Consider the following 43,293-nt stretch of genomic DNA (forward strand, 5'->3'; position numbering starts at 1 on the left):
CAAAAGGTATCAAAATCCTTTATTTATAAGGATTTTCGGGTTATTCAGTAACCCCTAGTTATGAAAACATATTATGATTATAACATAGGTATAGTTCCATGGAACCCCTACTAATGATACTCTCTACAACTGTCACCAATTTGATTTATTTACATAAAAAAAAGCAAAGAGGTTTAAAAACCCTTTGCTTTTTACTCTATTTTACATGAGACCTTTTGCATTGCCTTTTTCATCTATATCCATATTTAATGCTGCAGGTTGTTTCGGCAAGCCCGGCATAGTCATGATGTCACCTGTTAAACAGACAAGGAATCCCGCGCCTAACTTAGGCAGGATTTTTCGGACAGTAATCATGAAATCAGTGGGTTTTCCAAGCTTTTTTGGGTCATCCGAAAATGAATATTGTGTTTTCGCCATACATACAGGCAATAAGTCCCAACCGTTCTTTTCAATCTCAGCAAGATCTTTCATTGCCTGATCTGTAAAGATAACGCCGAGCCCGCCATAAACTTTCTGTACGATCGCTGTAATCTTCTCTTCCACTGATTGCTCTACATCATAAATCGGGGCAAAATTACAGGGCTCTTCAATCGCTTTTAATACTTCCTTCGCCAATTGCTCGCCGCCTGCCCCGCCATTTCCCCATACATCTGTCAAAGCTGTTTTCACTTGATTGGACTCACACCATTGCTGAACTATTTGCAGTTCGCTCTCTGAGTCTGTAATGAAGTGATTTAACGCCACAACCGGCTGCACGCCAAACGCACGCACTGTTTCCACATGCTTTTCCAAGTTCACCAGACCATGTTCCACTGCCGCCGTATTTTCCTGTTTCAGCTCAGTTTTAGCAACACCGCCATGCATCTTCAGCGCACGGATCGTAGTGACCAATACAACTGCAGCCGGCTGGAACTTCCCTATCCGCGCTTTGATATCCATGAACTTCTCGGCGCCTAAATCTGAACCAAAGCCAGCTTCAGTGACAACAAAATCCGCTAAACTTCTAGCTGTGTTTGTTGCAATCAGCGAGTTGCAACCATGGGCAATATTTGCGAACGGGCCGCCATGAATCAATGCAGGCGTGCCTTCCATAGTCTGTACGAGGTTTGGCTTGAAGGCATCCTTCAGCAATAAAGCAAGAGCACCTTCTACTTTTAGATCCCTTACCGTAATAGCCTCTTTATCATATGTGTAGCCAATCACAATGTCAGCCAAGCGTTCTTTCAGGTTCTGTAAATCTGATGCCAAGCAGAATATAGCCATAATTTCTGAAGCAACTGTAATATCAAAACCTTCTTCTCTCGGGACACCTTGAGAAGGTCCGCCCAGCCCAATAGTTACATGGCGCAAAGCACGGTCATTCATATCCATGACACGTTTCCAAGTAATACGGCGAGGATCAATATTTAACAAATTACCTTGATGTAAGTGATTGTCAATCATCGCACTCAGCGCATTATTTGCTGTTGTAATGGCATGAAGATCTCCCGTGAAATGCAAATTAATATCTTCCATCGGCAGGACTTGAGAGAATCCGCCGCCTGTTGCACCGCCTTTTACTCCCATAACAGGTCCTAATGAAGGCTCACGCAATGTAATCATCGTCTTGTTGCCGAGACGGGACAGCGCATCGCCCAATCCGACAGTGACCGTAGATTTGCCTTCTCCGGCAGGCGTCGGGCTTGTTGCTGTAACCAGAATCACTTTTGCCTGATTCGTACTTTTGGGAATCAAGTCTACATTCAGTTTTGCTTTATACTTCCCGTATAACTCCAGGGCCTCTGAAGGTATACCGGATCTTTCAGCAATTTCCTCAATTGGTAGCATCTTTGCTCCAGAAGCAATTTCTAAGTCTGACATAATCTTTACTTGCTCAGTCACTTCTTCCACTGCCTTTCCGTTCAAATCTGAACTTCATTGTTCTGTCTGTAAAACGATTTTTCCAAATTGAACACTATCGCCCAACTTTGAAAACGCCTCTTCTGTTTTCGAAAGAGGCAGGACAGAATCAATGACCGGATGGATTTTATACTCCTCAATAAATGAAAGCATTTCACGCAATTCTTCCCTGCTCCCCATAGTCGTCCCAAGCAGAGTATACTGTCCATAAAAGAACTCACGCAAATTCAGATCCACCGTATCCTCTGTTGTTGCGCCGAAGACTACGATGTGTCCTCCCGGCTTCAGCACATCAAGTGACCGGTTAAAAGTAGCTCTTCCCACACTCTCAATGACAAGATCTATACTTTCATTTTTCAATTCTTCCTGCCAGTCGCCATTTGTATCGATTGCCAGATCTGCTCCAATAGTAACGGCATGATCTCTCTTTTCTTCACTTCTTGATGAGACGATGACGCGGGCACCGATTTGTTTAGCGAATTGAATGATAAACGTAGCCACTCCGCTGCCTGCTCCCGGAATAAATACAGTCTGCCCTTCTTTGATCTGTCCTTTCGTGACAAGTGCCCGATATCCCGTCAGTCCCGCCAACGCAATGACAGCTGACTCATCCCATGTTAGATAGGCTGGTTTCTTCTCCAGCTGTTCAGCAGAAATGCATATTTTCTCTGCAAATGTACCATGATCCGGCATGCCCAAAATATCAAAATCTACTGAAGGAGCATGACTCTTTTCAAACCAGCGAAGCGACGGATTGATGATCACTTCATCACCGACATTCCAATTCTTAACTCCTTCACCTACAGATTCTATTATGCCGGCTCCGTCAGAACCCAGCACGAGCGGGTCCTTCACGTCTCCTCTGCGTCTCGGAATATTGGTATCACGTCTATTTAAGCCTGCTGCTTTTAAAGCTACAATGACTTCACCTTCAGCTGCTTTAGGTTCTGCGATATCTGTAAACCTCAATTCACCATTCTCATGAACGAATGCCTTCAATCAACTCATCCTCCCTGCGATTATATACGCTACTATCATATCGTATATTGAACTTTTTTCATACTCTGTATTATCTGTATACTTGAAAAAACACAATGAGCGAAATGCCCATTGTGTCATATATTTCGTCTTTTATATTTAGCCAGCTCTACTAATTCCAGCACGTCTTTTTTAGGCAGTCTGATGACAAGTTCCAACAATTCTTTTTCAGCGAGTCGCCGGCCTTTCCCGCTGCGGTAACGTTCTTTATTATGTGAATCAATGTCTGCATACATTTGGTCGCTTTCAGTAGGCCACTTGCCGGCTTCTTCCACATTCATTGTCTCACGAAGTCGATCATACAGGGATTCCACTGTATTTCCAGTTGTTTTGATATAAGGAGTAAAGGTCACTTCACCCATAATTAATTCATCTGTTGAAACCGAAAAGCGTTCGGATATTTTTGCAATCCAGGCTGCAGACGGCGCATTTTTACCCCGCTCCCAATCTTTAATCCGACTTGCAGATGTTCCAATCGCCGCACCAAAAGCCATCATTGACAGTCCTCTTCGTTCTCTTAATGCTTTCAATCGCAACCCAAAATCGTCCTTGCTCCATTCGTTCAATGAAATCCCTCCCATATGACCATTCTTCCTAAATAGTATTATGTAGAAAGCCCTTTTGCCAATTAACTTTAAAATTAAATTATTCAACGTTGAAAATAATTTTATCATCAAACCTACAATATATCAATCAGGGTACTGTCCGTCAGTATCCATTTTTCTGCCGGTCATAATTTTCTTCATTTTTATCTATATAAGCCTGGATAATTTGTTCTTCAGTAAAGCCCAGCTGTTTTGCCAGCGCTCCGTACATTACCCAAATCGTTTGATAGTTTTCAAACGACAGATCACCTAAAAAAGTATAGATGGAACGGCCTGTTTTCAGAAATAACTTCGTTAGATTCTGTTCATCTACTGCAACGGCCGGCCATTCTTCCAAACCATCAAAACCCTTTTCAATTCCCAATGATAGCAGAAAATGAATGGAATCCACATATTCTTCTAAAATAACAAGTTCTTCTGAAGGACCTTTTGTGCTCCAAAATTTAAAACATCTTGTTTCATTGGCCAATTCCGCTAATTCGACCGCCAGCGCCAACCCTCTTTCATCAAAAGTTTCGGCTGGCTGATGATTTTTCTGTATGTATGTATCTAATGCCCGCTGCATTTCGAATAACTGATTTAATTTCATTTCAAAAATCCCTCCGATTGTTTGCTATTAAATGAAACCTTTTGCATTGCTCGCCCGTAAAGTAGTGTAATATATCTTTGCAGGAGTTGATTTCATGGTTTTATTGATTCGCGTATTCATCATCGCACTGGTGATTTACCTGTTTTATGCTGGTATCCGCTATTTGACAGATGCCAAGCGGAAATTGGATGAAGCATATGAAAAAGAGCAATATTATTTTTTTGACGATGTGAAAAATATCCGCAAAAACTTCTTCATCACCTATAAAGGTGCCATGTTTGAAGGTGAAAAATATTTAGGCACAACAACGGATTCTTTTGATGTAGTCTCCATTTTCATCTGGGTGAAAAATGAAGCAAAACTTCAAGGAATGACCAAGGAAGATTTTCATTTCTTGGAATCTGAAGTGAAAACTAATTATCCCCATGCGGAGATCAATTGGAAGAATCCTATTGAGCAGCTTATGAAATCAGAATAGTGCAGAGAGGAAATAGCTTATCCAGGCTGTTTCCTTTTTTAATAAGTTATGGTACTCGGCAGGCGAACACCTAAAGCAACAAGTATCAGCACAATGTCAGCCATAGCGAGCAGTAAGAAACCGATTCGGAATCCCGTCTTTCTTGTTTTGTGGCGGAAAACTTGCATACCTAAATACGAACCGACTCCCCCGCCGAGTATCGCAAGAAGCCAAAGATTGCGTTCGGGAACACGCTGCCTTCTTTTCTTCGCCTGATTCTTATCGTAGCCCATCGATGCAAATGCCCAAATAGATAGGATCGCCATATAAATCATCAGTGTCTGTGCCAAATGATTCACTCCTCCCATACGAAAAAACCGCTGTCGTTTCATATAAGAATGAAAACAACAGCGGTAATTTTAGTTCATCTTATTTTGCAACCGACTTTTTTGCAGTTTCTGCAAGTTGTGCAAATGCTTGTGCATCTGTAACTGCAAGATCTGCAAGCATTTTACGGTTCACATCGATGCCAGCTACTTTCAAGCCGTGCATTAATGTGCTGTATGAAAGACCGTTCATACGTGCTGCCGCGTTGATGCGTGTAATCCATAGTTTACGGAAATCACGTTTCTTTTGACGACGGTCACGGTATGCATAGTTATAAGATTTCATTACCTGTTGGTTAGCAACCTTATAAAGTCTATGTTTTGAACCAAAGTAGCCTTTTGCTAGTTTTAATACTTTTTTATGACGCTTGCGCGTGACTGTTCCACCTTTTACGCGTGGCATAGTGCATTACCTCCTGCTTATCCTGTAAGTGTGTGTTGATAGAATTCGTTGCCGAGTTTTCTACCGATATTACTTCATGTTTGTTAGCATTTCACGAATACGCTTGTAATCGCCTGAAGAAACTAGTGAAGACTTACGTAGGTGACGTTTAGCCTTCGTAGATTTGTTAGCAAAAAGGTGACTTGTGTAAGCACGGCCACGCTTTAATTTACCAGATCCAGTTCTTTTGAAACGTTTCGCGGAACCGCGGTGAGTTTTCATTTTTGGCATGTTCTGTTCCTCCTAAATTGTTCGTGTTACTGTTTTTCGGCAAGCGGTGCAAGTATTAAGAACATGCTCCGGCCTTCCATTTTCGGCTTAACTTCAACAGTTGCGACTTCTTTGCAGGCTTCTGCAAAGCGATCGAGCACTCGTTGTCCGATTTCTTTGTGCGTAATTGCACGTCCACGGAAACGAATAGAAGCTTTTACCTTATCCCCGTGTTCCAGGAATTTAACTCCATTGCGAAGTTTCGTCTGGAAATCGTGTTCATCAATTGTCGGGCTAAGCCGAACTTCTTTCATATTGATGATCTTCTGATTTTTACGAACTTCACGCTCTTTCTTTTGCTGTTCGAACTTGAACTTTCCATAGTCCATAACACGAGCTACTGGGGGCTTCGCTTGTGGAGCGACAAGAACAAGGTCCAGGTTCACTCGAGCAGCAATTTCTAAAGCTTCATTACGTGTTTTGATACCGAGTTGTTCACCATTGTGATCAATTAAGCGCAGCTCACGTGCTCGGATACCGTCATTTACGTACATGTCTTTGCTAATAGTAATCCACCTCCGAATATTGTCTCGTGAATACACGTTTTGGGTATGTCGAAAGACTCGACTTTAGGTTCCCATAGGTCCATCCATTTTACGAAATAAAAAAAGTAGACAAATGATATTTGTCTACCCGCGTAAGTAATCTATGCAGTTACGCATAGTAATTCACTTATGTGCCAACCTGCCAACAACTTCATTGCGTCGATCAGGTGAGAAGCGGGTAGCCTCTTCTTATACCACAAACTGTATTCAGTTAACCTTATTTACTTTATCATGTATTGAACTGAGTGTCAACAACTTGAAATCTCTAAGTTGTTATAAGCACTTTTTATGTTTGAAATAATTCAACTTTATAAGTATACCGCATTATTTAAACTTTAGCAACTGTTTTATATAATTCTAAAAAATTTACCGCTTCAAGTTAAAACGCGCAGCTATTAATAGCTGCGCGTTTTACTTCAAAAGAGTTCGATTCTCTTACTTCTTCACATCTTCTTGAATCAATTCTAAAAACGCATCAAATGACATGACTTCCGATTTTTGTTCTCCGTACTTGCGGACGTTCACTTCGCCTGCCTCGACTTCTTTGTCTCCAAGAACAAGCATATAAGGTACTTTTTGAACTTGTGCTTCACGGATTTTGTAGCCAAGCTTTTCATCACGGCTGTCTACGTCAACTCGGAAACCTGCAAGCGTTAAATTCTCTTTCACTTGCTCGGCGTAATCAAAATGCACATCAGGTGATACCGGAATCACTTCTACCTGAACAGGTGCAAGCCAAGTCGGGAATGCTCCTTTGTATTCTTCAATTAAGAAGGCAACAAAACGTTCCATAGTAGAAACTACGCCGCGGTGAATAACGACCGGACGGTGCTGTTTTCCGTCTTCCCCAATATAAGTCAGATCAAAGCGTTCAGGAAGCAGGAAGTCCAGCTGTGCAGTAGAAAGAGTCTCTTCCATACCGATTGCTGTCTTAACCTGTACATCAAGCTTCGGTCCGTAGAACGCCGCCTCGCCTTCTACTTCTGTATATGGAAGTTCTAGCTCATCCATTGCTTCTTTCAGCATAAACTGTGCACGTTCCCACATTTCATCATCATCAAAATATTTCTTTGTATCTTCAGGGTCCCTGTATGACAGGCGGAATGAATAATCCTTAATGTTGAAGTCTTTATAAACTTCAATAATTAATAAAATTACACGCTTCAACTCTTCTTTAATCTGGTCTGGACGGACGAAAATATGAGCATCGTTCAACGTCATACCACGTACCCGCTGAAGACCGGAGAGAGCTCCTGACATTTCGTAACGGTGCATTGTTCCGAGTTCTGCTATGCGGAGCGGCAAGTTACGATAAGAGTGGATGCCATTTTTATAAATCATCATGTGATGCGGGCAGTTCATCGGACGTAAAACCAAATCTTCGTTATCCATGCTCATTGCCGGGAACATACCGTCCTGATAGTGATCCCAGTGACCTGATGTCTTATACAATTCTACGCTTCCGAGAACTGGAGTGTACACGTGCTGATAGCCCAGCTTTTCTTCTTTATCTACAATGTAGCGCTCAACAACACGGCGGATCGTTGCGCCTTTTGGCAGCCAGAGCGGCAAGCCCTGTCCGACCTTCTGGGAGTTAGTGAATAGATTAAGCTCCTTGCCGATTTTCCGGTGATCCCGTTCTTTCGCTTCTTCTAATAAGTGCAAATGCTCTTTCAGTTCATCTTTCTTGAAGAACGCTGTACCATAAATACGCTGAAGCATTTTATTGTCTGAGTTCCCTCTCCAATAAGCACCGGCGATACTGAGCAATTTGAATTCTTTCAGCTTGCCTGTTGACGGTACGTGAATGCCGCGGCACAGGTCAAAAAATTCACCCTGTTCATAGATTGAAACTTGTTCACCTTCAGGAATAGCTTCAAGCAGTTCAAGCTTGTATTCGTCATCAATTTCTTTAAAACGTTTTTTTGCTTCTTCACGGGAAACGTCATGACGGATAATCGGTAAGTTTTCACCGATAATTCGCTTCATTTCTTTTTCCAGCTCAGGTAAATCTTCCGCAGTGATTGGCGTCGGTGAATCGATGTCATAATAGAATCCGTTTTGGATAACCGGTCCGATTCCCAGTTTTGCATCCGGGAATTTACGTTTAACAGCCTGTGCTAACAGGTGAGCCGTACTGTGTCGCAGAATTTCCAAAGCCTCATCAGAAGTCGGTGTGACAATACTAATCTCCCCGTCTTCATGAATCGGTGTCTTCAAGTCGATCAGCTGATCTCCAATTTTTCCTGCTAGCGCGCTTTTACGCAGCCCCGGGCTGATAGATCCAGCTATGTCTTCAGTTGTTGTACCGTTTGGAAACTCTTTTACTGCTCCATCTGGAAATGTTAAATGAATGTTTTCTGCCATCTGTATAACTCCCTCTCCTTTTTAAAATTAAAAATTTGAACGCAAAAAAGCCTCATCCCTAAAGGGACGAGGCTTGAGCTCGTGGTTCCACCCTTCTTCCTTCTGTCCGCTAATACTCGGAGAGACGAAGCTTTCGATCGGCTAACGGGCCGTTACCGTCATCAGCTACTTGAATTCACTGACGCTGCTCGGAGGCGGTAAATGTACTTTTCTGCCTGCAAGGGTTTCAGCCGTGCCCCTGCTCTCTGGAAGGTGAAAAATTCAGTATTGTCCTCTTCGATGCATTTCGATAATTTTATATTGAACTGAGTCATATTATAGAAAACTCTGCGTGAAAATGCAAGCATATTTTCTTATTTCTTTCATTTCGCAAATTAGCTGGAATTATCCCAGACAGCCGATCAATCACGCCAGCTTTGCCCGCCCAGCTTGAAAGGCAGGCTGACCATACGTATCCTCTCCATTATTCTCGCGGCTTTAATTGGTTCTTTTTCTCCGCGCTGAGAAGTGGTCAGATGATGTTCCAGTTGGTTGTAATCGAAATTGGATGTGAAGAAAACAGGCAGTTTTTCAGCCATACGGTATTGCAGAATCGTACCCAGCACTTCGTCCCGAGTCCATGTAGACATCGTTTCAGCCCCGATATCATCAAGCATAAGAACAGGCGCTTTTTTAACGAAATTCACTTTTTCATCAAGTGTCTGATTTTGAATAGACTGCTTCATTTCGCGCAGAAATTCCGGTACATAGACAACAACCGTCTGTACTTGGCGTGTAGCCAGTTCATTGGCCAAGGCGCCCAAAATAAAAGACTTTCCGATTCCGAAATCACCATATAAATAAAATCCCCGATCCGGTACTTCCCCTGTCGAATCTATCGTATTCAGGAAATCTTTCGCAGCCCTCATCACCCGTACACGACTGTCTTCAGAAATAAAGTCGACATTTGACAGCCGGGCTTCCATAACCTCTTTCGGCATATACATGCTGTTGACCATTTTCGAGACATTTCGACGTTCATCGTCAAGCTGCTTGGTCGGACAGACAATGTAATCTAAATCAATCAAGCGCTGCGAAATGACTAACTTCGGTTGGAAACCTTTCATAACATTAATACAGCCGCCAAGATTTGGGCAGCGGTCGCATTTATGCGAGGCTGTCGTGAATTCATACAGTTTCCCTAAACTGCGGTTCACCACTTCTGTGTTAATCTCATCAGCATGTTCGCTTATGAACTGCTGCACTGCAGGATCTTCAAGTACTTCTGTACGCAGTTCATCATATCGCGACGCCAATGAAGGTGCATTCACCACTCGCTTCATGGCATCCCCAATTCGTTCCATTTTACTTCACCTCGTTTTCTTCTATGCCCAGTTCTTTCATTAATTTGCGGCGTTCTTCTTCTACATCAAAATCAGCTGGCACTTCCGGATTTTTCTTGTTTTCACTGCGTTTAGAAAACCACTCGGGCACTTGTTCTTCTCTAGTCGTTTTTTGCTTTCTATTCGAAGTCTTTTTACCTTCCGTTTTCCATGCCAGATACTGATCATGCTCTTCTCTTGATAACCTCATCGCCGTTTTCGCATCCAGCACACCTTTTGAAGCCCAGTGAGAAGCGATGCGTTCAGCATACCCTTTGGTGATTTTTCCGTCATTACGAATCTTTAAATACTGAAATAGGACATTCACTACTCCCACTGGCAGTTCATGGGTTATAATCAGTGTCTCCGCCAATTTAAGATCCACTTCAAAAGGCTCTTTTCCGTTATTCATATCACGCAGCATCTCTTTCGGAGAGATGTTCTCTAAATAATGAAGGTACTCTTCTTCCTTGCTCATAGCTGACTTTGAAGACTCTTTCGATTTGGTTGTGATGAAAGATGTCTGTAATTTTGGCGGCTTTTTTGAACGGTTCATTTTATAAAATTCAGAAGCTGCTCTTTTCAGTCGTTCTTCTGACACTGTATGATTGTCATCCATTGACATCATGACAACACTTTGCATGTCAAGCGGATTAAGCGAATATAAAAAGGCCAATTTTGCAATCATTTCCTGGGAAATGCTCCGAAGTGAAGTTCTCGGCATCATCTGTTCTGAAAGTCCCGCGTAAAATAACTCAAAGTTGAAATCATATTGCTGAAAAGGGATGCCATCCGCTGTTGTTTTGCCTTTAAATTGACTCCCCGCGGTGATTTCTACAGCCTGCTGATCTCCTCTGGCAGGCTGGAATACATCTAGAAATGTACGGGAAATATCAGTATATTCCTGTTCTTCAATCGTTTCGGCCAGAAATCTGCTGCGCAGCTGACGATAAGGCTTCTCTCCAATTTTACTGAATAAAAAAGTAGATAACAATGGATCATTGAAATAGGAAGGTGCATCTAAAGGCGGCAGCAATTCATAAAGAAAAGAACGCGCTTCATTTTCATCGCGTTTCTTATATGTACGAAGCAGCCCGATCGCTTCCAATGAAATTCTTGCTTGAAAAATCCTCTGCAGCGGAAACGAAAGAACATTCATCAAATAATAATGGGAATGTTCTTGCGGCTCCTGATTTTCTGCATCTGTCCAAAGCGTCAGAAATAAGCTGACGGCTTCTGAACCGATCAGCGGCTGATAAAATAATGTAATCATCTGCCGGTCGTACGCTGAAAAGGGATGCGTCAGCTTCACCCGGAAGGAATCGACAGGCTGCAGTTCTGTGTAAAGCATGTTGACAATCGCCTCCTTCAACGGTCAGAGAAGGGAAATCATCCCTACTCTCGTCGGTCTTTCCTGCTTTGCAAGCGCTGTAATTCATCAATAAAAATCGTGATATCTTTGTAATGCCGGTAGACAGAAGCAAATCTCACATAAGCAACTTCATCCACATCTACAAGACGTTCCATTACCATTTCCCCTACTTGATCAGATTCGATTTCGACAACACCCGAGCTTCTTAGCTCTTTTTCTATCGAAACTACAATTTCTTTCAGTTTTTCGACAGGCACTGCACGTTTTTCGCATGCCCGGATTAAACCACGAAGTAATTTGTCACTGCTGAATTCTTCTCGTGTTGAATCTTTTTTCACTACAATCAACGGGGAATGTTCTACTTTTTCAAATGTCGTGAAACGATAACTGCATTTTTCGCACTCACGTCTTCTGCGAATCGATCGGTTTTCTTCCGCCGGACGTGAATCGATCACACGTGTTCCATTGTAATGGCAAGCTGGACATAACATAGTCGGTTCCTCCGCAATCTTATTAGGTAAGTTCATTATAACAGAAACTCTCCGCACAACAACATGAGGACAATGAAAAGCACTTCACCGTTCAAGGTGAAGTGCGTAGTTGCGCTATTAGGAAATTACTTTATTATTTAATGCAGCTGCTACTTTTCTAGTCAGTTGAACAACCCGTGCCGAGTAGCCCCATTCGTTATCATACCAGGCAAGGACTTTGATTTTCCGGTCGCCCATCACCATTGTTGAAAGACCGTCAACTGTCGCAGATTCCGTCGTCGTATTAAAGTCGATTGATACAAGTGGTTCTGTTGTGAAGCGAACGATTCCTTTTAAGGATCCGTTGGAAGCTTTTAAAAATGCATTGTTCACTTCTTCGACTGAAACGTCACGTTCTACATCCACTACTAAATCTACAAGAGAAACGTTGGGAGTGGGGATACGCAGCGCTAGGCCGTGAATCTTGCCTTCCAATTCTGGAAGCACCAGGGACAATGCTTTCGCCGCACCAGTGGAAGTAGGAATAATAGATTCACCACATGAACGAGCACGACGCAAGTCTTTATGTGGGTTATCCAAGTTTTTCTGATCATTCGTATAAGCATGTACAGTTGTCATCAAGCCATTGACAATACCGAACTCATCGTTCAATACTTTTGCCACAGGCGCCAGACAGTTTGTTGTACAGCTGGCATTCGAAATCACACTGTGCTTTTCCACATCTAGTTTGTCATCATTAACGCCAAGTACAATCGTAATATCTTCATTTTTACCAGGTGCTGTCAAGATCACTTTTTTAGCGCCCGATTCTAGGTGAAGTGCAGCCTTTTCGCGTGAATTGAAAACACCTGTTGATTCGATCACAATATCAACACCGAGCTCTTTCCACGGCAATTTTGAAGGATCACGCTGCGTGATCAGCTGTACACGTTTACCGTCTACAATAATTGCATTTTCTTCGGCTTGAATATCGCCGTCAAACACTCCGTGAGTAGAATCGTATTTTAATAGGTGAGCAATCGTTTCAGCTGGATATGTCGCGTTTACAGCAACTAAATTAACATCGTCTTCCTTGATAATCTGACGGAATACCATCCGTCCAATACGGCCGAGTCCGTTAATTGCAATTGTAGTAGTCATGAAAGGGATCCTCCTGCATGTATGTTATACTTATTATCTTTTATCGTTAATTAGTATAACATATATTACGACTAAGCCAACACCATTAGGAGTTTATTTTAAAAAATAAATTTTCTGAACAGTAATTATGTTGAATTTACACGCATTCCGGGGACACTGCATTTTCTCAATGTGTTATTTCTTGAATCGGTTACGCATGCCAACTAGCAAGAATCCTGTTTAATTGCTGCTCTGTTTCTTCTATTGTTCCATTGTTATGGATGACTGCATCTGCGCCCTGTTCTTTGGTTTCCAAGTCGAGCTGTGATGCGATTCGTGCGTCAGCTTCCTCATCACTCAGCTTGTTACGGGCCATCAGCCTCTGTTTTTGCAGTTCCTTTCTAACAGAGACCACCAGAATCTTTTCAACATACGAATGTAGTTTACTTTCAAACAACAATGGAATGTCCATAATGACCGTTGAGAAGCCCTGTTCTATATATTGTTCTTTTTGTCTGACCATTTCCCCGCGGATAGCGGGATGCATCAATTCATTCAGGCGGCGGCGCTTATTCTCATCAACAAATACCACATTTCCAAGCTTCTCGCGATTAAGCGAACCATCTTCCCGAATGACTTCTTTGCCGAACACAGATTGAATTTCATCCAGTAAACGGGAACCAGGTTCAACTACTTTACGTGCAATAACATCTGCATCAACAATAGGGTAACCCTTTTCACGCAGCATGTTTGCGACTGTACTTTTTCCGCTCGCAATACTGCCAGTCAGTCCAATGATCATATCTCCCACCCCTTATTTTTGACAGGCGGGACAATAAACAGAAGATCTTCCCGCTATCTGTATGCTTTTTGTAGGTTTTCCGCAAGCTGTACAAACTTTTTTACCGTACATATGCAAGCGGTTCTGCATGGTGCCTGCGTTGCCATTCACTGAACGATAATCTGAAATCGTGCTGCCCCCTGCATCGATACTTTCCTGCAGCACACGGACTATCTCTTCAAATAGCAAGATTTTTCGTTTTCTGCTGATTCTCTCCGCTCGTCTGCCTGGGTGTATGCTCATATGGAATAATGCCTCAGTCGCGTATATATTCCCGCACCCCGAAATGACTTTGCCGTCCATTATCACTTCTTTGATCGGTTTGCCTTTATATTTTGCCGACTCTGCCAGCGTGAGAAAATGCTCCAGTGCAACTTCAGAGAAAGGTTCAGGCGCCATTTCCAGCAATGGCGGAAAATCTTCTTCTGACTGCAAGAGCCGCATTTCCCCAAATCTGCGAATATCAGAATAAATCAGCAGACCGCCGTCTTCCATTTCTAAGAAAATATGTGCATGCTTACGAAACTTCTCTTCTGTAATTTCATCAGGAGATTCCACAACAAACCAAGCGCCCGTCATGCCTAAATGGCTGACGAGCAAATGCGGCTGATTGTGTTTCTGTAAATGAAAATAAATATATTTACTGCGTCGGACAATCCTTTGAATCTGCATCTGCTCCATATCGTGCAGAAAGTCCTCTACTGTTTTCCCTTTGATAATTGTTTCTTTTCCAGCAGATTTGGAAGTGACAACCGTATCAGAAACAGACAGCTGTTTGATCGTCCGTCCTTCCATCAGCGGTGCTAGATCCCTCACCACTCCTTCTACTTCAGGCAGTTCCGGCATGTGTAATCACTCACTTTGTTTCGTACCAGGATTCGCCATAATCCCAATCGACTTTCAACGGAACGTCGAGTTGAATTGTCTGCTCCATTACTTCCGGTACGATTTCTTTTAGTTTTTCTAACTCTTCAATCGGAGCCTCAAATATCAATTCATCATGCACTTGCAGCAGCATCCGGGCCTGGAGATTTTCCTTTTCAAGCCGGGTATCCATATCAATCATCGCTTTTTTGATGATATCAGCTGCCGTGCCTTGAATCGGCGTATTCATCGCTGTCCGCTCTGCAAATCCGCGCAAATTAAAGTTAGAGCTCGTAATGTCTGGCAAATAGCGTCTTCTCTTGAGAAGTGTTGTCACGTAGCCCTTCTGCTTGGCATCGATAATACTGTCATCCATATATTGCTTAACGCCCGGGAAGCTGGCCAAGTAGGTATCAATGAACTCTCCTGCTTCTTTACGTGTAATATTCAGGCTTTGTGACAGACCGTAATCACTGATACCATAAACAATTCCGAAGTTCACAGCCTTTGCTGCACGGCGCATATTTCCGTCCACTTCATCTTCTCCCACACCAAACACATCCATTGCTGTCTTCGTATGAATATCTGCACCGTGACGGAAAGCATCTATCAGTTTTTCATCCTGGGAAATATGTGCGAGTACCCGCAGTTCGATTTGTGAATAGTCCGCTGCAAACATAATCCAGCCAGGTTTTGACGGGATGAATGCGGCACGGATTTTGCGGCCTTCCTCAAGACGGATCGGGATGTTTTGTAAATTGGGGTTGATAGAGCTTAAGCGTCCCGTTTGGGTTAGTGCCTGCTGAAAACGTGTATGGATTTTTCCATCTTCATGAATTTCTTTCGATAAGCCTTCGATATAAGTAGAGTTTAATTTACCAAGCTGGCGATACAGTAAAATGTGCTGGATAATCTCATGCTCACTTTCAAGCTTTTCCAGTACATCTGCTGCAGTAGAATAGCCGGTTTTCGTTTTCTTGATAGGAGTCAGACCAATCTTTTCGAATAAAATAACCCCGAGCTGTTTCGGAGAATTAATATTGAACTTCTCGCCCGCCATTTCATAGATGCTTTTCTCGATCAATGCCAGCCGTTCAGATAACTGCAGGCCAATTGTTTGCAGCACTCCCAGGTCAGTCTTAACTCCTGTCACTTCCATCTTGCCTAAAATTTTAGCCAAAGGGAGTTCCAGTTCATGAAATAACTCCTGCTGTTCATTCTCTTCAAGTTGCTTCTCAATGATTGGATAAAGTTCCCACACTGCATGTGCTTTTCTTGCTGTATGATCCGCCAGCTTTTCAGACGACGGCAAAGCTCGTTTCGCCCCTTTCCCATAAACCGTTTCATCACTTTCTATGCCGTGATAACCGAATGACCGGGCGATTTCCGATACTTCACCTGTCGAGAAGGAAGGATTGACGATATAGGCGGCCAGCATAAGATCAAAATCTGAACCGTTCAGCTTCATACCAAGCCGTGCCAAAGCCGCATATGCCGACTTAGAATCAGAAGCATATTTATGCTTTGTCCGGTCTTCAACCCACCCTTTTAAAATAGCAGAGGATGTGGCAACTTCTGTAGGAATGAAATACGTATTCTGATCATCCGCCAGTCCAATACCTAAAATTGCAGCAGATAAATAATTATCACCATCAATTTCTACATGAAGGGACATTGTTTCAGTCAGCATATCAGCCGTTACCTCACTGACAGTATGAATTTCCACTTCTTCCATCGTCTGCACTTCAACAGGTGCATCCATTTTTTCAAGCAGCGAATTAAACTGCAGCTCTTTATAAAGCTGAATGACTGCTTCATCGTTCTTGCCCGCATAATCCAGATCGTCCAGACCCCTGCTGATCGGTGCATGTATTTCAATCGTTGCAAGCTCTTTACTCATGATTGCCTGCTCTTTATTGTTCACTAAGTTTTCCTTCATCTTTTTAGCTGTGATCTGTTCGATCGATTCATATACTTTTTCCACTGAGCCGTATTCTTTCAACAGCTTTAATGCAGTCTTCTCGCCGATTCCAGGCACTCCCGGAATATTATCGGATGCGTCACCCATTAACCCTTTCATATCAATAATCTGCAATGGAGCGATGCCATATTTTTCTTCGATATGTTCCGGTGTATATTTTTCCAGATCGGTAATGCCTTTTCTTGTGATGCAGACTGTCGTATGTTCATTTGCAAGCTGTGTCAAGTCTTTATCTCCTGAAATGATGACAACTTCCGCTTTCGCTTCACTGCATTCGCGGCTCAGTGTACCGATAATATCATCCGCCTCATAGAGATCAAGCTCGTACTGCTCAATGCCAAAGGCTTCGACCAATTTGCGAATATAAGGAAATTGTTCAGAGAGTTCAGGAGGAGTCTTCTGGCGCCCGCCTTTATATTCAGTAAACGTGCTGTGACGGAATGTTGTTTTCCCTGCATCCCATGCGACCAGTATGTGAGTCGGCTTTTCATTGTCCAAGATATTTTCAAGCATCATTGTAAATCCATAAACGGCATTGGTATGGATTCCTTTATCATTCGTCAGTAAGGGCAGCGCAAAAAATGCACGGTACGCCAGACTGTTTCCGTCAAGCAAGACAATTTTCTTCTTCGTCAACTTCCATCCCACTCCTTCAAGTTGCTTTTGCGTCATCCAGCGGCAAGCGCCAGCTTCTCGGGTCGTTTCGGTCTTAAAGATAAAGGCAAAGGGCGCCTTTATTTTAAGCCCTACAACGCCTGTCGTAGCTTAACGGCGCTGGCCGCTTTTGAACCATCCAGCGGCAAGCGCCAGCTTCTCGGATCGTTTCGGTCTTAAAGATAAAGGGCGCCTTCATTTTAAGCCCTCCAACGCCTGTCGAAGCTGAACGGCGCTGGCCGCTTTTGAAAATAAAATGTGCGTCATTTTCATCTAGTTTACCACGGGGGCAACCAGAAATGAAAATGACGCACTTAAAGTTATTGTAAACCGCCGGTCAGCAGCTTAGCATACGGTGAATCTGCAGGCAGAATGATCATCGTTTCATCATCTACAACCTTAGAATACGACTGCAGCGTGCGGTATAATTTATAGAACTCAGGGTCTTTGGAAAAAGCATCATTATAAATCTTCGCAGCTTCCGCTTCACCCTGTGCTGTAATAATTGCCGCTTCTTTCTTCGCTTTCGCCAGCATTTCCTGCACTTCTCTGTCTGTTTCTGCTTCGATTTTACGCTTCTCTGCATCTCCTTCAGATAAATAGGATTGTGCAGTAGACTGACGTTCAGAAATCATCCGTGTATAGATGGACTGTTCGTTCTCTTCCGGAAGATCGATCCGTTTCATACGCACGTCGACCACTTCAATTCCGTAGTTTCCATCATTCAGAAAGTTATTGACTTTCTCGGTCACACGGTCGTTCAGGCTTCCGCGGGATGAGTCTTCGTCATTTACGACGTCCACATAATTCAGCCGTCCCATTTCATTTCGCACAACAGAATAAATGAACTCTTCCAAACGCGCTTCCGCATTGACGATATTACGTGCGTTGGAAATCATTTTCCCAGGATTGGTAATATGCCAAACTGCATAGTTATCGATGATAATACGTTTTTTATCCTTCGTCGTGATTTCCGCTTCTGATACATTCGAAGTCATCTGATTTTTTGGCAGCGTGGAAATACTTTGAATGAAAGGAATTTTCATATTAATTCCGGGTTCTTGAACAATGCGGGTAATTTCACCAAATTGGCGGACAACCCGGTATTCATTCTCTTTCACAATAAATAAATTGGAAATCAAAATGACAATGACGGCAAACGCAATGGTTAATCCGATAATCAGTTTAGCATATCGTTTCATATCCACATTCTTCTTTGGTTTGATCACTTTTACTTTAGGATTCTCTTCAGGCGCTTTCTGAGCAGTTTTCTTTTTCTCAGTATCACTCATCTTCTTCATTGCCTCTTCGATCTTTTTGAAAGGATTCTGTTCATTGCTCATGAAGCTTTCTCTCCTTTCTCAGCTGATTGGCCAGCCTTGTCGGAGTCGTTTGATTCTGCAGGCGGCACTGCTTGCGGCAGCTGCTGCAGCGGTAAGTACTTCATCGTTTCTCCACTGTCATTCATAATATAAAGATTCGCTTTTGGAAGAACTTGCTCGAGCGTTTCAATAATCAGACGGTCACGAGTGATTGCTTTGTTCTTTGCATACTCAGTGTACAGGTCCGTAAATAATGCAACGTCCCCCTGCGCTTGTTGGACACGTGCTGTTTTCTTACCTTTCGCCTGAGACTTAATGGCATCACGCTCACCGATTGCTTCTTTTGTTTTTTGGTTTTCATATTTCTTCGCTTCGTTTATTTTTGTGTTTTTTGTTTCACGTGCATCTGTTACAGCCGTAAATGCAGCACGGACTTCTGTATTCGGTAATTCCACATCCTGCAGTTTAACGCCTTGAATTGCCAGGCCGATGTCATAGTTATCTACAAGACTAGTTAATAAATCACGCGTTTTTGCTTCAATTTCCGCTTTCCCGTCCGTCAGAGCAGCATCGATTGTAGAGCTGCCGATCACTGACCGAATGGAAGCGGAAGCAGCGTCCCGCAAAATCTCAACTGGTTCTTCCGCATTAAACAGGTATTTCTTCGGATCGACAATGCGCCATTGAACCGTCAAATCAGTCAGAACGATGTATTCGTCGCCTGTAATCATTTTCGTTTCCTTGTCGACGATTTCACCGCTTTTATCCTGCTTATAACCGAAATGAATACTGTATGTTTCTTTTGATAAGATTTCTGCCCGCTGGATCGGCCACGGCAATTTAAAATGCAGACCCGATTCTACAACCGGCTCTCCTGCTTTCCCGAATGAAATCACTACAGCCTGTTCGGATTCATCTACTGTATACCAAGTCGTAAAGACAATCAGCAACAGCAGCAATCCAGTAACGGCTAAACCGAGTGTCACCAGGGTTCTTTTTGTTCCCATGCTAGTTCCTCCCTTTTCTATGTATAAATACTCTACGGAGCAGCAGGAGGTTTAGTTTCAACAATCCGTTTTTTATTTTATTTCTTCTTTCAACGGCAGCTGCAAAATGAATGTCGTGCCCGTTCCCACTTCACTGTCAACTGTCACTGTACCCTGATGTGCTTCAATAATATGTTTGACGATCGCTAAGCCGAGACCTGTGCCGCCCGACTCTCTGCTTCTAGCCCGGTCAATACGATAGAAGCGCTCAAACAAGCGCGGGAGCTCTGAAGGCATAATCCCTATCCCCTGATCAGTAACCGCAATAGAAACGCTGCCTGACACTTCCTGGATGGAGATTGTAATGACTGTCCCGCCTTGTGAATAGGCAACAGCATTGTTGAGCAAATTCACCATTACCTGAACTAATCGATCATGGTCTGCTTGAATCAGCAGACTTTCAGGTGCCTCCAAGACGATTTTCATATCTTTATCCTGCAGTTTCGTTTGAACAATCTGCACGGACTGCCCGATGATATCCATAAGATCGACAGGACGTCTGGTAATTTCAAAACTTCCTCGCTCCATACTGGACAGATGAAGCAGATCTTCAATTAATAATTGAAGCCGATTGCTCTCTTTGTACATAATTTCCAGAAATTCTCTTTTAATTGCCGCATCTTCCACTACTCCGTCCAGCAGCATTTCAGAAAATCCTTTAATGGATGTTACAGGTGTTTTCAATTCATGCGAAACATTGGCGACAAAATCCTTGCGTACTTGTTCCAGACGAATCAACTCCGTGATATCATGCAGGATGATGACAATGCCGAGCCAATTGCCATTTTCACCGATTACGGGCGCACCATAGACTTCCAAATGGCATAATCCTTCATCCAAATAGACTTCAGACTGGAATGAACGCTTTTCTTCCGTTAAAAATATTGCTTCAATTTCTCTTTCTATATCTGCCGGCAAGCCGATATCCTTGTACGTTCTGCCGATCAGCTCCTCGCTGCTCTTATGAAACGTTTCTTCATATACACGGTTCACCAGATTCACTGCACCTTGTCTGCCGAACATCAGTAAACTGCTGCCGATGCTGCTGATCAATGTTTTCAGTCGTTCTTGCTCCATCGTCCGCAGCGTTGAATTTTCTTGCAGATTACGTGCAATTTGATTGATCGCCGATGTTAATTGCTGATTCATTTGCCCATCTTCCCGGTGTGCTCTGACTATATAATTGCCTTGTGCCAGCTGATGTGCGACTTCAGTGAAATGATCAATCGGCTGCACATATTGCTGCAGCAATTTAGCCATGACAAACATCATAACTACAAACACAAGTGCAAGCGTGAATAACAAAAAGACCCAGTACTTTTGCTGAATGGCAGGATCAATATCTTCTGCAAATAAATGAAAAAACTGCCCTAAGATAATACCTAGCACAATTAATAAAATCGATAGAATGACTGCAGAGGCAGCCAATAATCTTGAGTAATAATTTTTCATCCGATTTACTCTCCGAACTTATAGCCGACCCCTCTCATCGTCTTGATATATCGGGGTTTCCTAGTATTTTCTTCAATCTTGTCACGCAAATGGCTGATATGAACATCCACGATTCTTGTATCTCCCGCAAATTCATAATTCCAGACAGCCTGAAGCAATTGGCCGCGTGTCAGCACTCGATTCGGATGCCGCATTAAATAAACAAGCAGCTCAAATTCTTTGCGCGTGAATTCCAACGGGCTATCTTCAAGATAGACTTCAAAACGATCAGGATAAACGAGTAATTGGCCCGCCTCCAGCATTTCGTCTTTTGGTTTCGCTCTTTCCCCTGTTCGACGAAGGACCGCTTTCACCCGTGCTGCCACTTCTCTCGGACTGAAAGGCTTTGTCATATAATCATCAGCGCCCATCTCCAAGCCGATGATCTTGTCCATTTCTTCTCCTTTTGCAGTCAGTATGATGATCGGCGTATCTATGTCCCGGTTACGCAATTGTCTGCAAACATCCATGCCATCAATTTTTGGCAGCATTAAATCTAAGATTATCAGATCAGGGCTTTCTTCCATGACCATTTTTAGTGCCTGTTCACCATCTTGTGCAATAGCCGTTTCATAGTTTGCCTGTATTAATGTAAATTCCAGCAGTTTTTGAATCGACTGCTCATCCTCTACAATCAGTATTTTCTGCAGCCTATTTACCATTGGCGGCTTCCCTTTTCGCCGTTTGTTCCGCCAAAGACCTCTCAGGTGCTATGACGACAACCTCACCGCTCATCACACGTTCACCTGATTCATCTGTCGCATCAACTGAAATCGTCACTTGATTCGATGTTATATCCAGCTTGGTAACTTCCAGAATGAATTCTACAATTGCATAATGATATACGGGTTTCGGAAAATGCAGCTGCTGATTAATGATATGGGCGCCGGGTCCGGGAAGGTGTTTAGAAATTGCGGATGTCACAATTCCTGTAAGCATAATCGGCGGAACAATCGGCTGTCCGTAAATGGTTTCCGCTGCATAATCATGCTGTAGATAAAGCGGATTTGCATCATTTGTCAATCCTAAATAAAGCATAAGATCTTTGTCTTCGATTTTCTCGGTTAAACTAAGCCTCTCGCCCACTTCCAGCTCGGATAACCCTTTCCCCAGCGTTTTACGTTTACCCTTCAACAAACAAATCTCCCCCTAATGTATTCTTGTGTAATGCAGCAAAAATCAGAAACTTTTACATTTAGTTAAAGTATACCAATCCGAATGAAGAAAATCGAGCAGCAAAAAATCGGACAGCAAAGGAGCCGCCCGATTCATATGAATTAATTATGCAAGAATGTTCATGACTGCTCGAACAGAGTCGGCCGATTGCTCAAGACCGGCTTTTTCATCATCTGTCAATTCCAGTTCTATAATTTTCTCGATCCCGCCTGCACCTAACACAGTCGGAACACCTAAATAAATACTGTCCATGCCGTATTCACCTTCCAGGAATGCTATGGAAGGCAGGACACGCTTTTGATCTTTAAGGATCGCTTCAGTCATTTCCACTAAAGCAGCGGCAGGCGCATAGTATGCAGAACCATTGCCTAAAAGGTTAACAATCTCAGCTCCGCCTTTACGTGTACGATCAACGATTTCTTCCAGACGTCCTGCAGAAATCAACGTTTCAAGCGGAACACCGCCGGCAGTGGAATAACGTACTAACGGAACCATGTCATCTCCATGACCGCCTAATACAAAACCAGTCACATCTTTAACGGAGAGGTTCAATTCCTGAGCAACAAATGTACGGAATCGGGCTGTATCCAGTACGCCTGATTGTCCGATCACCCGCTCTTTAGGAAAGCCCGACTCTTTGTATACCGTATATGTCATGGCATCCACCGGATTCGTTAATACAATGATTTTCGTATCCGGTGAATATTTCACAATTTCAGCTGTTACTGATTTCATTACTTTTTGATTGGTCTGAACTAAATCGTCTCGGCTCATTCCGGGTTTGCGCGCAATTCCCGCAGTAATCACCACTACGTCGGAATCCTTTGTATCTTCATAATTGGAAGTTCCTATGATATTCGCATCGAACCCTTGAACCGGACCAGCTTCGAGCATGTCCAATGCTTTGCCTTTTGTCGGATTTTCCATCTGGGGAATATCAACGATTACGACATCACAAAGTTCTTTTTGAGCTAAAAGGAATGCAGTTGTTGCTCCAGTAAAACCAGATCCGATAACCGATACTTTTTTACGCTTCAATGACATGTAAAACTCTCCTTTTCAGAACAATATAATAGAAAAAAGGGGAACGGATCCCCCTTTCTCATGTATTTCTTATAGGTTTTTGATTAGTTCATCAGCAAATCCAGAAGTGCTGACTTCAGTTGCGTTGTCCATTAGACGTGCAAAATCGTACGTCACAACTTTAGACGCAATTGTGTTTTCAATAGAGGCAGTGATTAAATCAGCTGCTTCGTTCCAGCCAAGGTGCTGAAGCATCATAACGCCTGAAAGAAGAACGGATGAAGGGTTGACTTTATCCAATCCAGCATACTTAGGTGCTGTACCGTGAGTTGCTTCAAAGATCGCATGTCCAGTTACATAGTTGATGTTTGCTCCCGGTGCGATTCCGATTCCGCCTACTTGTGCAGCAAGCGCGTCAGAAATGTAATCCCCGTTCAAGTTCATAGTAGCCACTACATCGAACTCTTTTGGACGAGTTAAGATTTGTTGCAAGAAGATATCTGCAATAGCATCTTTTACGATGACTTTGCCGGCAGCTTCTGCGTCAGACTGTGCTTTATTTGCTGCATCTGTTCCTTCTACTTCTTTAATGCGGTCATATTCTCTCCATGTGAATACTTTGTCGCCGTATTCCTGCTCAGCAACTTCATATCCCCAATTAGCGAATGCTCCCTCTGTAAACTTCATGATGTTTCCTTTATGAACAAGTGTCAATGATTTACGGCCTTCTTCAAAAGTATATTCTAAAGCAGCACGTACCAGACGCTTTGTACCGTCCTCAGAAATCGGCTTGATGCCAAGGCCTGAAGTTTCAGGGAAACGAATATTTTTAACACCTAGCTCTGTTTGAAGGAAGTTAACTAATTTTTTTACTTCATCGGAGCCTTCCTGATACTCAATTCCTGCATAGATATCTTCTGTGTTCTCACGGAAAATAACCATGTCACAATCCTCAGGACGTTTCACGGGTGAAGGTACTCCTTCAAAATAGCGAACCGGGCGCAAGCATGTGTAAAGATCAAGTTCTTGACGCAATGCAACGTTCAATGAACGGAATCCTCCGCCGATTGGTGTTGTAAGCGGTCCTTTAATCGCAATTAGATATTCTTCAATTGTGTCTAGAGTTTCTTTCGGAAGCCAGTCACCTGTTTGGTTGAAAGCTTTTTCTCCTGCTAGAACTTCTAACCAATTAATCTTCTTTTTGCCATCATAAGCTTTTTCGACAGCCGCTTCGATAACACGTGAAGCTGCGTTCCAGATATCTGGACCTGTACCGTCGCCGATAATGAAAGGAATCGTTGCGTGATCTGGGACGTTTAATACACCGTTAGTTACTGTAATCTTTCCATCATTAGTCATTATTAATATCCTCCTGATTTCAAAATCAGTGGGCCGGTATACGAAATACCGCCCCACAAATTTACTAGTTTTTATCGTTCATTGATTGGAACATACTTTTGCATGTCTGGTCCAACGTACTCTGCACGAGGACGGATCAAACGGTTGTTTTCGTATTGCTCGAGGATATGTGCAATCCATCCTGAGAAACGGGAAACTGCAAAAATAGGTGTGAAAATATCATGATCGATGTCTAATGAATGATATACCGAAGCCGAGTAGAAATCAACATTTGGAGGCAATTTCTTTTCGCCTGTCACAATTGATTCAATCTTCTCAGACATGTTATACCATTTTTCTTCACCACGAAGAGCAGTAAGTTTCTTAGACATTTCACGCAGGTGCTTAGCACGCGGGTCTCCCTGACGGTAAACGCGGTGACCGAAGCCCATGATCTTTTCCTTGTTAGCAAGCTTTTCACGAATATATGGCTCGACCTTATCTTCATCGCCGATCTCCATTAGCATATTCATAACCGCTTCGTTTGCTCCGCCGTGTAACGGTCCTTTAAGAGCGCCGATCGCAGCAGTAACACCTGAATACATATCAGATAGAGTTGCTACACATACACGCGCTGTGAATGTAGAGGCGTTTAACTCATGGTCTGCATGTAGTACAAGTGCCTTATTGAATGCTTCTTCTGCGATATCAGCAGGCTCTTCGCCCGAAAGCATATAAAGGAAATTTGCAGCATAGCTAAGACCTTTTTTAGGTGCAATTGGCTCTTGTCCTTTACGAATACGCGCGAAAGCAGTAACAACTGTTGCAACTTTTGCTTGAAGTTTAATCGCCTTTTTGTAGTTCTCTTCAGGTGACATATCTTCAGCTTTATCATCGTATAATCCTAGAAGTGAGATCGCTGTGCGAAGTGCTGCCATCGGATGCACTTTATCAATTGGATACGTACTAAAGTGATCGATTACTCCTTGCGGAATTTCTGCATGCTCTTCCAACTGCTGTGACAATTCGGCAAGCTCGTCTGAATTCGGAAGACGCTTATGCCAAAGAAGGTAAACTACCTCTTCAAAACTAGCATTATCCGCTAGATCGTCGATGCCATAACCCACATACGTGAGTGTGTCATCGATAATGGAACTGATTTGAGTTTGTGCTGCAACGATACCTTCCAATCCTTTTGTAGCTGTCATGATATTCTCTCCTTCTTTCCAGTTTGGCCATCCCCAGAGAAGCTGAGTGCAGAATGACGGCCACCTGCTAATTATATTTTTATCTAAAACGCTTACAAAATCCATTATAAGCATCTTTTATGGTTTTGTGAATGGTTAAGACGTTTTTTTATTTATAAATATTCTAAAAGGCTGGCGAAAAACTATGATTTCATTTGATTCACAACGCTTACAAACCTACACTCGTCAATGGTTGCCTGCATTACTGATTGCGATGTTTGTACTCATCATCCCGCCTATAGGATTTGCAGTCATTTTAGCTTTTTTCACAGCACCGCTAGTGAATGCCTTGATTTCACTCACTAGACTGCCGGCATTTTTAGCGGCATTAATCATTATGGCCGCCATAGGATTTTTGCTGTATGCTTTTGTTTTCTTCTCTGTCAACGGATTTATTTCGATAATCTGGACAATTGAAGATCAATTAGCGCTTGTCTTAGACATGATAGACAGCAAAGGCCTGCAATTTAATGTGGCGGCTGAACAATTTATCCAATCAAGCCATGAAGCAATGGAAGCTGTTCTCACTTTCTTCCAAAAATTATTCCAGCATTTATTTAGCCTGTTTATGTTTTTAATTGCTTATTTTTTCGCTTTGCGGGAAAGTGCTTCGAATCGTTTTTGGTTTCTAGTTTATTTCCCTCAGAAACTTCGTCCGGCAGCACAAAGGATATTCTCAAAAGCAAGTAGCTTGATGGGACATTTCTTCTCAGTACAGATTCGATTATTTTTCATTACCTTTTTACTCATGAGCATAGGATTTTGGTTCCTCGGATTTGAGTCGCATTTTACGAAAGCTTTTTTGCTGTCTTTATTCGACAGTATCCCGTTTTTAGGGATAGGACTGGTATTTTTACCGATGATCGCTTTTATGCTGTATATTGAAAACGTACAATCAGCAATCGGATTACTCGTTTTATACGTCTTACTGCTCATAGTCCGGCAGATGACAGAGTCCTATTTATGGGCGCATACTTTCAAATTACGGACCGTTCATTCATTCCTGATCACTGCATGCGCTGTATATTTATTCGGTTTATACGGCATTCTGTTTTTACCATTTTTTCTTTTTCTTGCATTAAAAGTAAAAGAACATCCTGCATTCACATGACGCGAATTTGACCATTTCTCATTTTATTATAAAGCCATTTTATAATAAACGGATACAGTATTTTACGTGGACCGCTGAACAGCAGTAATAAACCAATCAGATCTGTAATAAATCCCGGAATCAGTAATAGTAATCCGCCAATGAAAATACACGCACTGTCAATCAGCGCTTTGCCCGGTGTTTCACGATTCGCCAAACGATACTGAAGATCTTGCCAAGCGCGCAAGCCTTGCTTTTTAGCTAAATAGGCACCGCTTATTCCTGTTGCCAGGATAATGAAAATCGTCGGTAAAATTCCCAGTGCTTTACCTGAATATATTAACAGCGCCAGTTCTGCAGTTGGAACAATAATGAAAAGACCTACTAACCACTTCATAACGTAACCTCCGAAAAGACCGCCTTCTCAAATTTAGAGAATAGCGGTCTGAATGTTTTACAATACTTTAGCATGCCCATTATAAATGACGCCTGTAGCTGCATCCATTGTAATGTCACTGCCACTTTTTATAACTGATGTGATATTTTCAGCTCCGACAATAACAGGAATTCCCAAGCTCAATCCAACTACTGCAGCATGGCTGGTCAATCCGCTGGTTTCTGTGATGATGCCCGCACATCTCTCAAGTGCAGCATACATATCGCGATCAGTCGACCGTGTCACAATGATGTCTCCTTCAGTTATTTGAGTCAGTGCTTCTCTTGCTGAATTAATGATTTTAGCCTTACCGAACGCCACATTTTTACCAATTCCCTGTCCGCGTCCAATTAAATCACCAATGACATGAAGTTTCATCAAATTGGTTGTTCCTGCTTCGCCTACCGGCACGCCTGCGGTGATAATGACTACGTCACCGTGAGTTACATATTGATGTTTGACACTTTCTTCAACTGACTCCTGAAGGATGCCGTCAATATCCAGCGCTTTTTTACCAACAATCGGATAGACGCCCCAGACAAGTGTCAGTTTATTGGAAACTGCCTCGGAACGAGTAACTGCAATGATCGGAACACCCGGACGGTACTTCGCAATCATTATGGCAGTCTGACCGCTTTCCGTCGGTGCCAAGATGACTTTTACATTCAGATTCAGCGCTGTGTAGGCCGCAGCCTGTCCAATTGCCTCTGTAAGGTTTCCTTCTTTTTCCTTACTGCGTGTAGATACAACTGAGTGGAAATCCATGGAATCTTCCGTAGAAACAGCAATCTTGTTCATGACTTTTACAGATTCAATCGGGTAAAGTCCGGCAGCCGTCTCACCTGAAAGCATAATTGCATCAGAACCGTCTAAGATGGCATTTGCGACGTCACTGGCTTCAGCTCTTGTAGGACGCGGATTTCTCTGCATAGAATCCAGCATTTGTGTAGCAGTAATAACAGGTTTACCAAATTGGTTACATTTTTTGATCATCATTTTTTGGACAAGCGGCACTTCTTCAGCTGGAATTTCCACACCTAAGTCTCCGCGTGCAACCATTAGACCATCCGACAATTGAAGTATTTCATCTAAATTGTCTACGCCTTCCTGGTTTTCAATCTTTGGTACGATATGAAGGTGTCCGCCATTATTATTTTCAAGCAATTCACGGATTTCCATTACGTCTGATGCCCGGCGAACAAAGGAAGCTGCGATAAAATCAACATCTTGTTCAATACCGAAGAGAATATCTTCTTTATCTTTGTCTGTAATTCCAGGAAGCTGAACAGAGACATTTGGAACGTTAACGCCTTTATTATTCTTTAAAGGTCCGGCGTTGATGACTTTCGTATGGATCAAGCCTTTTTCTTCGTCTTTTCCTGTTACCTCTAATTCAATCAAACCGTCGTCAAGGAGGACAAATGATCCGCGGTCAACGTCTTTGATCAATTCCTCATAGGTTACAGAGAACACTTCTTCTGTTCCAAGCACTTCTTCCATCGAGATGTCGATGGCCTGTCCTCTGACTAATTCAATCTGATCGTCTTTCATTTTATGTGTCCGGATTTCAGGGCCTTTTGTGTCCAATAAAATACCGACAACTTTTCCTTTTTCTCTTGCTGCTTTACGAATTCTTTCGATACGTACTCGGTGTTCTTCTTGGGTGCCGTGGGAGAAGTTCAGACGCGCAACGTTCATCCCTGCGTCAATCAGTTTTTTCAGCGATTCATACGATTCACTGGCCGGACCGATTGTACACACGATTTTTGTCTTTCTCACTGCTTATCGCTCCTCTGTGTTGTGTAGACTATAACAATTAGATGGATAAAGTTTCGGCTAGATCCAATAATGATAAGTCCAACTTTTCTCGTTTCGTAAACACTTCTTCTAAATTATAGTCTACCACTTTATGATTTCTCATACCAATGGCAACATTCGTTTTTCCTTCAATTAATGCTTCAACCGCTCTTGCGCCGTACTGACTTGCAATAACTCGGTCCCGAGCAGATGGTGATCCGCCTCTTTGCATATGGCCCAAAATAGAAACCCTCGTTTCTACATTCGCCTCTTTTTTCAGTATTTCCGCCAATTCGCTCGCCGGCATCATTCCTTCTGCAAGCACGATAATACTATGTTTTTTTCCCCGGTCTGTACTTTGTTTGATCCGGTTGATAATGGAACTAACATCAAATTCTTTTTCCGGCAATAAAATCGATTCTGCTCCGCCGCCCAGTCCTGCCCATAACGCCAAATCGCCGGCGTCGCGCCCCATCACTTCAATGATGAATGAACGGTCATGCGAAGTCGCCGTGTCACGAATTTTATCTATTGCTTCTACAACGGTATTCAGCGCGGTATCAAATCCAATTGTAAACTGAGTGCCGTTAATGTCGTTATCGATTGTCGCGGGCACACAGGCACAGGGAACGCCCAGCTTCACCAGTTCATTGGCCCCTCTGAACGAACCGTCTCCTCCGATTACGACGACCCCTTCTATACCGTGCAGTTTAATTTGACGCAGTGCTTTTTCACGGCCTTCGACTGTGGTAAATTCAGGACATCTTGCTGAACGCAATATCGTTCCGCCTCTTTGAATAATATCTCCGACTGAACCCAATTGAAACTGTTCGATTTTGCCGTCGATTAATCCTTGGTATCCATTAAACACACCTGCCACTTCCAGCCCTTCAAAAATTGCTTTCCTGACAACCGAACGAATGGCTGCATTCATCCCTGGGGCATCTCCGCCACTAGTCAACACAGCAATTTTTTTCATCCCGCACTCTCCTTTCCTCTTTACCGGTTATGTAATGAGCAAAAGATGCGGTTTCCCGCATCTTTCATTCCGAAAAGACACCAATATTACGGAACTTTTCATAACGCTGATCGATTAATTCATCAGCAGAGAGTTCGCATAATATTTGCAGAGATCTGCGCAGTGTTTCCCGCATTTCTACTGCTTGCTGAGCTGTATCTCGATGTGCTCCGCCAAGTACCTCGGGAATAATTTCATCGATAATTTTCATGTTCTTTAAATCTGGTGCAGTAATTTTCATCGCTTCAGCCGCCTGCTTGGCAAGTGACGGATCTTTCCACAATATAGACGCCGCACCTTCGGGTGAGATGACAGAGTATGTGGAGTTCTCAAGCATATGAATGTGGTTCGCGACACCCAGCGCCAAAGCACCGCCGCTTCCGCCTTCACCAATAACAACAGAAATTACAGGAACCTTCAAACCTGCCATTTCCACTAAATTGCGGGCAATGGCTTCACTCTGGCCGCGCTCTTCTGCCGCTTTACCCGGATAGGCTCCTTTTGTATCAATAAAGCAGACAATCGGACGATTGAATTTTTCTGCCTGTTTCATTAAGCGCAATGCTTTTCGGTAACCTTCAGGATGCGGCATGCCAAAATTCCTTCTGACATTTTCTTTTGTATCTTTCCCTCTTTGATGTCCGATAATCGTAATGGGCATTTCTTCAAATGAAGCGATGCCGCCGATGATTGCTTCATCATCTGCAAAGTTTCGGTCGCCGTGAAGCTCAATGAAATCTTCAAAAAGACTCTCGATATAATCTTTCGTCGTAGGTCTTGCCGGGTGTCTCGCCACTTGCACACGATCCCACGGTTCCATCTTTTCGTATATATCTTTTTCTAATTTTGATAAACGTTTTTTTAGATTACTGATTTCAGACGTGAGATCCACATCATTGACTGCAGTATATTCTTCCAGCTCATTAATTTTTTCACGCAATTTTACAATGGGTTCTTCAAACGCTAATGTTTTACTCATGCCAGTTCTGTCTCCTTTCTTGCATGCAGATGAATGATTTTACTCATCAAATCCACCATGTCATTTCGGTGAACTACTGCATCGACCTGACCGTGGCTAAGCAGAAATTCAGCTGTCTGGAAATCTTCCGGTAATTTTTCACGGACGGTTTGTTCAATGACGCGTCTTCCCGCAAAACCAATCAGTGCTTTCGGTTCTGCCAGATTTATGTCACCAACAGATGCAAAACTGGCTGAAACTCCGCCGGTCGTCGGATAAGTCATAATGGATACAAATAACAGGCCTTTATTGGAATGACGCTTTAAGGCAACACTCACTTTTGCCATTTGCATCAGACTCAACACACCCTCCTGCATCCGCGCTCCGCCGCTCGCTGAGAAAATCAGCATCGGAATACCAAGTTCTGTTGCTTTTTCTACAGCTCTTGTGATTTTTTCACCTACTACCGACCCCATCGAACCCATTCGGAAATGTGCATCCATGACGGCAATCGCTACTTGACGTCCCTGGATCTTTCCGACGCCTGTCAAAACCGCTTCATTCAAACCGGTCGCAGCCGCATCTGCCTTGATTTTTTCCGTGTATGAAGGGAAATCCAGAGGGTTTTCAGTTATCAGATGATCGTCCATGGATGTAAAACTTTCAGCATCCAGTAATTGTTGGATCCGTTCGTGGGCAGTCATTTTGAAATGATGCTGACATTCAGGACAGACCTTGCTGTTTTTCATCAGATCTTTTGTCAGGATTACATGTTTACACTCCGGACATTTCGTCATGATTCCTTCCGGTACATCGTTCTTTCCTTTTGCAGAAGGTATCGTAGCATTGTCTTCTTTTGATTTCTTTTTAAATAATTCTCGGATACTCATTCCATTTCCCCTCTTTCTCCTTCAACTCGGTTCATCCATTGTGTGTAATACTTAATTGCCTGTTCCATGTTTCCTGCTATCATTTCATCTAGCAATGCGCTTGCCGTTTCTACTTCATCGTGCTCCATGATAGCCACATCAAAAGACACACCGCTATATTGTTTCAATAAAAACCAAATTTTTAAAGACAGGCGATTTTCAGTCGCAACAATTGTTTCACGTATTAAATCTTCTCGCAGGAAAATTGCATCGGATTCACGCATTTTAGTCTGCATGCCCCGCCAGACCGGCAGCGCGCGTAATTCTTCGTCCTCTGTCACAGCGATGATGGCAGCCCGTTCATGAATCATTCTGGTCTCTGTCACATCTTCTACCGAGCGGGCCTGCTGCATAATGAAGCTGGACAGCACCTCCACTAACTGATGCTTCTTAAAATCAGACAAATATGTCCCTTCACCGCGCCTGGTCTCGATTAAACCAAGCAGTTCCATACTTCGCAACGCTTCACGGACTGCTGACCTTCCAACCTGCAAATGTTCAGCAAGATGGCGTTCCGAAGGCAGTTTATCACCATATTGAATGCCTTTATCTTTAATTAGTAATTGCAGTTCTCCGATAATATCCAAAAATCTCTTGGATGAGGATTGTGAATTTTGCATTGAAGAACTCCTTTATTGTTCTATCGGCAAAGTGGTCTGACCACCTTGCTTACTAGCATACAAAAAAGAATACGCTCCGTAAAGGCAAAACCTGAAATTTCATCAGTTTATTTCATCCTGACTGAACGCTCGCTTTTAAAAAATAAAGATGCAGCCAGTAACAGCATGGGTTACTGGCTATCAAGAAATTCGACCGATTGATTTATTCTTTCTGATCTGCGGATAACGGGATACACCGTTCCGCAATCAGTTGTACTGATTGATTGCGATAATCTATTGAACCGGCCACTTGGATAAAATGATTTTCTGTCAAATGAATACTGGTTTCTGCATATTGTTTCGGAAATACAGTACAGGAAATCTCCCCTGTTTCATCTTGCAGCGTAAAAAAAGCCATTGCTTCCCCTTTTTTCGTTCGGATTCGCTTGACGGATAAAATCATTCCCATACAATTGACTTTTGCACCCGCCCGCATAGTAACCGCGGAATCGATGGATTGAATTTCTGCAGCGGACTGCTGTTTCAGCTGCTGTACCGGGTGTTCTGACAAGTAAAACCCTAAAGTGTCCCGTTCAAAACGCAGCATGGTCATTCGGTCCATTTTTCCTCCGGGGGTGTACTTTGGCCGGGAGTTAAATTGAAACTGGTCACTGAACGCATCATCCCCAATATATAATGCATGAGAATGAGCTGCCTCAAATGAAGCAAGAAGAACAGATCTCGTCTCTCCAAATTCATCTAAAGCACCTGCTTTAATTAGAGGAAGAAGTGCTTTTTCAGTGAAATGGCCGGCGCCCATTGCCACAGCCATATCAAACATGGAATTCCAGTGATTCTTTTGACGCGCCTCAGCGAGCTGCTGATAGAAAGTATAGGTTACTCCTTTAATCGCCCCAAGCCCCAGACGTATGACCTCCCCTTCTACCGTATGTCCGTAACGGCTCTTTTGAACAGAAGGAGGAGCAATCTGTATTCCTTTGGCCTGAATTTCGCGAATCAGTTCCATCATCTTTTCTTTACTGCCTGTAAGTGAAGATAAATAGGCCGCATAAAAATACAGCGGTTCATTTGCTTTAAAGTAAGCCAGCCGATAAGAAATCAGCGTATACGCCACAGCATGACTCTTTGGGAATCCATAATCTGCAAATTTGACGATTAAGTTATAGACGTTATTCGCTTTGTCCCGGTTAAATCCTTTTTTTGTCGCACCGGCAATAAAATGCTGGCGCTCTTCTTCCAATACTTGCTGGTTCTTTTTACTAATGGCCCGGCGCAGCAAGTCTGCCTCCGCCATCGAGAATCCGGCTATTTCGACAGCAATCTTCATAATCTGTTCCTGATAAATGATAATGCCGTATGTATCCGACAAAATCGGCTGTAATTCAGGAATCTCATAATTTGTCGGTTCCTGCCCTTTTTTACGACGGCTGTACAGAGGAATAAATTCCATTGGACCCGGTCTGTAGAGCGCATTTACAGAATACAAATCTTTAAAATCATCCGGCTGAATGGCCCTTAGCGCCTGACGCATGCCGGGAGATTCAAATTGAAAAATCCCTGTCGTATCCCCCGACTTAAATAAGCGATACGTAGGCTGATCATTAAAAGAAATTTTTTCAAAATCGATATATTGGTTTTTATTATAGTGGATCATAGAATGTATACGGTCGAGCAATGTAAGATTTCTCAACCCTAAGAAATCCATTTTCAATAAACCTGCTTCTTCCACGTCTTCCATTGCCCATTGTGTCAAAAACACTTCTTCAGTGCCCAATTGCAGCGGCACAAAATGGACGAGCGGTTCTGCTGAGAGTACGACTCCCGCTGCGTGTGTTGAAGCATTTCTCGGTAAATCCTCTAATTTTTCAGCCGCTTGCTGCCAAAGTGCTCTCTTCGGATCCACCGCAATCCAATCCTGCAATTTTTTCGATTGCTCAACGGAATCCTTGAACGACAGCCCCCTGCTCAGCGCGTTAGAAATAAAGCGTACTTCTTCCGGTGAGAAATCCAACACTCTTCCTACATTCCGCGCCACAGCCTTCGTCGACAATGTGCCGAATGTAATGATTTGTGCTGTATATTGTTTACCGTATGTCTCCGCTACATAATTTACGACTTCAGTCCGGCGGTTATCTGCAAAATCAATGTCAATGTCAGGCATTGTTACTCTTTGAGGATTTAAAAACCTCTCAAACAGCAAGCCGTAATGAATAGGATCCACTTCTGTTATCCCCAATGAAAACGCCACAAGTGAGCCTGCAGACGATCCCCGTCCCGGTCCCACAAGAATCTTTTGGCTTTTTGCAAATTTAACATAATCCTCAACGATCAAAAAGTAATCAGTAAAGCCCATTTCTTCAATTACGTCTATTTCGTAATGCAATCGATCCATGTATTCTTCAGGTATTGGCTGAAAACGTTTCTGAAGTCCATGCAGACATTTTTCTGTGAGTAATGATGCAGGTGTCTGAGCATTGCCGACTGGGAACACAGGCATCTGGAAAGGGCCTTTTGAAAGTTCCACCTGACACGAACGAAGAAGTTCCTCCATTGTATGAAGCCATTGCGGAACATCGCGGAACCATTCGAGCAGCTCACTCTCTTCAGGTAAAAAGGCCTGTCGAAAACGATTCGGCGGCTTTTGAGGATCATTCAGTTTATAGCCGTTTCGAATGGCAGCAGCCACTTCGTAGGCAGGAAAATCTTCAAGATGAAGAAACCGCGTTTCCTGACAGGCAATAACACGCAGGCCGCAGTTTTCAGCAATTTGAACAAGTGTTTCTTCTTCCGGATGGCGAAATCCTCCCGGACGCGCTATTCCGATAAAAGCAGTTGCTGTGTCTCCGCCTCCTACGATCTGACGAACCACTTCATCCGTACGATAATCAGCCCATGAAGAATCGGTCACCGCACAGACTATCGAGCACGATTCACGATATGCATTTAGCCAGGCAAGGGGCAAATTTTCTTCTTCACGTGTTGAGATTGCACTGCTCATTTTCATCAGATTAGAAAAGCCCTGCTGATTGTGGGCGTAGACATATACCAGCAGATCTTTCTCTTCCACTGTGACATATACCGATAGACCGATGACAGGCTGAATACCATATTTCAGCAGCATTTTACTGAACGAGCGGACACCGTATAATTTACTATTTACGATTGCAGCAGAACGGGCCCCTCTTTTTTGTAAAAGAGGAGCCAGTTCGTCTAATTTCACTATTCCGCGCAGCAGATCTGCGCCTGTAATGATTTGCGGGTACATCAGGTCCATAGCAATCCCTCAGCTCTGCTTAGTAATTTCGGCAAAGTTCCTGTAACTTCCCAATGACTTCATCTGCTTCTTTCCAAGAATAAACGGATGCTCCAGAGGCAAGCGGATGGCCGCCGCCTTTATATTGCATCGCCAGTGTATTGATTACCGGTCCTTTTGAACGCAGACGGACACGAATCTGATCGTCTTCCTCGACGAAAATAATCCATGCGCAAATTCCTTTTACATTCCCGAGAGAACCGACTAAATCTGACGTTTCAGCTACCGTCACATTAAATTGCTTCAAAATTTCCTGTGTCAGTTTAATATAGGCGGCTCCGTTCTCATCAATCGTAAAGTTCTGATAAATATAACCCTGCAGATGCAGGATTTTACGGTCCACTTCATACATATCCGCAAATAATTGTGTGCGGTCAAAGTTTTGTTTAATCAATGAACTCGCCACTTCAAAGGTCTTTTCAGTCGCACTCTGGAACATGAAACGTCCGGTGTCACCGACAATTCCTGCGAATAAAAAGCGAGCGGCTTCAGCTGACATTTCCCAGCCGGACGAAGCCTGGCCTTCTTCAAAAAGAGTGTAAATCATTTCCGAACAGGAGCTGGCGTCTGTATTTACCCACCGCTCATCACCATAAGGATCCTCATTCGGATGATGGTCAATCTTTAAAAGGAAAGCACCCCGGTCAAAGTAAGGCCCATCGATCCGATCGGTATTTGCTGTATCCGTAACAATGACCAGCGCTCCATTGTAATCTTCTTCCGCCACGCAGTCGGGTTCGGCTAAATAACTTAACAGTACATCGTGCGTTCCTGCTGCCATTATGTGCTTCTTTGGATAATTTTTCTCCAGCAAAGCCTTTAACCCCATCTGAGATCCATATGCATCCGGGTCTGGACGGACATGCCGATGGATGATGATGGTCTCATATTGTTCAATTGTGTCTATGATTTGTCGTTTCATGAGGATTCCTCCAAGTTCTTGTTCTAGTATTCGCAATTGCCATGAAAAGCCGATACAATATATAGTGACTAAAAGGTTCAATACCGATAGATTACTTTCATGTAATGGAGGCTTTTTTTAATGGGAACGATCAATTTTCTATTTGTTTTTGGCATTGTTGCTTCCGGCGTTTTTTATTTTGCTTTTAAGACCCGGCAATTCCGCACAAGCCATATGTTTCCGATTCGCAAGAAGATGTATGCCAGCATGGCGGGCACTGCACTCGGCACACTGCTGATTTTTTTCGGCATCAACCAATTATTGTTGTTTGAAGGAGTCCTGACATACATTGTAGTAGCTATTTTCGTTTTATTCGGCGGCTATGTAGCCATCTTTAACTTTAAAGCAATGAAACACTACAAGCAGTTCGTAGCCGAAGAACGTGCACTTAATGAAAACTGATGTCCATGGACATCAGTTTTTTTGTGCTTTTATTTATCAAAGAGCTGGAACATTCCCATGGCTTTTGCCACGATGCTTCCATTGGAAAACAGTTCAATTTCCAGTTTGATGAAACGTCTGCTCACATGCAGCAGTTTAGGCTCCACTTTCACCGTTGCACCCAGCTGGACTTGTTTAATGAAATAGATTGTAATGTTTTCAGGTACACTTTCCCCTTTTTTCTGAATGCGAATGACCCGGCTGCCTGCTTCATTCAAAATAGTCAGCATCGCGCCATATGAGAGGGAACCGAATTGGTTCGTCATTTGCGGCACAACAGCGAATTCGATATTTTCGGGTTCATTCGGAATCGCTTTCATTTGATTCTTGATGATATCGTCAATAGTTTCGCCCTGCTGCGGCTGGCGCTGCGTCATTTGAAGGGCTTTTAATACGTCCTGACGGCTGATAATACCTTCTAAAATGCCTGCATCCGATACTACAGGCATAAGATCAATCCCTTCCCAAATCATACTGTGCCCTGCAGAGGCAACACTCATTTTGCCGCTGACCGTAATAGGGTTCGGCGTCATCACTTTTCTGATAATATCCATGTTGGGTTTGCTCACTACATCACGAGAGGTAAGGATACCCACCAATTTACCGTTAGATTCTACTACTGGATAGGCAGAGTGGGAAGTTTGATGATTGACTTCATAAAACTGGTCCACCGAGTCTTCCGGAGATAAAGTCACCGTTTGGGCGATCGGTGTTAAAATATCTTCTACCAATAAAATTTCTTTTTCAATCAGCTGGTCGTAAATTGCACGATTAAGCATAGTAGCAACCGTGAACGTATCATAGCTCGTGGAGATGACAGGCAAATTCATTTCATCTGCCAGCTGTTTCACTTCATCAGATGCATCAAAACCACCAGTCACAAGGACAGCAGCACCCGCTTTTATTGCAATTTCATGCGCTTTCAGGCGGTTCCCTACAATTAGCAGACTGCCTGCGTCTATATAGCGGATCATATCATCAAGCTGCATTGCGCCTATTACAAACTTTGTTAAGGTCTTATGTAAACCGTCACGACCGCCCAGCACCACTCCGTCTACGATATTAATGACTTCGGCAAATGTCAGGCGTTCTATATTTTCTTTTTTCTTTTTCTCTATGCGAATTGTACCGACACGTTCAATCGTGTTGACTAGCTTTTGGTTTTCGGCTTCTTTTATCGCACGATATGCAGTTCCGTCACTTACTTCCAGCGCTTTGGCTACCTGGCGAACGGAGATTTTTTCTCCAACTGCCAGACTTTCAATATAACGCAAAATCTGTTCGTGTTTTGTTGACATGGCTTCACCTTTTTCTTCCAGCTGTTTTGAACGATTTAGGCTTTTTGCTAATCATACCATAAATCAATCAAAAAGCGGTCAAAGACGACAACAAAGCGTCTTGACCGCGATATTATTTTATTTTTGTTCTTTAATGACGTTATAATTCAATGATTTCTCCTGCCTGCATGATCTTCACTTCATGGGACGTGACAAGTGATGCGAAATCCTCGGGATCCTGCTCGATTGGCGGAAACGTATTATAGTGGACGGGCACTGTTAACTTTGGTTTCAGAATCTCTACTGCCTTCGCAGCGTCTGCCGGCCCCATAGTGAAATTATCGCCGATTGGAAGAAATGCTATATCAATTAGGTCTTCTGCGTACAATTTCATGTCACTGAACAACGAAGTGTCTCCAGCGTGATAGATGATTTTCCCTTCAATTGTCAGCAGCAATCCTGCCGGCATCCCGGTGTAGATGATTTCATTATCTTCAGTTGTATAAGAGGAACTGTGGAACGCCTGTGTATACTTAACTGTACCAAAATCAAACTCCTTAGCCCCTCCAATATTCATGCCATGCGTCTGCAGTCCTTGGAATCCTAAATAAACAGCCAATTCGTTTGGAGCTACTACAAGAATATTTTCTCTTTTTGCAATGTCCATTGTATCACCGACATGATCATTATGACCATGCGTCAATAAAATGACATCCGGCTTTTCATCTTTTGCATTAAGATCAGTGAGTTTGTTGCCGGTAATAAATGGATCAATCAATATCGTCTTTCCCTTGGTCTCAATTTTCACGATTGAATGGCCGTGGTACGAAATTTTCACAAAGATCACTCTCCTAAATATAATAACCCGCTATATCTACCTTCTCTAAAACAACATAAAATCCTCTTTTTTGTTATACTGACAGAAACAAAGGAGGCAACATCATGTCAAACTTGAAGAAAGTCCAAGATTTTTTGGTTGATCGTCAAATCGATGCGGCGTTAATCACAAATCCCGATAATATATTTTATCTGTCAAATTTCCGCAGTGATCCGCATGAGCGGTTACTGGGCGTGGTAATCTTTAAAGAAAAAGAACCATTCATTATCTGTCCTTCTATGGAAGTATCCGATGTAAAAGCAATTGGCTGGCCACATGATGTTATTGGCTATAAAGATACCGATAACGCCTTCGAGTTTTTGGAGAAAGCTATCCTGGATCGTATTTCCGAACTGACATTATTGGCAATTGAAAAAGAGCATCTGACAGTCGACCGATTTGAAATTCTTCAGGAGCGTTTCCCTGCACTGCTGTTTGCTAAATCAGATGACATGCTCGCGAAAAACCGGCTAATTAAAGACGTCAGGGAAATCGAATACTTACGAAAAGCTGCACAATTAGCAGACTATGCAATTGAGGTTGGCTGCGGCGAAATAGCCGAGGGCAAGACAGAGCTTGAAATCGTTCAGGCAGTCGAACAGGCTGTAAAGCAAAAAGGTGCAGAAAAAATGTCATTTGAAACTATCATTATTTCGGGCAAAAAAACTGCCTCCCCTCACGGCATACCCGGTGACCGCAGAATTGAAAAAGGTGATTTCATTCTTTTCGATCTGGGTGTGGTTTATAAAGGCTATTGCTCGGATATTACACGGACTGTTTCATTTGGTGAGCCAGCAGAAGCTAAGCTGAAAATTTATGAAACCGTTAAAAAAGCACAGCAGGCAGCCATTGACACTGTGCGTCCGGGGATTCTCGCGAAAGAAGTAGACTTAGCCGCACGCTCTATCATTGATGAAGCCGGCTATGGCGAACTGTTCCCGCATCGAATCGGGCACGGTCTCGGTATTTCGGTCCATGAATATCCGTCCATCACAGAACACAGTAATCTGCCGCTCGAAGAAGGTATGGTGTTCACGATCGAGCCGGGTATCTACGATCCTGAAATTACAGGCGTACGGATTGAAGATGATGTACTCGTCACAAAAGACGGTGTGGAAGTATTAACAAAGTTCCCTAAAGAGCTTAAAATAATTGAATAAAAGAAGGCTCGTCACCAAAACATGTGCTTGACAGTCTATTTCATGGATTTGACTATGATTGCGCAGTATAGAATGGTAAGTGGGTAGGAGACCGTTCCCCTGCGTTCCAGGCGGACGCGTGTCTTGCGGGCCCGCGGTGAGCCAAGCGAACAGCGAAGGGTTCGCTTGGCCGTATTTTTGCGCTCTTTGCAAAAATTAAGGCACCTGTCGGCGTACTTAGGTTGCCTGGAACGAAGGTCACTGGCTGGTGTTTCAGGACTTTTTTTGTGAGTGTGCAGTATGAGTGTATCTGAGGTTATTATAATAAGTGCGATGTTTCATGCAATACTTAGTATTCTGTAAAGAAGTTAGATTCTTGAACTTCCTGCAAAGTCGAGAAACAAAAACCATACCAACTAATACGCACTCTGCAAAAGAGCAGTATGACATACTTTCTTGAATACCAGCGAAGGCGCAACTGCGGGGTCGGCCGTTGCTGTGAGACTGCTGGCACGCTCTTTGTCAGTAGGCTCATAGCGTAAGGCAATCCCCCAGCGCCGAAGCGGGTTTAAACTGCAGCAGGATTTTCGCAATACTGACATGACAAGTTTTCAAGAACCGATTTTGGTGCAGCCCCCCAAAAAACAGTCCAACACAGATTAGCAGTGTTGGACTGTTTTCGTCTTATATGGTTTCTAAAACGTTAGTAACATCAGTATGCTCGAGCTCCTGAGCTTCAGCTACCGCTTTGTACGTAACTTTACCGGCCAGTGTGTTGAGACCTTTACGCAGTGCTTCATTGTCTAAGCATGCTTGCTTGACGCCTTTATTGGCAATTTGCAATGCATATGGAATCGTGACATTTGTTAATGCAACTGTAGAAGTCTGCGGAACTGCTCCCGGCATGTTCGCTACTGCGTAATGCACGATGCCGTGCTTCACGTAAGTTGGATCATCATGTGTCGTGACACGGTCAGACGTTTCGAAAATCCCGCCTTGGTCAATCGCGATATCAATCACTACAGAACCAGGTTTCATGGATTTCACCATTTCTTCCGTAACCAATGTCGGAGCCTTAGCACCAGGTATGAGTACGCAGCCGATAACCAAATCCGCGTCTTTCACGGAATTTGCAATATTATATGGATTCGAAACAAGCGTTTGGATATCTTTTCCGAACTGCTCGTCCAGTTGACGAACGCGCTCAACGGAAAGATCAAGGATGGTGACGTGTGCACCGATTCCGATTGCCACACGCGCAGCATTCGTTCCGGCTTGTCCTCCGCCTATGATAGTAATCTTACCACGGGAAACACCAGGTACGCCTGCAAGCAGGATTCCTTTACCGCCTTTTGTCTTTTCAAGATATTGCGCACCAATCTGGGTCGCCATCCGGCCGGCCACCTCACTCATCGGCGCTAGTAATGGCAAAGAACCGTTGGGTAATTGTACTGTTTCATAGGCAATTGCCGTAACTTTATTTTCAATCAGCGCTTTGGTTAAGTTTACTTCTGGAGCTAAATGTAAATACGTGAATAACACTAATCCTTCACGGAAGTATTGGTATTCTGAAGAAGCAGGTTCTTTGACCTTTAATACCATATCGACATCCCAGGCTTCTGCAGCGGTCGGAACGATTATCGCTCCCGCTTCCTTATACTCTTCATCCTGAAAGCTGGACCCCAAACCTGCACCTGTTTCAATATATACTTCATGTCCGGCAGTTTTTAAAGTCAGGACACTGGCAGGGGCTATTGCCACTCGGTTTTCATTGTTTTTAACTTCTTTTGGAACACCTATACGCATGCAAAATCCTCCTAAATTGAAAGTTACGTTAATCGCTCATGTTATCTTGCCGATTAATGTCAATTTCATCTTATCAGAAAATATAAGTTTTTTCCTCTTTTTTTTCACTCATTCCCTATCGTTTTCAAATTTGATGCTTTAGAGAAATAGTTTCGACAAAATAGAAGGAATATCTTAAGTTATGAAGAATAGAGTAGTGTAGAAACAATTTAACTTTAAGGATGGAGTGGTATTTATGGCATTGACGTACAAAAATATTATTGTAGCCGTAGACGGTTCTGATGAGGCAAAATGGGCATTTAAAAAAGCAATCGCGATTGCAGATCGCAATGATGCAACTCTTCACTTAATCAACATCATTGATACTCGTTCGTATGCGGCAGTCGAAGCATATGATCGTTCAATTGCTGAAAGAGCTCAAAAGTATGCGGAAGAGTTATTGACCGAATACCGGGGCGAAGCGGCTCAGGCTGGAATAACTAATACTCAAATTCATGTGGAGTATGGTTCGCCAAAGACTTTAATCCCTCGTGACATTGCGAATAAATTAGATGCAGATCTAATCATTTGCGGTGCTACCGGTCTTAACCGCGTAGAGCGTTTCCTAATCGGAAGTGTATCCGAAAACATTGTACGTTCTGCAAAATGTGACGTACTGGTAGTTCGTACACCAGAACACTTAGCTTAATAAAAAAACTCGTTCTTCA

40 protein-coding genes are annotated in these 43,293 nt (G+C 43.1%); 5 read left to right on the forward strand and 35 right to left on the reverse strand.

The genetic code is table 11. The annotated features are described in order from the left end of the window. Positions 1-201: 201 nt before the first annotated feature. The 4 genes from NCCP2331_RS14900 to NCCP2331_RS14915 form a co-directional block, all read right to left on the reverse strand. Positions 202-1,860, reverse strand: coding sequence for a formate--tetrahydrofolate ligase (locus NCCP2331_RS14900; protein ID WP_251671696.1), 1,659 nt, complete (start codon positions 1,858-1,860; stop codon positions 202-204). A gap of 54 nt (positions 1,861-1,914) precedes the next feature. Beyond that, positions 1,915-2,898 (reverse strand): zinc-binding dehydrogenase, encoded by a 984-nt coding sequence (locus NCCP2331_RS14905; RefSeq protein ID WP_153721456.1) that lies wholly within the window; start codon positions 2,896-2,898, stop codon positions 1,915-1,917. 116 nt (positions 2,899-3,014) lie between these two features. Continuing rightward, positions 3,015-3,503: a helix-turn-helix domain-containing protein gene (locus tag NCCP2331_RS14910; RefSeq protein WP_194841084.1), complete on the reverse strand. Its 489-nt coding sequence runs from the start codon at positions 3,501-3,503 to the stop codon at positions 3,015-3,017. Between the two features lie 142 nt (positions 3,504-3,645). Beyond that, complete coding sequence (locus NCCP2331_RS14915) at positions 3,646-4,131, reverse strand: dUTP diphosphatase (protein ID WP_251671679.1); 486 nt, start codon at positions 4,129-4,131, stop codon at positions 3,646-3,648. Positions 4,132-4,225: 94 nt separating this feature from the next. On the opposite strand from NCCP2331_RS14915, the gene NCCP2331_RS14920 reads away from it, so the two are divergent. Beyond that, positions 4,226-4,609, forward strand: a complete 384-nt coding sequence (locus tag NCCP2331_RS14920; RefSeq protein WP_153721459.1) for a sigma-w pathway protein ysdB — start codon at positions 4,226-4,228, stop codon at positions 4,607-4,609. Between the two features lie 38 nt (positions 4,610-4,647). Here the strand turns inward: NCCP2331_RS14920 and NCCP2331_RS14925 are convergent, their stop codons facing one another. The 20 genes from NCCP2331_RS14925 to citZ all read right to left on the reverse strand — a co-directional run bounded on the left by NCCP2331_RS14925 (position 4,648) and on the right by citZ (position 25,885). Continuing rightward, complete coding sequence (locus NCCP2331_RS14925) at positions 4,648-4,938, reverse strand: DUF1294 domain-containing protein (protein ID WP_228551027.1); 291 nt, start codon at positions 4,936-4,938, stop codon at positions 4,648-4,650. A 79-nt stretch (positions 4,939-5,017) separates the two neighbouring features. Then, complete coding sequence (gene rplT / locus NCCP2331_RS14930; RefSeq protein WP_081242223.1) at positions 5,018-5,377, reverse strand: 50S ribosomal protein L20; 360 nt, start codon at positions 5,375-5,377, stop codon at positions 5,018-5,020. Between the two features lie 69 nt (positions 5,378-5,446). Next, positions 5,447-5,647 (reverse strand): 50S ribosomal protein L35, encoded by a 201-nt coding sequence (gene rpmI / locus NCCP2331_RS14935; protein WP_085131191.1) that lies wholly within the window; start codon positions 5,645-5,647, stop codon positions 5,447-5,449. A 26-nt stretch (positions 5,648-5,673) separates the two neighbouring features. After that, positions 5,674-6,180 (reverse strand): translation initiation factor IF-3, encoded by a 507-nt coding sequence (gene infC / locus NCCP2331_RS14940; protein WP_153721461.1) that lies wholly within the window; start codon positions 6,178-6,180, stop codon positions 5,674-5,676. A gap of 486 nt (positions 6,181-6,666) precedes the next feature. Continuing rightward, positions 6,667-8,598, reverse strand: a complete 1,932-nt coding sequence (thrS, locus tag NCCP2331_RS14945; protein ID WP_251671680.1) for a threonine--tRNA ligase — start codon at positions 8,596-8,598, stop codon at positions 6,667-6,669. A gap of 401 nt (positions 8,599-8,999) precedes the next feature. Beyond that, entirely contained in the window at positions 9,000-9,941 is a 942-nt protein-coding gene (gene dnaI, locus NCCP2331_RS14950; protein ID WP_251671681.1) for a primosomal protein DnaI, read from the reverse strand. A 1-nt stretch (position 9,942) separates the two neighbouring features. Further along, positions 9,943-11,310, reverse strand: a complete 1,368-nt coding sequence (locus NCCP2331_RS14955; protein WP_153721464.1) for a replication initiation and membrane attachment family protein — start codon at positions 11,308-11,310, stop codon at positions 9,943-9,945. A 44-nt stretch (positions 11,311-11,354) separates the two neighbouring features. After that, complete coding sequence (nrdR, locus tag NCCP2331_RS14960) at positions 11,355-11,822, reverse strand: transcriptional regulator NrdR (protein WP_153721465.1); 468 nt, start codon at positions 11,820-11,822, stop codon at positions 11,355-11,357. A 117-nt stretch (positions 11,823-11,939) separates the two neighbouring features. Then, complete coding sequence (locus NCCP2331_RS14965) at positions 11,940-12,962, reverse strand: glyceraldehyde-3-phosphate dehydrogenase (protein WP_153721466.1); 1,023 nt, start codon at positions 12,960-12,962, stop codon at positions 11,940-11,942. A 190-nt stretch (positions 12,963-13,152) separates the two neighbouring features. Continuing rightward, positions 13,153-13,743, reverse strand: a complete 591-nt coding sequence (gene coaE, locus NCCP2331_RS14970) for a dephospho-CoA kinase (RefSeq protein WP_251671682.1) — start codon at positions 13,741-13,743, stop codon at positions 13,153-13,155. A 12-nt stretch (positions 13,744-13,755) separates the two neighbouring features. After that, a complete protein-coding gene (mutM, locus tag NCCP2331_RS14975; RefSeq protein ID WP_251671683.1) occupies positions 13,756-14,628 on the reverse strand; it encodes a bifunctional DNA-formamidopyrimidine glycosylase/DNA-(apurinic or apyrimidinic site) lyase in 873 nt (290 codons plus the stop codon). A 10-nt stretch (positions 14,629-14,638) separates the two neighbouring features. Next, complete coding sequence (polA, locus tag NCCP2331_RS14980) at positions 14,639-17,263, reverse strand: DNA polymerase I (RefSeq protein WP_251671684.1); 2,625 nt, start codon at positions 17,261-17,263, stop codon at positions 14,639-14,641. A 338-nt stretch (positions 17,264-17,601) separates the two neighbouring features. After that, positions 17,602-18,624: a protease modulator HflC gene (gene hflC, locus NCCP2331_RS14985; protein ID WP_376776830.1), complete on the reverse strand. Its 1,023-nt coding sequence runs from the start codon at positions 18,622-18,624 to the stop codon at positions 17,602-17,604. After that, positions 18,621-19,610: an FtsH protease activity modulator HflK gene (hflK, locus tag NCCP2331_RS14990; RefSeq protein ID WP_153721471.1), complete on the reverse strand. Its 990-nt coding sequence runs from the start codon at positions 19,608-19,610 to the stop codon at positions 18,621-18,623. Before hflK ends, hflC begins: the two co-directional genes overlap by 4 nt. Positions 19,611-19,682: 72 nt before the next feature. Continuing rightward, the gene (gene pnpS / locus NCCP2331_RS14995; RefSeq protein ID WP_251671685.1) at positions 19,683-21,101 is read right to left on the reverse strand and encodes a two-component system histidine kinase PnpS; all 1,419 of its coding nucleotides are present in this window, start codon (positions 21,099-21,101) and stop codon (positions 19,683-19,685) included. 5 nt (positions 21,102-21,106) lie between these two features. Beyond that, positions 21,107-21,802 carry a response regulator transcription factor gene (locus NCCP2331_RS15000; protein ID WP_251671686.1) on the reverse strand — a complete coding sequence of 232 codons (696 nt, stop codon included), beginning with the start codon at positions 21,800-21,802 and terminating at the stop codon, positions 21,107-21,109. Continuing rightward, on the reverse strand, positions 21,792-22,277 hold the full coding sequence (locus NCCP2331_RS15005) for a MaoC/PaaZ C-terminal domain-containing protein (protein ID WP_153721474.1): 486 nt from the start codon (positions 22,275-22,277) through the stop codon (positions 21,792-21,794). Before NCCP2331_RS15005 ends, NCCP2331_RS15000 begins: the two co-directional genes overlap by 11 nt. A gap of 144 nt (positions 22,278-22,421) precedes the next feature. Then, on the reverse strand, positions 22,422-23,360 hold the full coding sequence (gene mdh, locus NCCP2331_RS15010) for a malate dehydrogenase (protein ID WP_153721475.1): 939 nt from the start codon (positions 23,358-23,360) through the stop codon (positions 22,422-22,424). A gap of 69 nt (positions 23,361-23,429) precedes the next feature. After that, positions 23,430-24,701 (reverse strand): NADP-dependent isocitrate dehydrogenase, encoded by a 1,272-nt coding sequence (gene icd / locus NCCP2331_RS15015; RefSeq protein WP_264879259.1) that lies wholly within the window; start codon positions 24,699-24,701, stop codon positions 23,430-23,432. Positions 24,702-24,769: 68 nt separating this feature from the next. Continuing rightward, positions 24,770-25,885: a citrate synthase gene (gene citZ / locus NCCP2331_RS15020; protein WP_153721477.1), complete on the reverse strand. Its 1,116-nt coding sequence runs from the start codon at positions 25,883-25,885 to the stop codon at positions 24,770-24,772. A gap of 184 nt (positions 25,886-26,069) precedes the next feature. Here citZ and NCCP2331_RS15025 point away from each other — a divergent pair, with 184 nt between their 5' ends. Next, positions 26,070-27,035 (forward strand): AI-2E family transporter, encoded by a 966-nt coding sequence (locus tag NCCP2331_RS15025; protein WP_153721478.1) that lies wholly within the window; start codon positions 26,070-26,072, stop codon positions 27,033-27,035. On the opposite strand, the gene NCCP2331_RS15030 is transcribed toward NCCP2331_RS15025, so the two are convergent. The 8 genes from NCCP2331_RS15030 to NCCP2331_RS15065 form a co-directional block, all read right to left on the reverse strand. Further along, positions 27,028-27,411: an FxsA family protein gene (locus NCCP2331_RS15030; protein ID WP_251671688.1), complete on the reverse strand. Its 384-nt coding sequence runs from the start codon at positions 27,409-27,411 to the stop codon at positions 27,028-27,030. The two genes, NCCP2331_RS15025 and NCCP2331_RS15030, sit on opposite strands and share 8 nt — an antisense overlap. A 57-nt stretch (positions 27,412-27,468) precedes the next feature. After that, positions 27,469-29,229 carry a pyruvate kinase gene (gene pyk / locus NCCP2331_RS15035; RefSeq protein WP_153721480.1) on the reverse strand — a complete coding sequence of 587 codons (1,761 nt, stop codon included), beginning with the start codon at positions 29,227-29,229 and terminating at the stop codon, positions 27,469-27,471. A gap of 37 nt (positions 29,230-29,266) precedes the next feature. Then, positions 29,267-30,226: a 6-phosphofructokinase gene (gene pfkA / locus NCCP2331_RS15040; protein ID WP_251671689.1), complete on the reverse strand. Its 960-nt coding sequence runs from the start codon at positions 30,224-30,226 to the stop codon at positions 29,267-29,269. A gap of 64 nt (positions 30,227-30,290) precedes the next feature. Further along, positions 30,291-31,244 (reverse strand): acetyl-CoA carboxylase carboxyltransferase subunit alpha, encoded by a 954-nt coding sequence (locus tag NCCP2331_RS15045; protein ID WP_251671690.1) that lies wholly within the window; start codon positions 31,242-31,244, stop codon positions 30,291-30,293. Continuing rightward, a complete protein-coding gene (accD, locus tag NCCP2331_RS15050) occupies positions 31,241-32,113 on the reverse strand; it encodes an acetyl-CoA carboxylase, carboxyltransferase subunit beta (protein ID WP_251671691.1) in 873 nt (290 codons plus the stop codon). The genes NCCP2331_RS15045 and accD overlap by 4 nt, the downstream gene beginning before the upstream one ends. Next, positions 32,110-32,772, reverse strand: coding sequence for a FadR/GntR family transcriptional regulator (locus NCCP2331_RS15055; protein ID WP_251671692.1), 663 nt, complete (start codon positions 32,770-32,772; stop codon positions 32,110-32,112). Before NCCP2331_RS15055 ends, accD begins: the two co-directional genes overlap by 4 nt. 202 nt (positions 32,773-32,974) lie before the next feature. Further along, positions 32,975-36,046, reverse strand: a complete 3,072-nt coding sequence (locus NCCP2331_RS15060) for a DNA polymerase III subunit alpha (protein WP_251671693.1) — start codon at positions 36,044-36,046, stop codon at positions 32,975-32,977. A 19-nt stretch (positions 36,047-36,065) separates the two neighbouring features. After that, positions 36,066-37,007, reverse strand: a complete 942-nt coding sequence (locus NCCP2331_RS15065; protein ID WP_251671694.1) for a DHH family phosphoesterase — start codon at positions 37,005-37,007, stop codon at positions 36,066-36,068. Between the two features lie 120 nt (positions 37,008-37,127). Between NCCP2331_RS15065 and NCCP2331_RS15070 the strand changes: the two genes are divergently transcribed. After that, entirely contained in the window at positions 37,128-37,448 is a 321-nt protein-coding gene (locus NCCP2331_RS15070) for a YtpI family protein (RefSeq protein WP_153721487.1), read from the forward strand. 29 nt (positions 37,449-37,477) lie between these two features. Here the strand turns inward: NCCP2331_RS15070 and NCCP2331_RS15075 are convergent, their stop codons facing one another. Then, on the reverse strand, positions 37,478-38,785 hold the full coding sequence (locus tag NCCP2331_RS15075; RefSeq protein WP_153721488.1) for a DRTGG domain-containing protein: 1,308 nt from the start codon (positions 38,783-38,785) through the stop codon (positions 37,478-37,480). Positions 38,786-38,924: 139 nt separating this feature from the next. After that, on the reverse strand, positions 38,925-39,602 hold the full coding sequence (locus NCCP2331_RS15080; protein ID WP_251671695.1) for a metal-dependent hydrolase: 678 nt from the start codon (positions 39,600-39,602) through the stop codon (positions 38,925-38,927). Between the two features lie 104 nt (positions 39,603-39,706). On the opposite strand from NCCP2331_RS15080, the gene NCCP2331_RS15085 reads away from it, so the two are divergent. Beyond that, positions 39,707-40,801: a M24 family metallopeptidase gene (locus tag NCCP2331_RS15085; RefSeq protein ID WP_285835522.1), complete on the forward strand. Its 1,095-nt coding sequence runs from the start codon at positions 39,707-39,709 to the stop codon at positions 40,799-40,801. Positions 40,802-41,464: 663 nt separating this feature from the next. Here NCCP2331_RS15085 and ald read toward each other — a convergent pair. Continuing rightward, positions 41,465-42,586 carry an alanine dehydrogenase gene (gene ald, locus NCCP2331_RS15090; RefSeq protein ID WP_153721491.1) on the reverse strand — a complete coding sequence of 374 codons (1,122 nt, stop codon included), beginning with the start codon at positions 42,584-42,586 and terminating at the stop codon, positions 41,465-41,467. A 235-nt stretch (positions 42,587-42,821) separates the two neighbouring features. Here ald and NCCP2331_RS15095 point away from each other — a divergent pair, with 235 nt between their 5' ends. Then, positions 42,822-43,274 (forward strand): universal stress protein, encoded by a 453-nt coding sequence (locus NCCP2331_RS15095; protein WP_153721492.1) that lies wholly within the window; start codon positions 42,822-42,824, stop codon positions 43,272-43,274. Positions 43,275-43,293 lie beyond the last annotated feature (19 nt).

Source organism: Sporosarcina sp. NCCP-2331 (assembly GCF_023707945.1).
GTDB classification, from domain to species: Bacteria; Bacillota; Bacilli; order Bacillales_A; family Planococcaceae; genus Sporosarcina; species Sporosarcina cascadiensis.

What these genes read in the sequence shown, in the direction of transcription:
- NCCP2331_RS14900 (WP_251671696.1), bottom strand. Translation starts at nt 1,860, where the DNA reads ATGTCAGACTTAGAAATTGCTTCTGGAGCAAAGATGCTACCAATTGAG.
- NCCP2331_RS14915 (WP_251671679.1), bottom strand. Translation starts at nt 4,131, where the DNA reads ATGAAATTAAATCAGTTATTCGAAATGCAGCGGGCATTAGATACATAC.
- NCCP2331_RS14920 (WP_153721459.1), top strand. Translation starts at nt 4,226, where the DNA reads ATGGTTTTATTGATTCGCGTATTCATCATCGCACTGGTGATTTACCTG.
- rplT (WP_081242223.1), bottom strand. Translation starts at nt 5,377, where the DNA reads ATGCCACGCGTAAAAGGTGGAACAGTCACGCGCAAGCGTCATAAAAAA.
- rpmI (WP_085131191.1), bottom strand. Translation starts at nt 5,647, where the DNA reads ATGCCAAAAATGAAAACTCACCGCGGTTCCGCGAAACGTTTCAAAAGA.
- infC (WP_153721461.1), bottom strand. Translation starts at nt 6,180, where the DNA reads ATGTACGTAAATGACGGTATCCGAGCACGTGAGCTGCGCTTAATTGAT.
- thrS (WP_251671680.1), bottom strand. Translation starts at nt 8,598, where the DNA reads ATGGCAGAAAACATTCATTTAACATTTCCAGATGGAGCAGTAAAAGAG.
- dnaI (WP_251671681.1), bottom strand. Translation starts at nt 9,941, where the DNA reads ATGGAACGAATTGGGGATGCCATGAAGCGAGTGGTGAATGCACCTTCA.
- NCCP2331_RS14955 (WP_153721464.1), bottom strand. Translation starts at nt 11,310, where the DNA reads ATGCTTTACACAGAACTGCAGCCTGTCGATTCCTTCCGGGTGAAGCTG.
- nrdR (WP_153721465.1), bottom strand. Translation starts at nt 11,822, where the DNA reads ATGTTATGTCCAGCTTGCCATTACAATGGAACACGTGTGATCGATTCA.
- NCCP2331_RS14965 (WP_153721466.1), bottom strand. Translation starts at nt 12,962, where the DNA reads ATGACTACTACAATTGCAATTAACGGACTCGGCCGTATTGGACGGATG.
- coaE (WP_251671682.1), bottom strand. Translation starts at nt 13,743, where the DNA reads ATGATCATTGGACTGACTGGCAGTATTGCGAGCGGAAAAAGTACAGTC.
- mutM (WP_251671683.1), bottom strand. Translation starts at nt 14,628, where the DNA reads ATGCCGGAACTGCCTGAAGTAGAAGGAGTGGTGAGGGATCTAGCACCG.
- hflC (WP_376776830.1), bottom strand. Translation starts at nt 18,624, where the DNA reads ATGAGCAATGAACAGAATCCTTTCAAAAAGATCGAAGAGGCAATGAAG.
- hflK (WP_153721471.1), bottom strand. Translation starts at nt 19,610, where the DNA reads ATGGGAACAAAAAGAACCCTGGTGACACTCGGTTTAGCCGTTACTGGA.
- pnpS (WP_251671685.1), bottom strand. Translation starts at nt 21,101, where the DNA reads ATGAAAAATTATTACTCAAGATTATTGGCTGCCTCTGCAGTCATTCTA.
- NCCP2331_RS15000 (WP_251671686.1), bottom strand. Translation starts at nt 21,802, where the DNA reads ATGGTAAATAGGCTGCAGAAAATACTGATTGTAGAGGATGAGCAGTCG.
- mdh (WP_153721475.1), bottom strand. Translation starts at nt 23,360, where the DNA reads ATGTCATTGAAGCGTAAAAAAGTATCGGTTATCGGATCTGGTTTTACT.
- citZ (WP_153721477.1), bottom strand. Translation starts at nt 25,885, where the DNA reads ATGACAGCTACAAAAGGATTGGAAGGTATCGTTGCAGCACAAACTCAA.
- NCCP2331_RS15025 (WP_153721478.1), top strand. Translation starts at nt 26,070, where the DNA reads ATGATTTCATTTGATTCACAACGCTTACAAACCTACACTCGTCAATGG.
- NCCP2331_RS15030 (WP_251671688.1), bottom strand. Translation starts at nt 27,411, where the DNA reads ATGAAGTGGTTAGTAGGTCTTTTCATTATTGTTCCAACTGCAGAACTG.
- pfkA (WP_251671689.1), bottom strand. Translation starts at nt 30,226, where the DNA reads ATGAAAAAAATTGCTGTGTTGACTAGTGGCGGAGATGCCCCAGGGATG.
- NCCP2331_RS15045 (WP_251671690.1), bottom strand. Translation starts at nt 31,244, where the DNA reads ATGAGTAAAACATTAGCGTTTGAAGAACCCATTGTAAAATTGCGTGAA.
- accD (WP_251671691.1), bottom strand. Translation starts at nt 32,113, where the DNA reads ATGAGTATCCGAGAATTATTTAAAAAGAAATCAAAAGAAGACAATGCT.
- NCCP2331_RS15055 (WP_251671692.1), bottom strand. Translation starts at nt 32,772, where the DNA reads ATGCAAAATTCACAATCCTCATCCAAGAGATTTTTGGATATTATCGGA.
- NCCP2331_RS15060 (WP_251671693.1), bottom strand. Translation starts at nt 36,046, where the DNA reads ATGGACCTGATGTACCCGCAAATCATTACAGGCGCAGATCTGCTGCGC.
- NCCP2331_RS15065 (WP_251671694.1), bottom strand. Translation starts at nt 37,007, where the DNA reads ATGAAACGACAAATCATAGACACAATTGAACAATATGAGACCATCATC.
- NCCP2331_RS15070 (WP_153721487.1), top strand. Translation starts at nt 37,128, where the DNA reads ATGGGAACGATCAATTTTCTATTTGTTTTTGGCATTGTTGCTTCCGGC.
- NCCP2331_RS15075 (WP_153721488.1), bottom strand. Translation starts at nt 38,785, where the DNA reads ATGTCAACAAAACACGAACAGATTTTGCGTTATATTGAAAGTCTGGCA.
- NCCP2331_RS15085 (WP_285835522.1), top strand. Translation starts at nt 39,707, where the DNA reads ATGTCAAACTTGAAGAAAGTCCAAGATTTTTTGGTTGATCGTCAAATC.
- ald (WP_153721491.1), bottom strand. Translation starts at nt 42,586, where the DNA reads ATGCGTATAGGTGTTCCAAAAGAAGTTAAAAACAATGAAAACCGAGTG.
- NCCP2331_RS15095 (WP_153721492.1), top strand. Translation starts at nt 42,822, where the DNA reads ATGGCATTGACGTACAAAAATATTATTGTAGCCGTAGACGGTTCTGAT.